At 72.0% G+C, this 56,841-nt stretch carries 51 protein-coding genes, 2 pseudogenes and 1 riboswitch (2 of these 54 running past the window's edge); of the genes and pseudogenes, 19 read left to right on the top strand and 34 right to left on the bottom strand.

Features of this window, described 5'->3' with window-relative positions; genetic code table 11:
- The 4 genes and pseudogenes from G412_RS0124055 to G412_RS35725 form a co-directional block, all read left to right on the top strand.
- Nucleotides 1-53: the 3' end of a GNAT family N-acetyltransferase gene (locus G412_RS0124055; protein ID WP_051338569.1), read on the top strand. 565 nt of this gene lie to the left of the window's left edge; the window shows 53 of its 618 coding nt (coding positions 566-618); its start codon lies beyond the left edge, outside the window; the stop codon is at nt 51-53.
- 61 nt (nt 54-114) lie between these two features.
- Nucleotides 115-715 (top strand): annotated as a pseudogene (locus tag G412_RS35730) (TIGR03086 family metal-binding protein).
- A 37-nt stretch (nt 716-752) separates the two neighbouring features.
- A complete protein-coding gene (locus G412_RS0124045) occupies nt 753-1,382 on the top strand; it encodes a TetR/AcrR family transcriptional regulator (RefSeq protein ID WP_028814323.1) in 630 nt (209 codons plus the stop codon).
- A 129-nt stretch (nt 1,383-1,511) separates the two neighbouring features.
- Nucleotides 1,512-2,726 (top strand): Cmx/CmrA family chloramphenicol efflux MFS transporter, encoded by a 1,215-nt coding sequence (locus G412_RS35725; protein ID WP_051338568.1) that lies wholly within the window; start codon nt 1,512-1,514, stop codon nt 2,724-2,726.
- Here G412_RS35725 and G412_RS39285 read toward each other — a convergent pair.
- The 3 genes from G412_RS39285 to G412_RS0124030 form a co-directional block, all read right to left on the bottom strand.
- Nucleotides 2,695-3,999 (bottom strand): mannosyltransferase family protein, encoded by a 1,305-nt coding sequence (locus tag G412_RS39285; RefSeq protein ID WP_028814322.1) that lies wholly within the window; start codon nt 3,997-3,999, stop codon nt 2,695-2,697. The two genes, G412_RS35725 and G412_RS39285, sit on opposite strands and share 32 nt — an antisense overlap.
- A 118-nt stretch (nt 4,000-4,117) precedes the next feature.
- Nucleotides 4,118-4,552, bottom strand: coding sequence for a hypothetical protein (locus G412_RS38440; RefSeq protein ID WP_167546484.1), 435 nt, complete (start codon nt 4,550-4,552; stop codon nt 4,118-4,120).
- Complete coding sequence (locus G412_RS0124030) at nt 4,545-5,042, bottom strand: SigE family RNA polymerase sigma factor (RefSeq protein WP_028814321.1); 498 nt, start codon at nt 5,040-5,042, stop codon at nt 4,545-4,547. The genes G412_RS38440 and G412_RS0124030 overlap by 8 nt, the downstream gene beginning before the upstream one ends.
- Nucleotides 5,043-5,207: 165 nt before the next feature.
- Here G412_RS0124030 and G412_RS0124025 point away from each other — a divergent pair, with 165 nt between their 5' ends.
- Nucleotides 5,208-6,557 carry a S28 family serine protease gene (locus G412_RS0124025; protein WP_028814320.1) on the top strand — a complete coding sequence of 450 codons (1,350 nt, stop codon included), beginning with the start codon at nt 5,208-5,210 and terminating at the stop codon, nt 6,555-6,557.
- A gap of 55 nt (nt 6,558-6,612) precedes the next feature.
- Here the strand turns inward: G412_RS0124025 and G412_RS0124020 are convergent, their stop codons facing one another.
- From G412_RS0124020 to G412_RS0123995, 6 genes are all read right to left on the bottom strand, one after another.
- A complete protein-coding gene (locus G412_RS0124020) occupies nt 6,613-8,073 on the bottom strand; it encodes a penicillin-binding transpeptidase domain-containing protein (protein WP_028814319.1) in 1,461 nt (486 codons plus the stop codon).
- A gap of 104 nt (nt 8,074-8,177) precedes the next feature.
- Nucleotides 8,178-8,840 (bottom strand): response regulator transcription factor, encoded by a 663-nt coding sequence (locus G412_RS0124015; protein WP_028814318.1) that lies wholly within the window; start codon nt 8,838-8,840, stop codon nt 8,178-8,180.
- Nucleotides 8,837-10,081: a sensor histidine kinase gene (locus G412_RS39280; protein WP_028814317.1), complete on the bottom strand. Its 1,245-nt coding sequence runs from the start codon at nt 10,079-10,081 to the stop codon at nt 8,837-8,839. Before G412_RS39280 ends, G412_RS0124015 begins: the two co-directional genes overlap by 4 nt.
- Nucleotides 10,078-11,157, bottom strand: coding sequence for a hypothetical protein (locus G412_RS39275; protein ID WP_208857926.1), 1,080 nt, complete (start codon nt 11,155-11,157; stop codon nt 10,078-10,080). Before G412_RS39275 ends, G412_RS39280 begins: the two co-directional genes overlap by 4 nt.
- 79 nt (nt 11,158-11,236) lie before the next feature.
- Nucleotides 11,237-11,710, bottom strand: a complete 474-nt coding sequence (locus tag G412_RS0124000) for a GNAT family N-acetyltransferase (RefSeq protein ID WP_028814316.1) — start codon at nt 11,708-11,710, stop codon at nt 11,237-11,239.
- Between the two features lies 1 nt (nt 11,711).
- Nucleotides 11,712-12,482: an IclR family transcriptional regulator gene (locus G412_RS0123995; protein ID WP_028814315.1), complete on the bottom strand. Its 771-nt coding sequence runs from the start codon at nt 12,480-12,482 to the stop codon at nt 11,712-11,714.
- Between the two features lie 117 nt (nt 12,483-12,599).
- Between G412_RS0123995 and G412_RS0123990 the strand changes: the two genes are divergently transcribed.
- Entirely contained in the window at nt 12,600-14,129 is a 1,530-nt protein-coding gene (locus tag G412_RS0123990) for an aldehyde dehydrogenase (NADP(+)) (protein WP_028814314.1), read from the top strand.
- Between the two features lie 111 nt (nt 14,130-14,240).
- Here the strand turns inward: G412_RS0123990 and G412_RS35715 are convergent, their stop codons facing one another.
- On the bottom strand, nt 14,241-15,671 hold the full coding sequence (locus G412_RS35715; protein ID WP_078607307.1) for an MFS transporter: 1,431 nt from the start codon (nt 15,669-15,671) through the stop codon (nt 14,241-14,243).
- Nucleotides 15,672-15,741: 70 nt separating this feature from the next.
- Here G412_RS35715 and G412_RS0123980 point away from each other — a divergent pair, with 70 nt between their 5' ends.
- On the top strand, nt 15,742-16,713 hold the full coding sequence (locus G412_RS0123980) for a GlxA family transcriptional regulator (protein ID WP_028814313.1): 972 nt from the start codon (nt 15,742-15,744) through the stop codon (nt 16,711-16,713).
- Between the two features lie 69 nt (nt 16,714-16,782).
- On the top strand, nt 16,783-17,841 hold the full coding sequence (locus G412_RS0123975; RefSeq protein WP_028814312.1) for an aminotransferase class V-fold PLP-dependent enzyme: 1,059 nt from the start codon (nt 16,783-16,785) through the stop codon (nt 17,839-17,841).
- A gap of 74 nt (nt 17,842-17,915) precedes the next feature.
- On the opposite strand, the gene G412_RS35710 is transcribed toward G412_RS0123975, so the two are convergent.
- Complete coding sequence (locus tag G412_RS35710) at nt 17,916-18,437, bottom strand: MarR family winged helix-turn-helix transcriptional regulator (RefSeq protein ID WP_037649693.1); 522 nt, start codon at nt 18,435-18,437, stop codon at nt 17,916-17,918.
- Between the two features lie 118 nt (nt 18,438-18,555).
- Between G412_RS35710 and G412_RS0123965 the strand changes: the two genes are divergently transcribed.
- Nucleotides 18,556-19,626, top strand: a complete 1,071-nt coding sequence (locus tag G412_RS0123965) for an alkene reductase (RefSeq protein ID WP_028814311.1) — start codon at nt 18,556-18,558, stop codon at nt 19,624-19,626.
- 89 nt (nt 19,627-19,715) lie between these two features.
- Here the strand turns inward: G412_RS0123965 and thpD are convergent, their stop codons facing one another.
- From thpD to G412_RS0123940, 5 genes are all read right to left on the bottom strand, one after another.
- The gene (thpD, locus tag G412_RS0123960) at nt 19,716-20,630 is read right to left on the bottom strand and encodes an ectoine hydroxylase (protein ID WP_051338567.1); all 915 of its coding nucleotides are present in this window, start codon (nt 20,628-20,630) and stop codon (nt 19,716-19,718) included.
- 3 nt (nt 20,631-20,633) lie between these two features.
- Nucleotides 20,634-21,032 (bottom strand): ectoine synthase, encoded by a 399-nt coding sequence (locus tag G412_RS0123955; protein ID WP_028814309.1) that lies wholly within the window; start codon nt 21,030-21,032, stop codon nt 20,634-20,636.
- Nucleotides 21,033-21,087: 55 nt separating this feature from the next.
- On the bottom strand, nt 21,088-22,356 hold the full coding sequence (gene ectB / locus G412_RS0123950; RefSeq protein WP_028814308.1) for a diaminobutyrate--2-oxoglutarate transaminase: 1,269 nt from the start codon (nt 22,354-22,356) through the stop codon (nt 21,088-21,090).
- A 53-nt stretch (nt 22,357-22,409) separates the two neighbouring features.
- On the bottom strand, nt 22,410-22,943 hold the full coding sequence (ectA, locus tag G412_RS0123945; RefSeq protein ID WP_078607305.1) for a diaminobutyrate acetyltransferase: 534 nt from the start codon (nt 22,941-22,943) through the stop codon (nt 22,410-22,412).
- Nucleotides 22,944-23,244: 301 nt separating this feature from the next.
- The gene (locus G412_RS0123940; RefSeq protein WP_028814306.1) at nt 23,245-24,351 is read right to left on the bottom strand and encodes a pyridoxal-phosphate-dependent aminotransferase family protein; all 1,107 of its coding nucleotides are present in this window, start codon (nt 24,349-24,351) and stop codon (nt 23,245-23,247) included.
- Nucleotides 24,352-24,427: 76 nt separating this feature from the next.
- On the opposite strand from G412_RS0123940, the gene G412_RS0123935 reads away from it, so the two are divergent.
- Nucleotides 24,428-25,522, top strand: coding sequence for an amidohydrolase family protein (locus G412_RS0123935; protein WP_028814305.1), 1,095 nt, complete (start codon nt 24,428-24,430; stop codon nt 25,520-25,522).
- Nucleotides 25,523-25,739: 217 nt separating this feature from the next.
- Nucleotides 25,740-26,675, top strand: coding sequence for an SCO1860 family LAETG-anchored protein (locus G412_RS0123930; protein ID WP_244283198.1), 936 nt, complete (start codon nt 25,740-25,742; stop codon nt 26,673-26,675).
- 84 nt (nt 26,676-26,759) lie between these two features.
- Here the strand turns inward: G412_RS0123930 and G412_RS0123925 are convergent, their stop codons facing one another.
- From G412_RS0123925 to cobM, 7 genes and pseudogenes are all read right to left on the bottom strand, one after another.
- Nucleotides 26,760-27,344, bottom strand: coding sequence for an isochorismatase family protein (locus G412_RS0123925; protein WP_028814303.1), 585 nt, complete (start codon nt 27,342-27,344; stop codon nt 26,760-26,762).
- An 82-nt stretch (nt 27,345-27,426) separates the two neighbouring features.
- Nucleotides 27,427-28,485: an Rv2231c family histidinol phosphate aminotransferase CobC gene (gene cobC, locus G412_RS0123920; protein WP_028814302.1), complete on the bottom strand. Its 1,059-nt coding sequence runs from the start codon at nt 28,483-28,485 to the stop codon at nt 27,427-27,429.
- The gene (locus tag G412_RS0123915) at nt 28,469-29,377 is read right to left on the bottom strand and encodes a sirohydrochlorin chelatase (RefSeq protein WP_028814301.1); all 909 of its coding nucleotides are present in this window, start codon (nt 29,375-29,377) and stop codon (nt 28,469-28,471) included. Before G412_RS0123915 ends, cobC begins: the two co-directional genes overlap by 17 nt.
- Nucleotides 29,374-29,976: a precorrin-8X methylmutase gene (locus tag G412_RS0123910; RefSeq protein WP_028814300.1), complete on the bottom strand. Its 603-nt coding sequence runs from the start codon at nt 29,974-29,976 to the stop codon at nt 29,374-29,376. The genes G412_RS0123915 and G412_RS0123910 overlap by 4 nt, the downstream gene beginning before the upstream one ends.
- Nucleotides 29,976-32,159 carry a precorrin-3B C(17)-methyltransferase gene (gene cobJ / locus G412_RS38430; protein ID WP_078607303.1) on the bottom strand — a complete coding sequence of 728 codons (2,184 nt, stop codon included), beginning with the start codon at nt 32,157-32,159 and terminating at the stop codon, nt 29,976-29,978. The genes G412_RS0123910 and cobJ overlap by 1 nt, the downstream gene beginning before the upstream one ends.
- Complete coding sequence (locus G412_RS0123900) at nt 32,156-33,433, bottom strand: bifunctional cobalt-precorrin-7 (C(5))-methyltransferase/cobalt-precorrin-6B (C(15))-methyltransferase (RefSeq protein ID WP_028814299.1); 1,278 nt, start codon at nt 33,431-33,433, stop codon at nt 32,156-32,158. Before G412_RS0123900 ends, cobJ begins: the two co-directional genes overlap by 4 nt.
- A gap of 77 nt (nt 33,434-33,510) precedes the next feature.
- Nucleotides 33,511-34,311, bottom strand: a pseudogene (cobM, locus tag G412_RS35700) (precorrin-4 C(11)-methyltransferase); the annotation flags it as partial.
- 145 nt (nt 34,312-34,456) lie between these two features.
- On the opposite strand from cobM, the gene G412_RS0123890 reads away from it, so the two are divergent.
- Nucleotides 34,457-35,179: a ZIP family metal transporter gene (locus G412_RS0123890; protein ID WP_028814298.1), complete on the top strand. Its 723-nt coding sequence runs from the start codon at nt 34,457-34,459 to the stop codon at nt 35,177-35,179.
- Nucleotides 35,180-35,181: 2 nt separating this feature from the next.
- Here the strand turns inward: G412_RS0123890 and cobI are convergent, their stop codons facing one another.
- The 9 genes from cobI to G412_RS0123845 form a co-directional block, all read right to left on the bottom strand.
- A complete protein-coding gene (gene cobI / locus G412_RS0123885) occupies nt 35,182-35,925 on the bottom strand; it encodes a precorrin-2 C(20)-methyltransferase (protein ID WP_028814297.1) in 744 nt (247 codons plus the stop codon).
- Nucleotides 35,922-37,262 carry a cobyrinic acid a,c-diamide synthase CobB gene (locus G412_RS0123880; protein ID WP_028814296.1) on the bottom strand — a complete coding sequence of 447 codons (1,341 nt, stop codon included), beginning with the start codon at nt 37,260-37,262 and terminating at the stop codon, nt 35,922-35,924. The genes cobI and G412_RS0123880 overlap by 4 nt, the downstream gene beginning before the upstream one ends.
- Entirely contained in the window at nt 37,256-37,855 is a 600-nt protein-coding gene (gene cobO, locus G412_RS0123875) for a cob(I)yrinic acid a,c-diamide adenosyltransferase (RefSeq protein WP_028814295.1), read from the bottom strand. The genes G412_RS0123880 and cobO overlap by 7 nt, the downstream gene beginning before the upstream one ends.
- Nucleotides 37,855-39,879 (bottom strand): putative cobaltochelatase, encoded by a 2,025-nt coding sequence (locus tag G412_RS0123870; protein WP_028814294.1) that lies wholly within the window; start codon nt 39,877-39,879, stop codon nt 37,855-37,857. Before G412_RS0123870 ends, cobO begins: the two co-directional genes overlap by 1 nt.
- A gap of 55 nt (nt 39,880-39,934) precedes the next feature.
- Nucleotides 39,935-43,612: a cobaltochelatase subunit CobN gene (gene cobN, locus G412_RS0123865; RefSeq protein WP_037649690.1), complete on the bottom strand. Its 3,678-nt coding sequence runs from the start codon at nt 43,610-43,612 to the stop codon at nt 39,935-39,937.
- Nucleotides 43,609-45,141, bottom strand: a complete 1,533-nt coding sequence (locus tag G412_RS0123860) for a cobyric acid synthase (RefSeq protein WP_028814292.1) — start codon at nt 45,139-45,141, stop codon at nt 43,609-43,611. Before G412_RS0123860 ends, cobN begins: the two co-directional genes overlap by 4 nt.
- Before the next feature lie 8 nt (nt 45,142-45,149).
- Complete coding sequence (locus G412_RS0123855; protein WP_028814291.1) at nt 45,150-46,142, bottom strand: cobalamin biosynthesis protein; 993 nt, start codon at nt 46,140-46,142, stop codon at nt 45,150-45,152.
- A 110-nt stretch (nt 46,143-46,252) separates the two neighbouring features.
- Nucleotides 46,253-46,399: riboswitch (cobalamin riboswitch) on the bottom strand.
- A gap of 128 nt (nt 46,400-46,527) precedes the next feature.
- Nucleotides 46,528-46,752 carry a hypothetical protein gene (locus G412_RS0123850; protein ID WP_028814290.1) on the bottom strand — a complete coding sequence of 75 codons (225 nt, stop codon included), beginning with the start codon at nt 46,750-46,752 and terminating at the stop codon, nt 46,528-46,530.
- Between the two features lie 18 nt (nt 46,753-46,770).
- Complete coding sequence (locus G412_RS0123845) at nt 46,771-48,024, bottom strand: inorganic phosphate transporter (RefSeq protein WP_028814289.1); 1,254 nt, start codon at nt 48,022-48,024, stop codon at nt 46,771-46,773.
- A gap of 294 nt (nt 48,025-48,318) precedes the next feature.
- On the opposite strand from G412_RS0123845, the gene G412_RS0123840 reads away from it, so the two are divergent.
- The 3 genes from G412_RS0123840 (at nt 48,319) to G412_RS0123830 (ending at nt 51,757) form a co-directional block, all read left to right on the top strand.
- Complete coding sequence (locus G412_RS0123840) at nt 48,319-48,981, top strand: class II aldolase/adducin family protein (protein ID WP_028814288.1); 663 nt, start codon at nt 48,319-48,321, stop codon at nt 48,979-48,981.
- Nucleotides 48,982-49,071: 90 nt separating this feature from the next.
- Complete coding sequence (locus tag G412_RS0123835; RefSeq protein WP_028814287.1) at nt 49,072-50,199, top strand: alpha/beta hydrolase; 1,128 nt, start codon at nt 49,072-49,074, stop codon at nt 50,197-50,199.
- Nucleotides 50,200-50,428: 229 nt separating this feature from the next.
- Nucleotides 50,429-51,757, top strand: a complete 1,329-nt coding sequence (locus tag G412_RS0123830) for a hypothetical protein (protein ID WP_028814286.1) — start codon at nt 50,429-50,431, stop codon at nt 51,755-51,757.
- A 150-nt stretch (nt 51,758-51,907) separates the two neighbouring features.
- Here G412_RS0123830 and G412_RS0123825 read toward each other — a convergent pair whose 3' ends face one another.
- Nucleotides 51,908-52,309, bottom strand: a complete 402-nt coding sequence (locus G412_RS0123825; protein ID WP_028814285.1) for a VOC family protein — start codon at nt 52,307-52,309, stop codon at nt 51,908-51,910.
- A gap of 203 nt (nt 52,310-52,512) precedes the next feature.
- On the opposite strand from G412_RS0123825, the gene G412_RS35695 reads away from it, so the two are divergent.
- The 4 genes from G412_RS35695 to G412_RS0123805 all read left to right on the top strand — a co-directional run bounded on the left by G412_RS35695 (nt 52,513) and on the right by G412_RS0123805 (nt 56,521).
- Nucleotides 52,513-53,334, top strand: a complete 822-nt coding sequence (locus tag G412_RS35695) for a hypothetical protein (RefSeq protein ID WP_279626785.1) — start codon at nt 52,513-52,515, stop codon at nt 53,332-53,334.
- Nucleotides 53,335-53,428: 94 nt separating this feature from the next.
- Complete coding sequence (locus G412_RS0123815; RefSeq protein ID WP_028814284.1) at nt 53,429-55,027, top strand: ABC-F family ATP-binding cassette domain-containing protein; 1,599 nt, start codon at nt 53,429-53,431, stop codon at nt 55,025-55,027.
- A gap of 352 nt (nt 55,028-55,379) precedes the next feature.
- Nucleotides 55,380-55,601, top strand: coding sequence for a helix-turn-helix domain-containing protein (locus tag G412_RS0123810; protein ID WP_010987827.1), 222 nt, complete (start codon nt 55,380-55,382; stop codon nt 55,599-55,601).
- Between the two features lie 128 nt (nt 55,602-55,729).
- Nucleotides 55,730-56,521, top strand: coding sequence for an enoyl-CoA hydratase/isomerase family protein (locus G412_RS0123805; protein ID WP_028814283.1), 792 nt, complete (start codon nt 55,730-55,732; stop codon nt 56,519-56,521).
- Nucleotides 56,522-56,687: 166 nt separating this feature from the next.
- On the opposite strand, the gene G412_RS0123800 is transcribed toward G412_RS0123805, so the two are convergent.
- On the bottom strand, nt 56,688-56,841 hold the end of the coding sequence (locus G412_RS0123800; RefSeq protein WP_028814282.1) for a hypothetical protein. The gene runs 602 nt beyond the window's last position; the window shows 154 of its 756 coding nt (coding positions 603-756); the start codon falls outside the window, past its right edge; its stop codon occupies nt 56,688-56,690.

Here is a 56,841-nt window from a genome sequence, read left to right as displayed (position 1 = left end):
AGCGGGCGCGGCTCGCGTTCCTGACGAGGGCGGACTTCTGCGCTCACCGATGAGTTCCAGTCCGTCCGGGGGTCACTACTGCGCAGGCACCGTCCGCTCACCGGAGGCAGCGCCATGACCGCCGAGGACCCCACGTCCCGCATGCTCGACTTCGAACCGGCCACCCGCCAGGTCGCCCAACTGCTCGACGGCGTCACGGACGACCGGCTCTCCGGCCCCACCCCGTGCGAGAAGTACGCCGTGCACCACCTCCTGGCCCACCTCGTCGACCTCACCGCGGCCTTCCGCGACGCGGCGAAGAAGGAGCTGGGACCGACGACCGGCACAGACCCCGGCGCCGCCCTGCCCGTACTCGTCGACGACTGGCGCACCCGCCTCCCGCGGCAGCTCGACGAGCTCGCCGCGGCCTGGCGCAGCCCCGATGCCTGGCAGGGCACGACGCAGGCGGGCGGTGTCACGCTGACCGGCGCGGTCGCGGGACGAGTCGCCCTCAACGAGATCGTCGTGCACGGGTGGGATCTGGCCCGTTCCACCGGCCAGGCGTACACCGTTGACGCCGAGCCTTCAGTCGTCGTACGAGCTGCTGGAGCCGGCGGATGACACCGCGGACGGTGACGGGATCTTCGGGACCCCCGTCGAGGTACCGGAGGGCGCGCCGCTCCTCGACCGGGTCGTCGGGCGCGCGGGACGTGACCCGGCCTGGTCGGCGGAGTAATAGACCGGGCGTTCCAAAACGTGTTAACGTTCATGTCATGGCCCGGCCGAGGAAGTTCGACGAGGAGCGGGCGGTCGACGCCGCGATGGAGGCGTTCTGGACCGCCGGCTACGAGGCGACGTCCACCCAGGACCTGTGCGAGGCCACCGGCCTGGGGCGCAGCAGCATTTACAACACCTTCAAGAGCAAGCACGACCTCTTCGAGCGGGCGCTCGCCCGGTACATGGAGTACAAGAGCGCCGAACTGACCGAGCTGATGGAGAGTGATCTCCCGGTCCGGCAGAAGATCCGCACGCAGTTTCAGCGGGTGATCGACGAGGAGTTCGGGCGCGGACCCGAAGGATCCGAAGGCCGTGAAGGTGTCGCGGGTACGGAGGGCGCCGCCTCGGGCCGTGGCTGCCTCGTCGTCAATACGGCCGTCGAGGTGGCGGCCCGCGACCACGGGATCGCGGGCGACCTGACCCGCGACTACCGGCTGCGCCTCGCGGTGATCCGTGCCGCGATCGAGTCCGGGCAGCGGGACGGCGACATCGCCCGCGACAAGGATCCCACCGCGCTCGCGCACTTCGTCATCGCGACCATCGCCGGCCTCAAGGTCTCGGCGCGCGTCACCCGGCAGCGGTCCGTGCTGGAGATGACCGCGGACGCCGCCCTCGCCGCCCTCTGAGGGCGGGCATCTCCGGCCCTCTGTGATCCATGGCGCGCCACCGCGTGCCTGGACTTCCCATGGGCTCATTTTGAAACGCCCAGTACAAAACAACATGCCGACCCACTTACCCGAGCGGAGCACCGACTCATGCCAATCGCCGTTTACATACTCGGCCTGGGCATATTCGCCCAGGGGACCTCGGAGTTCATGCTCTCCGGTCTGCTGCCCACCATGGCCGACGACCTCGGCGTCTCCATCCCCGACGCGGGACTGCTCATCTCCGCCTTCGCCATCGGCATGGTCGTCGGCGCGCCCCTGATGAGCGTGCTCACCCTGCGCGTCCCGCGCCGCAGCGCGCTCGTCGCGTTCCAGGCCGTCTTCATCGCCGGGCACGTGGTCGCGGCCCTGGTGCCGGAGTACGCCGTGGTGTTCGCCAGCCGCATCGTCACAGCGGTCGCGTACGCCGGTTTCTGGAGCGTGGCCGCCGCGGCCGCGGTCAGTCTGGTGCCCGCGACGGCCAAGGGCAGGGCGCTCTCCGTCGTCGCCACCGGGCTGACGCTGGCCACGATCGTCGGCGTACCGGCCGGGACACTGATGAGCCAGCACGTCGGCTGGCGCGCGGCCTTCTGGGGCGTGGCGGCCTTCACCGCCGTGAGCCTGGTGGCGATCCGGGCCGTGCTGTCGGGCGGTCACGCGGCCGACCGCGAAGTGCCGTCCGTCCGGCGCGAGTTGAAGGGTTTGGCGCGTCCCGAGCTGTGGGTCTCCTTCGCCGTGACCGTACTGGCCTTCGGCGCCGCCATCGTCACCTTCAGCTACCTGGCCCCGCTGCTGACCGACGTGAGCGGGCTGCCCGAGGGCTGGGTGCCGGCTGTCCTGTCGCTGTACGGAGTGGGCGGGCTGATCGGGATGACGATCGGCGGGCGCGTGGCCGACCGCGCCCCGCTCCGCACCCTCTACCTCGGCATCGGCGCCCTCACCCTCGCCTCGGCGGCGGTGGCGCTCGCCGCGCCGAACCTGGCCCTCACCGTCGTACTGGTCCTCGTCCTCGGCGTGGCCGGATACGTCACCAACCCCGTGCTCCAGTCACGGGTGTTCACGATCGCGCCGGACGCCCCGACGCTGGTTCCGGCCGTCAGCACCTCGGCCTTCAACGTGGGCATCACCCTCACGCCCATGCTGGGCGGCATGGCCATCGACGCGGGCTTCGGCTACACCTCGGTCGCGTGGGTCGGGGCCGGAGTCGGAGCGCTCGGCGTCGCGGCGACGGCCTGGGCGGCGTCGCTCGCGCGGCGCGCTTCACGGTCGGTCCCGGACGCTGTCCTGCCGGCTGTCAGCCTGCCCAGCGTCCCGACAGGAAGGTGACGGCGAGGATGGTCGACAGGGGCGCGACCACGCACACGTACGCGCTCTTCACCCAGGGACGGCGCAGGCTCCACGCGGCGAGCAGCACCCACATCGGCCACCACAGGAGCGTGGCGCGCGGAATGGACGTGTACCAGTACGACGTGCCGAGGGCCCACAGGCTGAGCCCGATGTACACGGCCTCCGGCCACCTGCGCCCTCTCAGCAGCACGCCGAGCAGGAGCAGTCCGACGGCCATGGTGACGAGCTCGGCCTGGAACATGACGGCGTAACCGGTGGACTGGGTGTGCGCGAAGGCGGCCTTCCAGGTGTGCTGCCACGCCTCCCAGGGGGCGTGGAAGTTCCGGTACCAGCCGCGTTCCTGGGCGTGGTTCCAGGCCATCCAGTCGCCGGTGTGCGCGTGCAGGAACCACGTATAGAGGCCTGCGGGCAGCGCCGGGAGCGCGATCCACGGAAGCGAACACCACTGCTTGCGGAGGTCTGTGGCGACGAGGAAGTGGACCGCGATCGCCGCCGCGAGGAAGAGTCCGCTGACCCGGACGCCGGTGGCCAGGCAGGCCAGGATGCCCGCGAGCGGCCAGTTGCGGCGCCGGGCGGCGAGCCAGGCGGGCAGGGCGAGGGCGAGGAAGAGCGACTCGGTGTAGCCGGCGGCCAGGAACACCGCGCACGGCGAGAGCAGGAAGAAGAGCACGGCGCGCTGCCCAAGGGCGCCGCCGGCGGCGGGCGGGCCGCTGGCGGCGGGCAGGTGGAGGCGGGCGATACGGGCGAGGGCCAGGACGGCGACGGCCCCGGATACGAAGGAGATCAGCAGGCCGGCGACGGTCCAGTCGGGGATCACGACGTGCACGGCGCGCAGGACGAGAGGGAAGCCGGGGAAGAAGGCCTCCCTGTTGTCCCAGTCGTCCGTCCAGGGGCCGGCACCGCCGGGGAAGTAACCTTCCCGCGCTATGTGCAGGTAGTGCCACCAGTCCCACTGGCCCCACGAGGACAGTGCGGGCGGTACGTCGCGGGCCTTGCGGTCTCCGGCGAACAGCCACCGCGTGCAGTAGGCGGTGGTCCAGATGCCGGCACGGGTGAGCACGTACAGCAGCAGGACGTTCCGGTCGTCGAGCCCGAGCCCGAGCCCGAGCCGACGACCGAGCCGACGACCGAGCCGGCGACCGAACCCGCCCCGGCGCCCGGAGGTGCCGGGGCCGGTGGCTGTGGTGCTACCCGGCACGGGGGGAGTACGGGCGGGCTGTGCGGGGGGCCGCATCGGGGTCGCGGTGGCCATGGTCGTACTCCTGGTGCGGACATCGGGCAGGGCGGCCGGGCCCGCGATCGAGGCATGCGGGATCGGCCCCCGGCGATGTGGCGGGCAGGGGGAGGTGGTCGGCAGGGCTTCGTGCGGGTCAGCCCGTGGGGGGTGGCGAGCTGTTCAGCGGCTGCTCCGGCGCCGTACTCGGCGGGCTGCTTGGCGGTGTCCCCGTCGGTGACCCGGTCGCCAGTCCGGGCGGCGGCGAGGACGCCGGGGGAGTGGTGCGCGTAGGAGACGACGAGAAGGAAGGGAGGGGCGAGGAGGACGGCAGTACGGACGGAAAGCCGGACGGGGTGGAAGCGGGGACGCCGGTGTCCGGGTCGCTGCCCGGCAGCAGCGCCGTCACCGCCGCGGCGCCCGTGCCGGCGAAGGCCAGGCACGCTGTGGCCGCCACCACGGCAAGGCGCCGCCGGTGGCGTCGGCTGCCGCGCTCGGAGATCACCGAGGCGGGCACGGGCCGCGCGCGGGCCTGTCCGGCCTCGGCCGCGTCCTTGAACGCGTTCCTCAAAGAGTCGTGGGGCTCAGGCACCGTAGGCCTCCTCAGCGCGCGGGTCCTGCAGAAGGTGGGAGAGAGCTGCCCGGCCCCGGGCCAGGTCCGTCTTGACGGTGCCGGTGGACAGGCCGGTCTCGGCGGCGATCTGGACGACCGTCAGGTCGCACAGGTAGTGCAGCGTCACCGTGCGCCGCTGTCTGGGCGGCAGTTCGCGCAGCGCCGACACGAGCGCGACGTGTTCGGGCCCCGGTCCCGGATCGGCCGGCGGGCTGCCTCGCCGCTGCCAGGCGTCCGCGGCGCGGCGGTGCACCCGCCACCTGCTCACCGCCAGCCGCCAGGCCACGGTGCGGATCCATGCCTCGGGTTCGCCGCCGCCGTCGAGCTGACGCCGCCGGCTCCAGCCCCGGACGAAGGCCTCCTGTACGACGTCCTGAGCCTCGTGCAGATCGCCGAGCATCACATACAGCTGCCCGATGAGGCGGGACGCCGTATGCGCGTAGAACTCTTCAAACTCCTCGACGGTCAACAACCACTCCTGGATCTCTTCGGTCTCACCAGGCATACGCCCGCAGCCGCTTATCCGGTTGACATGAAATCCAATGATCCGGAGTGAGGCCGATCACAGTACGAAAGCGCATACCATGCGGCCCGTCGCATCCATCGCATCACCTCCGACCGAGGGGACTACAGCGTGCGCACCAAGGCTCTGCCTTCTCTGCTCTGTGCCGGCCTCATAACGGCAACCGGCCTGCTGGCTTCTTCACCCGCACTCGCCGCCGAACCGGTCCGTGGCGAGACCGGCGCCCTTTCCGACGCGTCCGCAGCGGGTGACATCCGCGAAAAGCTGGAGCGCATCCCTGGCCTGACGGTCGTTTCGGTGGCCGACAAGGGCGGATTCCCCTTCTACACCCTGACGCTGACTCAGCCCGTCGACCACCGCGACCCCGACAGCGCCACCTTCCAGCAGAGATTCACGCTCTGGCACAAGACCGAGACGGCGCCGGTCGTGCACTACACCGGCGGATACGGGCTCTCCTCGGGCACCCGCGAGATCACCACGCTGCTCGGCGCGAACCAGGTCAGCGTGGAGCACCGCTACTTCAACACCTCGCGCCCCGCCGACGTCGACTGGGACGACCTGAACGTCTGGCAGCAGGCGAGCGACGAGCACGCGATCGTCCAGGCTCTCAAGAGCATCTACCGGGCGAAGTGGCTCGGCACCGGCGCGAGCAAGGGCGGAATGACGCAGGTCTACCACGAGCGCTTCTACCCCGGCGACCTGGACGCCGTCGTCGCGTACGTCGCCCCGAACGACGCGGACAACCGCGACGACAGCGTCTACGAGCGGTTCTTCCAGACGGTCGGCACACCCGAGTGCCGCAGCGCTCTGGACGCCGTACAGCGTGAAATGCTGGTGCGGCGCGAGGCGATGCTGCCGCGCTTCGAGGCCACATCCAGGGAGCAGGGCCTCACCTTCGAGTACCTCGGCTCGGCCGACCGCGCCTTCGAGTTCTCGGTGCTCGACCAGGTGTGGAACTTCTGGCAGAGCGGTACGTACACCGACTGCCCGGCCGTCCCCGACGCCAGGAAGGCGACCGACGACGAGCTGTACAAATGGTCGCTCGACCACGGTCTGAGCATCTACGCGGACCAGGGCAACGGGGCCGAGGGCAGCGGCCCGTACTACCGGCAGGCGGCCTCCCAGCTCGGCTGGGCGGACCTGAAGTTCAAGCACCTGCGCGATGTCCGCGACTACCCGGACATCTACCAGCCCAATTCGGTGCTGCCCGCCGACATGCGCACCTCGTACAACGGCCGCGTCATCAAGGACGTCGACCGCTGGGTGGCGACCCGCGGCGAGCGGATGATGTTCGTGTACGGGCAGAACGACCCGTGGAGCGCCGAGCAGTTCAAGCCCAGCAAGCACGACTCGCACCTCTACGTCGCGCCGGACACCAACCACGGTGCGCTCATCTCCAAGCTGACGCCCGCCGAGCGGGCGAAGGCCGAGGCGACCGTCAAGCGGTGGGCGGGGCAGTAGTCGCCGGCCCTCCAAAGGTGCCGGGCCGCTCCTTCCGAGCGGCCCGGCACCCGCCTCAGCGGCCGAGGGCCGCCCGCATCGTCTTCTCGGCGATGGGCGCCGCCAGGCCGTTGCCGCTGACCTCCGAGCGCGCCGCGCCCGAGTCCTCGACGACGACCGCGACCGCCACCTCCTTGCCCGTCGACTTGTCCTTCGCGTACGACGTGAACCAGGCGAACGGCGTCTTGCTGTTGGCCACGCCGTGCTGCGCGGTGCCCGTCTTGCCGCCCACCTCGACGCCGCCGATCCGCGCGTTCGTCCCCGTGCCCTCCTCGACGACCGTGACCATCGCGCTCCGCAACTGCTCGGCGGTGGAGGACGAGACGACCCGCTCGCCGCCCGCGTCACCGCGGTCCGCGAGGTCTTCCAGGGTGTCGCCACCGGCGTCCGTCACCTTCGAGACCATGTGCGGCGACGCGAGCTCGCCGCCGTTGGCCAGGGCCGCCGAGACCATCGCCATCTGGAGCGGGGTGGCCGTCACATCGAATTGGCCGATACCCGTCAGGGCCGTCTGCGCCTTGTCCATGCCGGACGGGTACACGCTCTGCGAGGCACGCACCGGCACATCGAGCTTCTCGGTGTTGAAGCCGAACTTCTCCGCCATCGCCTTGACCTTGTCCTGGCCGAGGTCGACGGCCAGCCTGCCGAAAACGTTGTTGCAGGAGTACTTCAGCGCGGTGCGCAGTGTCGCGTCCTCGCAGGGCGCGGACGCGTTCTCGTTCCTGAGGACCGTCCGCGTGCCGGGCAGCGTGTACGGGTTCGGGCTGTCCGTCCGCTCGTCGACCGACCCGTAGCGTCCGTCCTCCAGCGCCGCCGCGGCGACCACCAGCTTGAACGTCGAGCCCGGCGGCAGCGGCTGCCGCAGCGCCCGGTTGACCATCGGCTTGTCCTTGTCGCCGGTCAGCGCCTGCCAGGCGTCGCCGTCCGTCGTGCCGCTGATCTTTGACGGATCGTACGAAGGTGTGGAGACCAGGCCCAGGATCTGCCCGCTCTTCGGGTCGATCGCGACCGCGGCGCCCTTCTTGTCGCCCAGTGCCTCGTACGCCGCCTTCTGCACGGCGGGGTCGATGGTCGTCACGACGTCGCCGGGGGCGCTCTGCTTGCCCATGACGATGTCGGCCGGGTTCTTCAGCCGACTGTCGGTCCCGTCGAGGACGCCGCTGTAGATGCCTTCGAGCTGAGTGGCTCCGTACGCCTGTGAGCTGTAGCCGGTGACGGCCGAATAGAGCTCACCGTCCGTGTAGGTCCGCTTGTACTCAAGATCGCTCCCCTCCGTCTTCTTCGATCCGGTGACCGGCGAACCGGCCACGATGATGTTCCCGAGCGGCTGCGCGTACTGCGCGATGACGTTCCGCCGGTTGTGCTTGTCGTCTGCGAGGGCCCGGCCCTGGTATGCCTGCACCCAGGTGACCCGCACCAGCAGGGCGAGCACCATCAGCAGGCAGAAGACCGCAGCGTGCCTGATCGTTTTGTTCATCCCGTACGGGAGACGAACGCGGCGGCCGGTCGCGTTCCCCTGTGCCACGCTTCTCAGAGAATCCTCATCTGAAGCTTCCTCTCTGAATCCTCGTCCCGGCCCGCTCAGCGCGGCGTGATGAAGCCCGACTCGTACGCCGCGATCACCGCCTGTGTACGGTCCCGCACGTCCGTCTTCGCCAGCACCGCCGCCACATGGCTCTTCGCGGTCGCCGAGCCCACCCGCAGCCGGTCCGCTATCTCCGCGTTCGTCAGGCCCGTCGCCATCAGCCGCAGCACCTCCGCCTCCCGCTCGGTCAGCCGCGCCGCCCACGGGGGCGGCGGGGCGGGCTGCCGCCTGGCGTGCTCGGCGGCCAGAGCGCGCACCGCGGACGGGAAGAGAAGGCAGTCGCTGCGCGCGACCAGCCGCACCGCCTGGACCAGGTCCTCGGCGGCCGCGCGCTTGAGCAGGAAGCCCGCGGCGCCGACGCGCAGCGCCTCGTACACATAGGAGTCGTTCTCGAAGGTGGTGACGACGACGATACGCGGGGGCGTCTCCATACCACTGAGGATCTGCTCCGTGGCCCGGATTCCGTCGATCTCCGGCATGCGTACGTCCATCAGCACCACGTCGGGCCGCAGCTCACGCACCACCGACACGGCCTGGGCGCCGGTCGCCGCCTCACCCACGACCTCCAGGCCGGGCTCGGCGTCGAGGATGACGCGCAGCGCGGTGCGGACCATGCGCTCGTCGTCGGCGAGCACGACCCTGACCGGCGGCGCGCTCATCGCCCGTCTCCGGTGTCGCCACCGACCGGAAGGCGGACCGTGAGCCGCCACCTGTCGCCGTGCGGACCGGCTTCGGCGTGGCCGCCGAGCAGGTTGGCCCGTTCGGCTGTGCCCCGCAGACCCCGGCCGCCGCCGGGCCGTACCACCGGGGCCCTGTCGGGCAGCGGGTTCTCCATCACGATCTCCAACTCCTCGCCGCGCAGGGCGATCCGGAGCGACACCGGTGCGGCGCCGCCGTGCCGAAGGGCGTTGCTGAGCCCTTCCTGAACGATGCGGTACGCCTCGCGGGACACCGCTTCGGGGGCCCGGGCGGCCGGATCGCCGTCCTGCGTGTACGCCACCTCCACGCCGCTGCTGGCCAGCAGATCGTCCAGTACGTCGAGTGTGAGCCCCGGCAGGTCGCCGCCCGCATCATCTCCCTGGCGCAACAGACCCAGGACCGTGTCCAGTTCGCCCACCGTGCGCCGCGTCGTCTCCTCGATGGCCGTCAGTGCCTCCCGTACGAACTCCACATCGCTGTCCAGCACCCTGCGCGCCGCCCCCGCCTGAAGGGTGACCGCACTCAGCGCGTGCCCCACCGAGTCGTGCAGCTCGCGGGCCAGCCGGTTGCGTACGGCGAGATCCGCGGCCCGCCGCTCCGCCGCCGCCAGCCGGTCGGCCGGTGTCGGGCCGAGCAGCACCGGCGCGCAGCGGGCCAGCAGAGCCCCGGCCAGTGCCGCGCACGCCGCCAGCGCCACCAGCATGGCAACCCCCGCGACCGGGGCGAGCGCCAGCGCCCATGTGTGGTCGAAGACCTCGGGCAACCCGAGCGGGGTGTCGCGCAGCCACGTCAGCAGCGGCAGGACGATCAGTGTCACCGCGAACGGCGGCACCGCGAGCGTCATACCGCTGATGACGCCACCGAGCCCGAGATGCAGCGTGAACCAGGCCGCGGTCCGCACCCGCGCCGGCCCGGACCCGGCGGGCCCGTCGGCCAGCCGCCCGCGGGGCACCCCGCAGAGCGCCCGTACCGCGCCCACCGACAAGGGCCTCACGAGGGGGAAGAACGCGGTGAGGGCGGCGATCGGCAACGCGACGCCGAAGGCGCCGAACTGCAGGGCGGCCGAGGTGAAGACGTTCTGGTTGCCGATGAACGGGCCGACGAAGACGCTGCCGAGGAGGAAGTACGGCATCGACAGGGCGCCGCCGAGGATCAGATGGATCCAGCGCAGCCGGGCCCGCGCACCGAACAGCCGCTTCACGCCGCGCGTCCCCGTATCTGTTGCCGTGCCCGGCCGTTTGCCCGGCTCTCCGCCCGTCCGCCCGCCTGACCGCCCGCTGCCTGACCGCCCTGCCCGAGCCGCCGCAGGAAGCCGGCGCCCGCGGCCAGGGCGACGAGACCGGCGGTCAACTGCACACAGTAGGTCAGCAGCATCAGCGTGGTCGCCCGGCCCGCGCCGTCGGCTGCGGGCATCGCCGAGGCGACGAGCAGCCAGCCGCCCCAGCAGCCGAGCGCCGCCGAGCCCACCCAGGCAAGCGCCAGCGCCGTCCGCAGAGTCACCCCACGACCGCGCCGCAGCGCGAGCGTCAGGACACCGGTCACGGTGAGGGCCGCGAACACGACATACGTCCCTTCGAGGAGACGGAAGTCCGCCGCGCGCCCGTCGGCCCAGCCCTGGCTCAGCCCCGTCGTCGAACCGGCGGCCCACATCACATGCGGCACGGCGCAGAGCGCCGCGAGCACGGACGCGGCCACGCCGGCCGCCCTCAGCCGGGGCCCGACGGCGGAGCCGGGCAGTTCCCCCACCGCGCCCCGCCACAGGTGGCCCCAGCGATCGCGCGCGTACAGCGCGAAGAGAGCGCCCAGCGCGAGGCCCTGGACGATGAAACCGGTGTAGACGACGCCGAAGACCCATTCGGCGAGGAACCGTTCACTGCCCGCCGGTGCACTCCGCCCACCGGTGAACACCTTCGCCAGCACCTGGAGCGGAAACCCGGCCACGATCGGGGTCAGCAGCCCCGTCGCCACCCACATGGGCAGCGCGAGCAGCCACGCGGGGACGCGCCGGCCCCAGTCCTGCGTGAGCAGCAGGGCCAGTACGACGACGGCCGCGTCCATCAGGACCGTGGCGCTGTTGGCGACGGCCATCACGCCGGGGTGGTCGAGGAGCACGCTGCCGTCGGGGATGCCGACGCGGCTGCCGGCGATCCAGGCGATCTTGAGCGCGACGTACGGGACGCAGGAGATGACGGCGGCGGCGCGCAGTACGGCGCGCAGCCGGCCGACGGGGGCCGGGTGAAGGCCCGGGGACGTGGAAGCGAGCGTGGTCTCTGCCATGGCACCCACACTCCCGGACGGAGGGCCGCCGCACCTCCCACGCAGAGGTGAACCGTCTCCCCCGTCCGGGGGAGAGCCCTCAGCCGGTGAGGGTGAGGACCAGCTCGTCGATCTCCGCCCCGCGAGCGTGCGCGAACCCCCGCTCGCGCCCCGTCACAGTGAACCCGCACTTCTCCAGCACCCTGAGCGACCCGGTGTTGTCCGCGGCGGCGCGGGCGGACAGCGGCCGCTCCGCGACGAGTTCGAGCAGCGCGCGCAGAGCGGCGGTGGCCACGCCCCGGCCCCAGTGGGCGCGGCCGATCCAGTACGTCACCTGGAGGTCGCCCGGCTCTCCGTACACACAGACGCTGCCCACGGCCTCGCCGTCGGCGAGCACGGTCCGTACGACGTACTCGGCGATGTTGCGCTTCCAGTGCGCGTCGAACCTGGCCCGGTCCACCGGACCGGCCGGCCCGAAGGCCGCCATGCGCTTCGCCTCGGGGTCCTGGAAGTGGGTGAAGAACAGGTCGAGGTCGTCCGGCCGGACCTCGCGCAGCGTCACGTCGAGGGCCATGTCAGAGCCGCCGGGTGGCGAGCGTCAGCCGGTCCCGCGCGTCGAACAGGGCGTCCTTGACCATCTGTTCGTGCGCCGGAGTGAGCCGGGCGACCGGCACCGAGCAGCTGATGGCGTCACGGGCGGGGGTCCGGTAGGGGATCGCGACACCGAAGCAGCGCAGGCCCAGTGTGTTCTCCTCGCGGTCCACGGCGTAGCCCTGCTCGCGGACGACGTGCAGTTCCTCGATGAGCTTCTCGCGGTCGGTGATGGTGTGCTCGGTCAGCGCCGGCAGGGTCTCCGGCAGGAGCTTGCGCACCTGCTCGTCGGTGTGCGTCGCGAGCAGCGCCTTGCCGAGGGACGTCGAGTGCGCGGGCAGCCGGCGGCCGACGCGGGTGAAGGGACGCAGATAGTGCTGGGACTGGCGGGTCGCGAGGTACACGACGTTCGTACCGTCGAGGCGGGCCAGGTGGATCGTCTCCGTCGTGTCGTCGGAGAGCCGGTCGAGGGTGGGCCGAGCCGAGGCCACGACCTCGTCGCCGTCGATGTACGACGTACCGACGAGGAGGGCCCGTACGCCGATGCCGTACCGCGTGCCCGTCGCGTCCGTCTCCACCCAGCCGAGCTCGACGAGCGTGCGCAGCAGCATGTAGAGACTGGACTTCGGATATCCGACGGCCTCCTGGACCGCGGCGAGGGAGTGCATGCCGGGGCGGCCGGCGAAGAATTCGAGCAACTCCACCGTCCGCACCGCCGATTTGACCTGCGCACCGCCCGTATCGGCAGTTGACATTGAGTCTCGCCCCTTCTTGGTCACTCTTGACCGCTCAGAACGTCCGTTAATAGAGTCCCAGCATATTCAGTATCAGGAACTCTGTTCAGAATATCGAACAGCCGGAAGGACGCCACGGTGGAGGCAGTACCAGTCTGGAGTGTCGACCCCCGAACGGGGAAGCCGCGCGAGCAGGTCGCGGTGGAGGCCACCGCGGAGGAGGTCGACCGCGCGGTACGGGCGGCGCACGCCGTTCGCTCCGCGCTCGCCGACCGTACGGTGCGGGCCGCCCTGCTCCGTACCGCCGCCGGGCTCCTCGACGAGGCGGCGCAGCACATCGTCGAGGCGGCCGACGCGGAGACCGCGCTCGGCCCGACGCGGCTGACCGGCGAACTCGCGCGCACCACGGCTCAGCTCAGGGCGTTCGCGGACGCCGTCGACGAGGGCGCCTTCCTGGACATCAGGATCGACCACGAGGACGGTACGAAAACCCCGCCCTGGCCCGACCTGCGCCGCTACAAGGTCCCGCTGGGCGTCGTCGCCGTCTACGCCGCCAGCAACTTCCCGCTCGCCTTCTCGGTGCCCGGCGGTGACACGGCCAGCGCGCTAGCCGCCGGCTGCCCGGTCGTCGTCAAGGCGCACCCCGACCACCCGGCGACATCGGAGCTCTGTGCGTCCGTACTGCGCAGGGCGGCGGCCCAAGTGGGCCTGCCGGAAGACGTGGTGAGCGTGGTCCACGGTTTCGACGCGGGCATCGAGCTGGTACGGCACCCGCTGGTCGCGGCCGCGGGCTTCACCGGTTCCGTACGCGGCGGCCGTGCGCTCTTCGACGCCGCGGCGGCCCGGCCCGCCCCCATCCCCTTCCACGGCGAACTCGGCTCCCTCAACCCGGTCGTGGTCACGGAGGCGGCGGCACAGGAGCGGGCCGAGCAGATCGGGGCCGGGCTCGCGGGCTCCATGACGCTGGGCGCGGGGCAGTTCTGCACGAAGCCCGGCTTCGTCCTGGCCCCGGCCGGCGCGGACGGCGACCGCCTGCTGAAGTCCCTCACGGCGGCCGTCAGCGACACCGACCCGGGCGTCATGCTGGACCACCGGATGCGGGACGCGTTCGTCGCCGGTGTACGGGAACGGGCCGCGCTGCCGGACACCGAAGCCCCGGTGACCCCGGGCGCGGGCGGCGAGCACACCGTGAGCGCGGGCTTCCTGACCGTACCGGCGCGGCTGCTGGCCACTGAAGGGGCGCACGACCTGCTCCTGGAGGAGTGCTTCGGGCCGGTCACGGTGGTCGCGCGCTACGAGGACGCGGCGGAGATCGGCGCGGTGCTCTCCCGGCTGCCGGGGAACCTCACCGCGACCCTCCACCTCTCCACGCAGGAGCTGGAGGGGGACGGAGGCACCGGGTCCGAGCTGCTGGCCGAACTCACGCCGCTCGCGGGGCGCGTGCTGGTCAACGGGTGGCCGACGGGGGTGGCGGTCGCCCCCGCCCAGCACCACGGCGGCCCGTACCCGGCGACGACTTCGACGTCCACGTCGGTGGGGACGACGGCCGTCGAGCGGTGGCTGCGCCCGGTCACGTACCAGTCGACGCCGCAGGCCCTGCTGCCGCCGGAGCTCCGGGACGACAACCCGCAGGGGCTGCCGCGCCGGGTGGACAACCGGCAGGAGTAGGGCGGGGGTTGTTGAAGGAGCGGGGTCCGGGGCGCTGCCCCGGACCCCGCTCCTTCAAACGCCGGAGGGGCCGAAGTGCCCAGGGGGCAAACCCCAACCCCCCGGCGTCCGTCAATACCGGGCGGCAGGCCGCAGTGGGGCGAGCCGGGTGAGCGTCGCCAGCGCCGTCGCCGCCAGCAGCCCCGCGCTGATCAGCAGCGACGTACGCAGGCCGCCCGCGAAGTCCCCCACCACCAGCGCGCCGAACCCCGCGACACCGAGCCCGCCCGCGACCTGACGCGCGGCGTTGAGCACGCCGGCCGCGAGGCCCGCCCGCTCGGCCGGTACCGCTTCCATCATGGCTGCGGTCAGCGGCGGCAGGGCCAGGCCGATGCCGAGCCCCATCGGGATCAGCAGCACGGCCATCACCGGCAGGGGAGTGCCCGGACCGACCAGCAGGAGGAGGAGCAGGCCCGCGACGGCGACGCTCTGGCCGATGAGCATCGGGCGGCGCGGACCGTAACGGTTCGCCAGCCTCCCCGAGGCCATGTTCACCACGGGGATCAGCCCGGTCAGGGGCAGGAACGTCAGTCCTGCGCTCAGCGCCGACAGGTGGTGGACCTGCTGGAAGTACAGGCTGAAGACAAAGATCATCCCGTAGAAGGCCACGCTGCACGCCGACCCGGCGGCCACCGCCACCGCGACGACCGGGTTACGCAGCAGCCCCAGCGGCACCACCGGATGCGGCTGCCGCACCTCGACGGCCAGGAAGACCGCTCCCGCCACCACCGCGACCCCCAGCGCCACCAGCCCGGCCGTCCCGCCCTCGATCACCGCGAAGGCCAGCGCCGCCAGCGCCAGCACGGCGGTCAGCTGCCCCGGCAGATCCAGCGGCGCGGGCCGCCGCACCGAGCGCGGCAACCGGGTCGCCAGTGCCAGGGCCACCAGCCCCAGCGGCAGATTGATGAAGAAGATGCCGCGCCAGTCCCAGGCCGTGGTCAGCGCCCCGCCCGCGACCGGACCCAGCGCCGCCGCCACGGTGCCGCCCACCGCCCACAGTGACACCGCCCGCGAGCGCTGCGCGGGATCGGCGTACGCCTGCCGTACGAGAGCGAGCGTCGTCGGCAGGATCACGGCGGCCGCGACACCCTGCACCATCCGCGCCCCGGTCAGGAGCCCCAGGTTCGGGGCGAGCCCGCACGCAACCGAGGCGGCGGTGAACACCGCGATGCCGATCGTGTACGCCCTGGCCGCGCCCACCCGGTCCGAGAACGCGCCGGTGGACAGCAGCAGCGCCGCGAAAGCCAGGGTGTAGGCGTCCACGACCCACTGGAGACCGGACATGCCGCCGCCCAGCTCCGCGCCGATGGAGGGGAGCGCCACGTTCACCACCGACGTGTCCAGCGTGATCAGCGCGAAGCCGAGCAGCGACGCGGTGAGGACGAGCGCGGGGGAGGAGGCGGAGGAAGGGGAGGAAGAAGGGGCGGAAGAAGGGGCGGGGCGCGGGGCGAGGGCCAACTGGCCTTCCACCCGCGGTGTCCGGGCGCGGTTGTTCGTATCCATGCGCCAAGCCTGTCGGCCGGGGCGGCGCTAGAGTAGTGGCCCGAATGCCATACCTCCGGAGGATCTGGCCATGAAGCCGGTGCAACGCGTCGCCGTGATCGTCGCCCCGCCCGTCGTCTCGATGTTCAACGTGGCCATCCCCGAGATGCTCTTCCCGAAGGCGGAGGTCGACGGCGTTCCCGGTTACGAGGTGACCGCCTGCACCCCGGACCCCGGCCCCGTCACCACCACCGGCGGCCTCGACCTGTACGTACCGCGCGGACTCGACGCCGTCGACGACGCCGACATCGTCATCGTCGCCGGCACCGGATCGCTGGAGGAGCCCGATCCGCGGATCCTGGCCGCCGTGCGCCGCGCCGCCGCCGACGGCAAGCGCATCGCCTCCATCTGCACGGGGGCGTTCGTCCTCGCCGAGGCGGGGCTGCTCGACGGCAGGGCCGCGACGACGTACTGGACGTACACCCGCGAACTCGGTGACCGTTACCCGGCCGTCGACCTTCAGGACGAAGTCCTCTACGTCCAGGACGGCCCGTTCATGACCTCGTCCGGCTACGCCGCCGGCATCGACCTGTGCCTGCACATCATCCGCACCGACTACGGCGCCGCCGTCGCCAATGCGGTGGCCCGCCTCGCCCTCGTCGCGCCCGTACGCCCCGGTGGTCAGACCCAGTTCACCGACACCCCGCTGCCGCCCGAACGCGGCGCCTCCTTCGCCTGCACGCGCGCGTGGGCGATGCGGCACCTCGACGAGCCGCTCACGCTCACCGACCTCGCCCGCCACGCGGGAGTCTCCGTACGCACCCTCTCGCGCCGCTTCCACGCCGAGACCGGGATCAGCCCCCTCCAGTGGCTGCTGCACCAGCGCGTCGAGCGCGCCCGTGAACTGCTCGAAACCACCACGCTTCCCATGGACCGGGTGGCCCGTTCCAGCGGACTCGGTACGGCCGACTCGCTGCGCCAGCACCTGCTGCGCAAGGTCGGCCTGACTCCCAGCGCCTACCGGTCGGCCTTCAGCCGCCTCACCACGACCGCCGCTTCATAAGCATGCCTTGGAGACATTCGGCAAAAGAACACAATGGACGGGGAGTTGGCGGCATAGCAGAGTAGGGGCATGAAGCCCCTTACTCTCACTGACGCAGTGGCCGCGGAGTTCGCGCCGGAGACGACGTACCTCAACACGTCCACCGTCGGCTTGCCGCCCCGTCGCACCGTCGCGGCCGTCAAGGCCGCGGCCGAGCAGAGCGCCACGGGCCAGGACGCCGGCGACGCCTTCGCCCCCGTGTCCGCCGCCCGCGCCTCCTTCGCACGGATCGCCGGCGTCCCCGAGGACCGGGTCGCCGTGGGCACCGCGGTGTCCGTCCATGTCGGCCTGATCGCGGCCTCGCTGCCTGCCGGAGCCGAAGTCCTGTGCGCCGAGGGGGACTTCGCCTCGGTGATCAACCCCTTCGCGGTCCGCGGGGACCTCAAGATGCGGTACGTGCCGCTGGAGGAGCTGGCCGACTCCGTGCGCCCCGAGACCGCGCTGGTGGCCTGCTCGGCGGTGCAGTCCGCCGACGGGCGGGCGGCCGACCTGTCGGCGGTACGGGCCGCTGCCGCCGCCCACGGCGCCCGTACGCTCGTCGACGCGACCCAGGCGGCGGGCTGGTTGCCGTTCGACGCCGGGAGCTTCGACTACACCGTCACCGGGGGCTACAAGTACCTGATGGCGCCGCGCGGCACGTCGTTCCTCACCGTCACGGAAGAGGCGCAGGAGTCCCTCACGCCGATCCACGCGGGGTGGCTCGCGGGTGAGGACATCTGGGGCAGCACGTATGGTCCCGTCCGCGAACTCGCGCGCGGGGCGCGCCGGTTCGACGAGCCGCCGCCGTTCCTGTCGTACGTCGGCGCCGAGCAGTCCCTCGCGCTCCTGGAGGAGATCGGCGTCGAGAACGTGCGGGACCACAACCTCGCGCTCGCCGCGCGCTACCGCGAAGGGCTCGCATCCCTCGGCCACACTCCGGTGCCCGCCGACTCTGTCGTCGTCTCGACGCCGGGCCTCGCGCACCGGCTCGACGCGCTGACCTCGGCGGACATCGTCGTCTCGGTCCGCGCGGGCAACCTGCGGGCGTCGTTCCACCTGTACAACACCGGCGCCGATGTGGACCGGGTGCTGGACGTGCTCGCGGGCTGAGCGACGCTGTCGCCGCCGGTCGGGCTCCAACAGGACAAGCCCGACCGGCGGTGACGGGCGCAATGGCCGGGTGCCTAAACCTCGGCGACGCATGCCGCGTCCGCCGCGTCCGCCGCCTCCTCGTGCTCCTCGCGGGCCTGCGGGCAGAGGTTGCCCTCCACGCGGCCCAGCAGCCTCAGCAGTTCCTCGCGCTCGTGCTCGTCGAGACCGGCCAGCGTGGTTTCCTCCAGTTGCCGCCACGCCTGCTCCACCTGCGTCTTCAGGCCGCAACTGGCACCGGTCGCCTCGACGAGCGCGGCCCGCCGGTCGGCCGGGTCGGGGCAGCGGCGTACGTGGCCCGCCTGCTCCAGGCGCTGGAGCATCTTCGTCACCGTCGACGGGTCGAGCCCCACCGCCTTGATCAGCTCCGACTGGCGCACCGGGCCCGCGTCCCACAGGTGCATCATCACGAATTCCTGGCCGGGATAGAGGCCGAGGTCGCGCAGGAGTCTGCCCGCCGCGATGCGGTGGAGCCGGGCCGCCCGGGAGATGGCGTGGCTCACCGGGCCGCCGCTCGCGGCGCTCGGAGGCTCGGGACAGGCGGGCTCGGCTTTCATGGGAACTCCTTGTCGGAACTGTCCGAAACAACTTTACCTTGGTCGGCCAAGTAATGCGCTACAGTGGCTCTCGCCGGATTACTTGGCCGACCACATATCTCTTTCGGAGGCTTCTGCCATGACCACCGCATTCGATACGTTCGACCTTTCGGGCACCCCGCTGGCCAGCCGCGTCGTGATGGCTCCGATGACCCGCAGCCGCGCCGGCGAGGGCGGCGTACCCACCGATCTGATGGTCGAGTACTACGCCCAGCGTGCCTCCGCCGGCCTGATCGTCACCGAAGGCGTCCAGCCCTCCGTCGTCGGCCAGGGCTACCCGTTCACTCCCGGCCTGCACAGCGCGGAGCAGACCGAGGGCTGGCGCGAGGTCACCGACGCCGTGCACGCCGCCGGTGGCAAGATCTACGCCCAGATCATGCACTCCGGCCGCATCGGACACCCCGTGCTCCTGCCCGACGGACTGGTCCCGGTCGCCCCGTCCGCCGTTCCCGCCGCCGGGCAGCTCTACACGGCCGAGGGCATGAAGGACTTCGTCACCCCGCGCGAGCTGACCGGCGCCGAGGTCCGCGAGACCATCTCGGAGTACGTGACGGCCGCCCGCAACGCCATCGACGCCGGCTTCGACGGGGTCGAGCTGCACGGAGCCAACGGCTACCTGATCCACCAGTTCCTCTCCACCAACACCAACCTGCGCACCGACGAGTGGGGCGGCTCCGCCGAGAACCGTGTCCGCTTCGCCGCCGAGGTCACCAAGGCGGTCGCCGAGGCCATCGGCGCCGGCCGGACCGGCCTGCGGATCTCGCCCGCCAACCCGTACAACGACATCGCCGAGACCGACACCGACCTCGTCTACCCGGCGCTCGTCGAGGCCGTGGCCCCGCTCGGCATCGCGTACCTGCACGTCGTCGAGGCCGCCCCCCGGCTGCGCGAGCTGACTCTGGAGCTGCGCGCGAAGTTCCCCGGCGCCTTCATCCTCAACCCGGCGACCGAGGGCCCCACGGACCACGGTTCGCTTGCTCTCGTCGACGAGGGCGTAGCCGACCTCGTCGCCTTCGGAGCGCTCTTCCTCGCCAACCCCGACCTGCCGGCCCGGCTGCGGACCGAAGGCCCGTACAACACCCCGGACCCGGCCTCCTTCTTCGGCGGCGACCACAGGGGCTACACCGACTACCCGGCGCTCGCCGCCTGAGCGCGGGGAACGCGAGAGGCGGGCGGGACCGGTTCCACCGAACCGGTCCCGCCCGCCTCGCCGTGACCGCCCACGGCCCCGGCCTCACCTCACCGCACCGGCGTGAAATCCCTCGCGCCAATGAACTCCGGCCGCCGTACGGGGGCCGCGAACGGCTCGACCGCCGTGTTCTCCACGCTGTTGAAGACGATGAAGACATTGCTGCGCGCGTACGGCGTGATGTTGTCGCCCGAACCGTGCATCGCGTTGCAGTCGAACCAGGTCGCCGAACCGGCCTTGCCCGTGAAGAGCCTGATGCCGTGCCGGTCCGCCATGCGCGTCAGCACCTCGTCCGACGGGATGCCGGCGTCCTGCATCTGGAGCGAGCGCTTGTAGTTGTCCTTGGGCGTCTCGCCCGCGCAGCCCACAAACTCCTTGTGCGACCCCGGCATGATCATCAGGCCGCCGTTGGTGGCGTAGTTCTCGGTCAGCGCGATCGAGACGGACACGGTCCGCATGTTCGGCAGACCGTCCTCGGCGTGCCACGTCTCGAAGTCCGAGTGCCAGTAGAAGCCCGAAGCCCCGAAGCCCGGCTTGACGTTGATCCGCGACTGGTGGACGTACACGTCCGAGCCGAGGATCTGGCGGGCCCTGCCGACGACCCTCGGATCCCGTACGAGCCGCGCGAAGACCTCACTGATGCGGTGCACCTCGAAGACCGACCGTACAGACTGGGACTTCGGCTCGATGATCGAGCGTTCGTCCGCCCGCACCCCCGGATCCCTGACCAGCCGGTCCAGCTCCGCCCGGTAGACCGACACCTCTTCCGGGGTGATGAGCTGGTCGATGGCGAGAAAACCGTCCCGCTCGAAACCCATGAGGTCGGCGGGCTCGATGGGACCCGGCGCGCCGGGCGCCGACCAGACGACCGGGTCCTGGCGGGGGGTGATCACCTCGGCGGCGCCGCGCGTCCGGTAGAGGTCGGCGCGTGTGGTCTCGGTGCGTGCGGTCAGTACGTCGGTCATGGTTCAGACCTCCTCGGTCAGCAGCGGGTAGACACCGTTCTCGTCGTGGTCCTCCCGTCCGGTGACGGGAGGGTTGAAGACGCATATGCAGCGGAAGTCGGTCTTCGGGCGCATGGTGTGACGCTCGTGGCCGTCCAGCAGGTACATCGTGCCCGGCGAGATCCAGTGGGTCTCGCCGGTCTCGTCGTTGGTGAGCTCGGCCTCGCCCTCCGTGCACAGGACGGCCTCGATGTGGTTCGCGTACCACATCGACGTCTCCGTACCCGCGTACAGCACGGTCTCGTGGAGCGAGAAGCCGACCTTCTCCTTGGCGAGCACGATGCGCTTGCTCTCCCAGGTCCCGGAGGCGGCCTTCACATGGCGGTCGGTGCCTTCAATGTCCTTGAACGATCGGACTATCACGGTGAGTTGCGCCCTTCTGTGGTACTTCGTTACTTCGTTGCCGCGATGAAAACGGTCAGGCGGTCTCGCGGACCGAGCGGGCCAGGATGCGCAGCCCCTCGTCCAGTTCGTCGGGGGAGATGGTGAGCGCCGGCAGCAGCTTCACGACCTCGCTCTGCGGACCCGAGGTCTCCAGCAGCATGCCGAGTTCGAAGGCGCGGCGGCAGACCGCCGTGGCGCGCTCCTTGTCGGCGAACTCCAGGCCCCACACCAGGCCGCGGCCCCGGAAGCTCACGCCCGCCCCGGCGTTCTCGTCGGCGATGGCCAGCAGCGCCCGCTCGACCTGCTCGCCGCGGGCCAGCGTCTGCTTCTCCATCTGGCCGTCGGCCCAGTAGGTGTTGAGCGTGGCGGTGGCGGTGACGAAGGCCGGGTTGTTGCCGCGGAAGGTGCCGTTGTGCTCGCCCGGCTCCCACACGTCGAGCTCGGGCTTGAAGAGGCAGAGCGACATCGGCATGCCGTAGCCGCTGATGGACTTCGACAGGGTGACGATGTCGGGCGTGATGCCGGCCTCTTCGAAGGAGAAGAAGCCGCCGGTACGGCCGCAGCCCATCTGGATGTCGTCGACGATCAGCAGCATGTCCTGGCGGTGGCACAGGTCCTGGAGCGCGCGCAGCCACTCGGCGCGGGCCACATTGATGCCGCCCTCGCCCTGCACCGTCTCGACGATCACCGCGGCGGGCTTGTTGAGGCCGGAGCCCTGGTCCTCGAGCAGCCGCTCGAACCACAGGAAGTCCTCGACCGTGCCGTCGAAGTAGTTGTCGAACGGCATCGGCGTGCCGTGCACCAGCGGTATGCCGGCGCCGGCCCGCTTGAACGCGTTGCCGGTGACGGCGAGCGAGCCGAGCGACATGCCGTGGAAGGCGTTGGTGAAGGAGACGACCGACTCGCGGCCCTTGACCTTGCGGGCCAGCTTCAGCGCGGCCTCGACGGCGTTGGTGCCCGTCGGGCCCGGGAACATCACCTTGTACGGCAGATCGCGCGGCCGCAGGATCACGTTCTCGAACGTCTCCAGGAAGGCGCGCTTGGCGGTCGTCGCCATGTCCAGGCCGTGGGTGATGCCGTCGCGCTCGATGTAGTCGATGAGCGCCCGTTTCAGCACCGGGTTGTTGTGGCCGTAGTTGAGTGACCCGGCGCCGGCGAAGAAGTCGAGGTACGTATGGCCGTCCTCGTCGTGGAGGTGGCTGCCCTGCGCGCGGTCGAACACGGCCGGCCAGCCGCGGCAGTAGCTGCGTACCTCGGATTCCAGGGTCTCGAAGACGCTCAGGGCGGGAGGGGTGATGGTCACGGCGGTCTCCTGGGAGAGAGGGGGGAAGTATGGGGGGAAGGGGGGAGGGCTGCTCAGGAAGCGATCGGGCCGATGCGGTACAGCACCTCGGGCAGGTGGGTGCCCTCGGGGAACAGCCCGCCGTCGAAGAGCACTTCACGCTCGACGGACGCTCCGCGCCGCTCGGCGTACGAGGTGAACAGCCGGTTGGAGGCGGTGTTGTCCGGGGTCACGGTCGTCTCGATCGCCTTCACCCCCTGACGGGCGGCGACCCTCTCGCTCAGCGCCTCCAGGAGCGTGCCGGCCAGCCCCTGGCCGCGGTGGTCGTGGTCGACGGCGACCTGCCAGACGACGAGGGTGTCGGGGCGCTCGGGGCGTATGTAGCCCGTGATGAACGCGATCGGCTCACCGCCGGGACTGTCCCTGGCCACGACGGACGTCGCCGCGAAGTCGCGGCACCACAGCAGATAGCTGTACGAGGAGTTGAGGTCCAGGGCCTTGGAGTCGCGGGCAATGCGCCAGATCGCGGCTCCGTCCTCCACTCGCGGAGCTTCGATCTGCAGGAATTCGCTTCGGGCACGTGCAAGGTCTGCTGGTGCGGCGGTCATGCGGATGGAATTTACCGAGCAAATTCAAAAAGTGCATCGTCGGAAGGGGTTGGGTGAGGACGCGTTCTGTGTTATCGCGCGAGACCGCCCTTCACGCGAGCAGACTGCAAATCCGGGCGATTTGGCCGGAAATAACCGGGCAAATCGCCTTCGATGTGGAGTCGGTCACATGGTTGAAACCGGGTCGAGTTCCTGTTGAAACCTTGGCGTTTACGGTCGGAGATACGGGGCAGAAGAAAACGGGAAGCTGCACTGATAAAGCAGCTTCCCGTTATCCGTTAATTCACTGAATTCAAAGAACTTATGCGCTGGGCCAGGTTTCCGCCACAGCCTTTCGGGCAGCCTCGGAGTCGACCCGCAGACCCGATTCGCTCAGTGCCGCGCCCAGTGCGGCCAGCGACGACTGGACCACACCCCGTGTGGCATCGACACCGTAGTGATTGACCCGGATCATCTCTTTGGACAGCGCCCCGCCGCCCGCGATCAGCGGCAGCGACGGGTCGGCGGCGAGCGCCTTCGCGACGACCTGCGACGCGTCCACCCCGGCGGGGGTGCGCAGCGTCGTGGCGACCGGCGCGGCGTCCCGCGCCGCCTGGACGTACGGCTCCAGGCCCCCGCCCAGCGCGATCGCGCCCGCGCGGGTGGCCGAGGCGGCGGCCAGGTGCCTGGCCTCCACGGCGCCGAGCCCCTCCGCCTCGATACGCTCCAGACACGCCTCCAGCGCCAGCATCTCGAGCTGCGCGGGCGCGTGCAGCAGCGCCCTGCGCCCGCCGTCGATCCACCGCTCCTTCCAGTCCAGGAGGGAGAGGTACGAGCGGCGCGGGGCGGCGGGGTTCGCGGCGAACCGCTCCCAGGCCCGCTCGCTCACCGACACCGCGGAGACCCCGGCCGGCCCGCCCATCGCCTTCTGCGCCCCGATCACGCACAGGTCCACGCCCCACGCGTCCGGCAGCAGCGGCTCGGCGCCCACCGAAGCGACCGCGTCGAGCATGAAGAGGGCGCCGTGGGCCCGTACGACCTCGCCGATCTCCGCCACCGGGTTGGTGTTTCCGGTCGCGGCCTCCGCGTGCACCAGCGAGACGAAGTCGATCTCCGGGTGCTCGTCGAGCGCCTGCCCGATCTGCTCGGCGGTCACCGCCGTGTGGAACGGGACGGCGAGATCGAAGACGGCCGCGCCGCAGTCGCGCAGCCAGTTGCCGAAGGTCTGCCCGTACGGCCCGGTCACCACGTTCAGCGCGGCCGATCCCGGACGGGCGCCGCCGCGGATGCAGCCTTCGAGGGGAAGCAGCGCCTCACCCTGCATGATGACCACGTCCTGCTCGGTGGAGAGGAGGGCGGCGACCCGGCGTTCGATGGCCGCGAAGTGCGCGGCGGTCAGCGGGGCCAGGTCCAGAAGCGGGTGTGTCACGGCGGAGCTCTCTTCGATCTTCGGATGTTCGATCTCTCCCGGCCGAGCGTAACCGCCCCCTCGTAGAGTGCTGTACATGAGCGATCGCATGGTGCTGCGGGTGAAGGGGCGGGTGCTCGCCGGGCCCGACGACGTACGGGACGAGCTGTGGGCGGTGGACGGCAGGATCACGTACGAACGGCCCGTGGGCGTACGCGATGTGCCGGTCGTCCACGGCTGGGCGCTGCCCGGACTGGTCGACGCGCACTGCCATGTCGGACTCGACCGGCACGGCCCCGTCGACGAGGCCACCAGCGAGAAGCAGGCGCTCACCGACCGGGAGGCGGGCACGCTGCTGATCCGCGACGCCGGGTCGCCGTCCGACACCCGGTGGATCGACGACCGGGACGACCTGCCCAAGATCATCAGGGCGGGGCGGCACATCGCCCGTACCCGCCGCTACATCCGTAACTACGCCCACGAGATCGAGCCGGGCGACCTGGTCGCGTACGTCGCCCGCGAGGCGCGGCGCGGCGACGGCTGGGTCAAGCTCGTCGGCGACTGGCTCGACCGGGAGACCGGGGACCTGGGCGCGTGCTGGCCGCGCGGCGAGGTGGAGGCGGCCATCGCGCAGGCGCACCGGCTGGGCGCCCGGGTCACCGCGCACTGCTTCGCGGAGGAGTCGCTGCGCGACCTCGTCGAAGCGGGCATCGACTGCATCGAGCACGCCACGGGCCTGACCGAGGACACCATCCCGCTCTTCGCCGAGCGAGGTGTCGCGATCGTCCCCACCCTGGTCAACATCGCGACGTTCCCGCACCTCGCGGACGGCGGCGAGGCGAAGTTCCCCCGCTGGTCGGCGCACATGCGGGCCCTGCACGCGCGCCGTTACGACACGGTCCGCGCGGCGTACGACGCGGGCGTCCCGGTCTTCGTCGGTACAGATGCGGGCGGTTCGCTGGCCCACGGGCTGGTGGCGGACGAGGTCGCGGAGCTGGTGAAGGCGGGCATTCCCGCGATCGACGCCCTCTCGGCCACGGCATGGGGCGCGCGGCGGTGGCTCGGGCGCCCGCTGCTGGAGGAGGGCGCGCCTGCCGACCTGGTGGTGTACGACGAGGACCCGCGCGCGGACGTGCGCGTGCTCGCGGCACCGCGGTGGATCATCCTGAACGGCCGGATCGTGTCCGGCTGAGGGGAACGGGCGTGCGCGAGGGCCCCGCGAAATTCGAATGCGGGCTCGGAAACCCCACGAAGGAGTGAAGTCACCTCAGGTGGCTGACCGTTCACTCCAAGTGCGTAAGTATTCCTGTGTCTCAGCCGTCCCGGCGCCCACGTGTCCCGTGGAGTGCGCCGGGCGGCGCCGTGTCACTTGTGGGGGTTCCACCGCTTTGAACAGCACCTTCTTCAGCATGTCCGCACGCCGGCCCGCGGCCGCCATGGCTGCCTTCGCCCTGACCGCGGGCCCCGCCGCCGCTCTGCTCGTCGCCGCTCCGGCGGCGCACGCCACCGGGGGTGGCGGCGAGGGCAGGGCGAGCGCCGTCGTCCTGCGCACCGGGCTCGACATCTCGCTGCTCAACAAGACCGTCAATGTGCCGCTCACGACCACGCTCAACGAAGTGAACGCTCCGGGGAGCGCCGAAAAGACCGCACTCACGGTCCAGTTGGACGGCGTGGAGCAGGGCAACCCGGTCAGCGTCCTGCGCGCCGACGTGGCCACGGCGAAGGCGACGGCCGACGCGCACAAGGCCGAGGGGTACGTCAACCTCGCGCACGCCACTGTGCATGTGCCGGGGCTCCCGCTGCTCTCGCTCATCGAGGTCGAGAAGGTCACGTCGAAGGCGCTGTGCGAGGCGGGCAAGCAGCCGGTGGCCGAGTCGAACGTGCTCGGTGCGGTGACCGTGCTCGGGAAGAAGGTGACCCTGACGGCGGGCGGACCGACGCGGGTCGATGTGCCGGGGGTGGGCGTGGTGACGCTCGACCTGTCGCAGACGCACACCACGTCCCGTACGGCGGCTGCCACGGCCCTTGAGCTCAAGGTGTCGGTGAACCCGCTCAAACTGAACGTCGCCGAGGTCGACGGCACGGTCACGCTCGCCGGCGCCACCTGCGAGTCGCCGAAGGCGCCGCCGGTGAAGGACGAGCCGAACCAGCAGCCGCAGGACCCTTCGGCACCGGCAGCACCCGATGTGAAGCCCCAGACGGTGACGGCGCCGGAGGCGAACCTGGCGGAGACGGGCGGCAATGCGACCACCCCGTACCTCGCGGGCGGAGCGGCGCTGCTGCTGGCGTCGGGAGCCGCCGCACTGGCGGTGGCGAGGAGCCGCCGATCCCGTAACAGGGCCTGACGCCAAGGGGGCGAGGGTACGGACAAGCCCCCGCCGAAGCGCGGCCGGGCCCCGCTCGGCGGTTCGGCTGCGCGCCCGGGCGTCTCAGTGAGACCCCGAGGGCACGGCCGTGAACGTGACGTCCGCGGCGTGCGCGATGATCTCGGCGTCGCTGCCGAGAGCCCATTCGGCGACCCGTGAGACCGTGGCGGCCGGCACCCGATCGCTGATTCCGGGTGCCGCGGGGATGTCCTGCGTCGCGTGGGCGTCGTGCGGCAGGACGACCCGGTACCCCATCGCCAGGGCGGTACGGGCCGTGGCCTGGACGCACATCTCGGACATCACGCCGCAGATGGCGAGCGCCCGTACCCCCGAGTCGGTCAGCAGGCTTCCCAGCGACGTCCCGTCGAAGCCGTCGTCCTCGCTCTTGCGGATCACCACCTCGGTGGAGCCGGGCTCGACGGGGTGGTGGAGTTGCCAGCCGGGCGTATGGGGCTCGTCGTCCGCTCCGGCCGGCCCGTCGTTCTGGAGGTGGACGACGAGCGCCCCGCTCCTTCGCGCCCGTGCGATCAGGTCCGTCGTCCGGTCCACGAGCCGGGCCGCCTCGGGTACCGCCCCGTCACCGGAGACGAAGGCGGACTGAACGTCCACAACGATCAGGGCCTCTAGAGGTAACGCGCGCTCACTCATGCCGTCATCATCACCGTCGGCGCCGCGCACCTCCACAGGGTTTTCAACCGCCCCCCGTGCCCCCGCCGTCGCGGGCCCGGCCTCAGCGCCCGACCAGCGTCAGCGCCTGGTCCAGCGCCTGGAGGAAGCGGCCCGTCGTGGCACGGTCCCGTACGGCCAGGCGGAGCCACTGCGGCCCGAGGCCCGGGAAGGTGTCCCCGCGCCGCACCGCGAAGCCCAGGTGCCGCAGGCGTACCCGTACCTCGTCGGCGCGTTCCATCCGTACGAGGACGAAAGGACCCTCGGCGGCCTCCACTGCCCGTACCTCCTCGAACTCCGCGAGACCGGCCAGCAGATGAGCCCGGTCGGCGGCCACCTGGTGCGCGGCCCGCGTCGCCTCCGCGAGCGCCTGCGGCGCGACGCACGCCCGGGCGGCGGTCAGCGCCGGCGTCGACACCGGCCACAGCGGCTGCGCCCGCTCCAGCGCCGCGACCGTCTGCGGCCCGGCGAGGACGTACCCGATGCGCAGCCCGGCGAGACCCCACGTCTTGGTCAGACTCCGCAGCACCACCAGGCCGGGTATGTCCGTACGCCCCGCCAGCGCCTCCGGCTCGCCCGGCACCGCGTCCATGAACGCCTCGTCGACCACCAGCGTCCGTCCGGGACGAGCCAGCCGGGCGATGCTCTGCGCCGGGTGCAGCACGGACGTCGGGTTGGTCGGGTTGCCGATGACCACCAGGTCCGCGTCCTCGGGGACGTCCCCCGGCGCGAGCCGGAAGCCGTCCTCCTCCCGCAGCAGTACGCGGCCGACCTCGTGGCCCGCGTCACGCAGCGCCGCTTCCGGCTCCGTGAACTGCGGGTGTACGACGACGGGCCGCCGCACCGCGAGCGCGCGCGCGATCAGCACGAACGCCTCGGCCGCGCCTGCCGTCAGCAGGACCCGCTCCACCGGCAGCCCGTGCCGCTCCGCGACCGCCGCGCGCGCGGCCCGCCCGTCCGGGTAGGCCGCGAGGGTGTCCAGGGACGCGGCGATGCGGGCCTTGAGCCAGGCCGGGGGAGTGTCCGCCCGTACATTGACCGCGAGATCGGTGAGATCGCCCTCGCGTACCTCGGCGTCTCCGTGGTGCCGCAGATCGTGAGCGGCGTCAGTGGGCGTGGGCATGGCTGTCCGGGTGGTGGTGATGGTGGTGGTGCCCGTCGTCGTCGGGGTGGAAGTGCGGCTGCTGCGGCGCCCCCACCTTGTCCTCGAAGCCGGGCAGCGCGATGCGGTAGACGCAGGAGTCGCAGTTCATGCGCAGGTCGCCCTTGACGGCTTCCCGGTAGCGCTCCATCACGAGGTCCATCAACTCCTCGGTGGGGCCGATCACATCGGCCGAGGCCACCCCGGTCGCGGGGTTCGCGCCGGCCCAGTCCTGCGTCTGCTTCCGCACCCGGTCCGGCAGGATCCCGGTGAAGAGGAAGTACGGCAGGACGACGATGTGCTTCGCCCCGAGCTTCGTGCAGCGGTCGAGTCCGCTCGGCACGTCGGGCGCGGCGAGCGACACGAATGCGGTTTCCACACCCGCATACCCACGTCCCTCCCAGAACAGTCGTGCCGCCTTGTACACCTCGGCGTTGGCATCCGGGTCGGTCGAGCCCCGGCCCACGAGCAGCACGGTCACCTCGGACCGGTCCAGGTCACCGAGCACCTCGTCGACCCGCCGCTCCAGCACCGCCAGCAGACCCGGGTGCGGGCCGAGCGGACGGCCGTAGGTGTACGAGATGCCGGGGTGACGCTCCTTCTCACGGGTGAGCGCGGCCGGTATGTCGCCCTTGGCGTGACCGGCGGAGACCAGCATCAGGGGAACGGCCGCGAAGCGCGTGACCCCCCGCTCGACGAGACCGGAGACCGCGTCGCCGAGCGGCGGCGGGGACAGCTCGATGAAGCCGCCGGCGACGGGCAGTTCGGGGTGACGCCGGCCGAGTTCCTCGACGAAGTCGCGGAAGGCTCCGGCTCCGGCTTCGTCGCGGGTGCCGTGGCCGGCGATCAGCAGGGCGGGGGGCGCGGTGGTCACGCGTTCTCCTTGGTGAGGGGGGTGGGGGTGGTGACAGGGGTGTAGAGCAGGGCGTTCAGTGCGGCCGCCGCGACAGCCGAACCGCCCTTCTCCGAGACGTTGCTGACGGCCGGCAGCCCGCTCTCGCGCAGCGCCGCCTTGGACTCGGCCGCCCCGACGAAGCCGACGGGCAGGCCGATGACGAGCGCGGGTTCGGCGTCCAGGAGCAGCAGCTCCTCCAGCGCGGTGGGGGCGCACCCGATCACCCACAGGGCGCCGGGCCCCACCTGCTCGTACGCCAGCCTGATCGCGTGCGCGCTGCGGGTGAGTTCCGGGCCGGCCTTCGCTTCCTTCAGCCGGCACACGGTCTCGCGCCGGGTGATGCCCGCCGCGACCATCTCCACGTCGACGACGACCGGCGCGCCGGCGTGCAGCGCGGTGTGCGCGGCTTCGAGCGTGCGCTCGTCGCAGACCAGGTCGGTGGCGTACTCCAGATCCGCCGCGGAGTGGATGACCCGCTCCACGACGGCCCGCGTCAGCGGCGGAAAGTGCGACGTGTCGAGGCGGGAGCGCAGGCGCCGGAAGGACTCCTGCTCGATGGGGTGCACAACCCTCTGCATTACGAACCCTCCGTCTGCCAGCGGTAGCCGCGCGGCGTCACCATGCGGCCCGCGATCTCGCGGGCGGCGGTGTTGCCGACGACCACGACGGTCATCATGTCGACGGTCGCCGGATCGAGTGCGGCGATCGTGGTGAGACGGCTTGTTCCGTCCGGCCGGGAGGCGTTGCGTACGACACCGACGGGCGTCGTCGGCTCCCGGTGCTCCGCGAGGATCGACAGCGCCTTGGGGAGCTGCCAGTCGCGGCCCCGGCTACGGGGGTTGTAGAACGTGACGACGATGTCGGCCTCCGCGGCCGCCCGTACCCGCCGCTCGATGACCTCCCACGGCGTGTGCAGGTCGGAGAGGCTGATCGAGACGTGGTCGTGGCCGAGCGGCGCCCCCAGGATCGCGGCGGCGGCGAGGGCCGCGGTCACCCCCGGTACGCCGACGACGTCGATGTCGTCGCTCGCCTCCGCGAGGGCGGGCGACGCCATGGCGTACACGCCCGCGTCGCCCGACCCGATCAGCGCGACGGCGTGCCCGGCGCGGGCCTCGGCGACGGCGGTACGGGCCCGCTCCTCCTCGGCGCCGAGCCCCGACTCCAGGACGCGCGTCCCCGGCCGCAGCAGGTCCCGGATCTGGTCGACGTACTGGTCAAGCCCGACGAGCACCGACGCACGCCGGATCTCTTCCCTGGCCCGAGGCGTCAGCAGATCCCGCGCACCGGGCCCGAGCCCGACCACGGCGAGCCGCCCACGCGGTTCCTTGCGGACGACGGCACAGGTGGCCATCGCCGCACGCCCCGTTGCGGGGACGGACTTGCGCTTCGGCACGAGGAGTTCACCCCCGCCGACCAGCGCGGCGGCCTCCGCGACGGAGGGCGTCCCGACGGCGGCGAGAGGAGCCCCCGACGGATTGGGTACGTCGATACGGGCCAGCTCCTCGGCGGCGTACGTCCGCAGAGGCACCCCCAGCCGAGCGGCGGCCTCCACGATCCCGGCCTCGTCGGCCTTGGCGTCGACGGTCGCGAGCGCGGCGACGGAACGCGCCGAGAGCCCGGCATCCGCCAGCGTCTCCTCGACGAGCCCGAAGACCTCCTCCACGGAAGCGCCCTTGCTCGCCCCCACCCCGACCACGAGCGACGGCGGCCGCAGCACGACCTCCCGCTCCCCGAGGTCGAACACCCGGTCGCTGACGCGCACCACGGCGGGCACAACGTGCTCCCGCGCCCGGGCCGCCCCGGCAACAGACGCCTCGGCGACGACACCGGCCGCGACGGTGGCAGCCATGGCTCCGGGCAGCCCGCCCACGGGCACAGCGGCAACGGCGGCCGCCTCCGCCAGGCTGACGGCGGGCACCGCGTCACTGCCGACCTGCCCTGCTCGGCCGGCGCTTCCCGGACGGCCGTCGCCGTCGGTGGAGGCCCGCGCGTCGTCCGCACCGGGTACCTGGCCGTGACGCACGCCCGATCCCGGCCTGTCGACCGCACCCGCGGAGGCCGCCCGCGCATCGTCCACGCCCGGCGTCCCGCTGCCGCGCGGCAGCGGAGTCGGGCTCGCGTCCGCGCACGGTGTGCGGCTGTCGCCCGCAACCGGCGTCCGGCCGTCGCCCGGACCTGACGTCCGGCCGTCGCCCGCCGGGGACGCCTGCGTGTCGTCCGAGTTCCGCGCAGCGCCCGGCGTCGCGCCACCCGTCGTACCCGCCGGGGTGACATTCCCCGGCAGCGGCGGCAGCGGCCACACCGCGTCCGCCTCCAGCGTGACCGGGGCGCCGTCCAGGATCGCCCGCGTCACGGCCGCCGTCGCGCCTTCGACCGGCCAGCCCAGGGTGTCCAGGCCGGGGACGTCCGTGGCGTCCGTGGCTGTCGTGATCACCGGGGCGCAGCCCAGGACGTCCGACACCGCGAACGCCAGCGCGTTCGCGCCGCCGCCGTGGCCGCCGATCAGCGACACCGCGTGGCGCCGCGCCTCGTCGACGCACACGACACCCGGATCGGCCGCCTTGTCCCCGAGGAGCGGGGCGACCAGCCGTACCACCGCGCCCGTCGCGAGGAAGCACACCAACTGGTCGCACTCGGTGAAGGCGCGCCCGACCGCCTCCCGTACCGGGCCGTCGTACACCCGTGTACGTCCGGGCCAGGCCGCGGCCAGCCGGTCGCGGGCCACGGCGCCTGCCGCCGTGGCGGAGATGAGGCCGATCACTGAACTGCTCCTTCAATTGCCGGATCCGCGGGGCGATGTCCCCACAGCAGGAAGACTGGGTTGGCGGCGGCGAGCCGGGTCACGTCCCCGGGCAGCGGCGCGAGCCGCGACGACTGCAGCAGTACGCCCTCGGGTTCGAACCCGGCGGACGCCAGGGCCGCCCGTACCGCCGGCACCCGGTCCAGCGCCGCCAGCGCCACCACGACCGTGCGCCGGGCACTTCGCGCGCACGCCGCAACGATGGCGGGAAGTTCACGCCCGCCGCCGCCGACGAACACCGCGTCCGGCTCGGGCAGTTGGGACAGCACCGTCGGCGCGGCGCCGTGCACGGTCTGTACGTCGACCCCGTGCGCGGCGGCGTTCGCACGGATCCGCTCCACGCCGTCGCAGGTCTTCTCCACCGCGATCGCCGCCGCCCCCAGCCGCGCGCACTCCACAGCCATGGACCCCGACCCCGCCCCGATGTCCCACACCAGGTCGCCCGGGCGCGGGCCGAGCCGGGCGAGCGCCAGCGCCCGTACCTCGAACTTCGTGATCATCGAGTCGCGGTGCTCGAACGCGGCCTCCGGCAGCGCCCATTGGTCCGGGCCGGTGCCCCGCCCGGCGACCGTCCGCTGCGCCGGCGCGAGCGCCCGCGACTCGTCGAGGCATACGACGACGCTGACCGCCGCCGGCCAGTCGCGCGCCGCCGCCTCACCGGGGGACAGGCACTCGACGCTCTCGCCCCCGTCCGGATCGCCGAGCGCCGACGCGACGACGAGGGTGCGCGCGATGCCGGTACGGGCCAGCGCGGCACCCAGTTCGGCGGGCCCGGCGCCGGGCCCGGTCAGGACGGCCGTCTTCGGGTGCGCCCGGCACACGTTCACGGCCGTACGCAGCTCACGCCCGTGCGCGCTGACGACGACCGCGTCGTCCCACGGCAGCCCGAGCCGCGCGAAGGCGACGGCGACGGAGGGCGCCCCCGGCCGTACGTCCAGGGTGTCCGTACCGAACCGCTCCGCCAGCGCCCGTACGATGCCGAAAAATCCGGGATCGCCGGAGGCCAGCACCACAACTCCGGCGTCCGTGCCGCCCGTCGCCCGCTTGGCCAGGTGCTCCGCCACCGCGTTTAGCGCGGGCGCGAGCGGCCCCAGCACCACGCGGGCCGTGCCGTCGGGCAGCCCGGCGGCGTCCAGGTGGCGCCGCCCGCCGACGACGAGCCCGGCGGCGTCCAGCGCCGCACGGGCGTCGGGGCCGAGCGGGGCGCCCGTCCCCGTACCGACAACAGTGATCATGACCCGGACTTCTCCGCGCCCGCCTCGGCGCCCACCGTCGCGCCGGCCCCGGCGTCCGCCTCTGCGGACTTCCGCGCCGCGCGCAGGGCCGCCCGTGCCGTCCGGTCGGCCCGCCGGAACCCGTGGAAGTGACCGGGGTGGTAGAGGTGCGAGCGCGTACCGGAGGCGGAGAGCGCGGGCCCCACCAGGAAGAGCGTGTGCTTCCAGAGCTTGTGCTCCTTCACCGTCTCCTCCAGCGTGGCAATGGTGCAGCGCACCACCAACTCCTCGGGCCAGGTGACCTGGTACGCGATGACGACCGGCGTGTCCGTCGGGTAACCGCCCTCCAGCAGCTCCGCCGTCAGCTGCCCGGACCTGGCCGCCGACAGGAAGATGGCCATCGTCGTGCCGTGCCGCGCGAACTCCCGCACTTCCTCACCGGGCGGCATCGGCGTCTTCCCGCCGCCGAGCCGGGTCAGGATCACCGACTGCGCGACCTCGGGAATCGTCAGCTCGCGCTGCGCGATCGCGGCAACGGCCGAGAACGACGAGACGCCCGGCACGATCTCGACGTCCAGACCCAGCTCCGCGCACCGGTCGACCTGCTCCTGCGTGCCACCCCACAGCGCGGGGTCGCCGGAGTGCACGCGGGCCACCTTCAACCCGTCCCGCAGCGCCCGCTCGTACACCGCCACCACGTCCTCCAGGGACATCGCGGCGGAGTCCAGGATCTCGGCGCCCTCGCGCGCGTGTTCCAGGATCTCGGCCTGTACGAGGCTCGCCGCCCAGATCACGACATCGGCGTCGGCGATGGCGCGCGCGGCACGGAAGGTCAGCAGGTCGGCGGCGCCGGGGCCGGCGCCCACGAAGGTCACCTTGCCGGTGGGGGCATCGGCCATGAGTGGGGTCCTCTCGGGAAAAGCGGTGTCAGCGGTGAAGCAGGGGTGAAGCAGTGCTCATCAGCGGTGATCAGCGGTGATCAGCGGTAAATCGGTTTGGATCTTGGATGTGCGGAGCAGGGGGCGGATCGACTAGCAAGAGCACATGGCGGTGTTCGTCGCGCTCGGCGCGTTCCTCATGACGCTTCTCGGTGGCTGGGTGGCGCTGCGCGTCACCGACCGCCGCCACCTCGTGCTGGGCCTGGCGGGCGGGCTCATGCTCGGCGTCGTGGGCCTGGAACTGCTGCCGGAGGCACTGGAGGCCGCGGGCGAAGCCATTTTCGGCGTACCGCAGGCGCTTGTGCTGTTCGTCGGAGGCTTCCTGGTGGCCCACTTGGTGGAGCGCCTGCTCGCCGTACGCCGGGCGGCGCACGGCGCGAGCGAGGGCCGCGTACCTCAAGTCGGACTGACGGCGGCGGGCGCGATGGTCGGCCACAGCCTCATGGACGGCATCGCGATCGGCGCGGCCTTCCAGGTGGGCGAGGGCATGGGCACGACCGTCGCGCTCGCCGTCGTCACCCATGACTTCGCGGACGGATTCAACACGTACACGCTCACGAGCCTGTACGGGAACGCGCGCCGCAAGGCCGTGACGATGCTGTTCGCGGACGCGCTGGCCCCGGTGGCGGGCGCGGCGTCCACTGTGCTGTTCACCCTTCCGGAGGAACTTCTCGGCAGCTACCTGGGTTTCTTCGGCGGCGCCCTGCTCTACCTCGCGGCGGCCGAAATCCTGCCCGAGGCCCACCACGAACACCCCGCCCGCTCCACGCTGCTGTGCACGGTCGCGGGGGTGGCCTTCATCTGGGTGATGGTGGGCGTCGCGGGCTGATCTCACAGCTTGCCCCCGCGACCGCCGTCACGCCGCGCGGGCGCGATCAGCGTGGAGAGGTACGGCAGCGAGCCGCCCTCCGCCAGCTCGGCGGCAGGCCGAATCGATTCCTCGGGCAGCCCGAGCGCCGACCCCCACACCGCGTCCTCGGTACGCCCCGTCTCGCGCAGCGCGGTCGCGACCTCACCCGCCAGCCGCCCGAACTTGTACGCCACGACCGTACCGGGTCCCTCCAGGGCCTCCTTGAGCACAGCGGCCCCGGCGGTCACGGGCACGAGCGTCAGCGGCTCGGTCCCCTCCGTCAGTACGGCCCCGCTGCGGGCGGCCAGATCCTGCATGGCCGTGATGCCCGGCACGGTCACGACCTCGGTCCCCGGCACCAGGCCCGCGATGGTCTGCGCGAGATAGGTGAACGTCGAGTAGACGTTGGGGTCACCGATCGTCGCGAACGCCACCGAACCGTGCGTACGCAGCAGTTCGGCGACCCGCGACCCCGCCGCGTCCCAGGCGGCCTCACGCCGCGCCCGGTCCTCACGCTCGTTGAGCGCGAAGACGACCCGGACGACCTTCGCCGCGTCGACGTAATGCAGCACGGTCGCCTCGGCCCGCCCCCGCTCGCCACTGTCCATCACCGGAACGACCACAACGGCCGCGTCCCGAAGGGCATTGACGCCCTTCACGGTCACCAGCTCGGGATCACCGGGCCCGACACCCACACCGGTCAGCTTCGTATTCGTCCCGCTCATCCCGCACACCTCTCGACAAATCTCTTGGCCATCCCTGGCTCGGCAGCCCAGTGGGTATGCAGATAACTCGCATGCACACCCAGTTGTACGAACCCCTCGACCCGCCGCTCCGGCAGACGCATCCCCCAGGCGGGAGCCGCACCGGCCCCCGGCTCGATCACCGTCCGGTGAAACTCGTGCCCCCGCAGCCGGGTCCCGACGGCGGCCAGCGAACTCTCCGAAACCGCCACCGCCTCGCGATACCCCAGCGTCAACCGGTCCGACATCCGCGCCTCGGCGTCGAGCGCCCCGCACATGGGCTGCCCGTCGAGAGACCGGGAAAGATAGAGCAGCCCGGCACACTCGGCGGCAACGGGCGCCCCGGACAACGCCAGCTCGGCAACGGCCTTGCGCAACGGCTCATTACCGGACAGCTCCGGGGCGTACACCTCGGGAAACCCGCCGCCGATCACCAGCCCACGGGTCCCTTCCGGCAGGCTCTCGTCCCGGAGCGGATCGAACGGCACGACCTCGGCGCCGGCGGCGGCGAGCAGTTCCGTGTGCTCGGCGTACGAGAACGTGAACGCGGCGCCGGAAGCCACAGCCACCACAGGCCGCCCACTCACCGCACCTGCCCCCGCCGCATCCCACGCACCCACACCGAGCTCCGGAGCACTGCGGGCCAGCGCGAGCACCGCCTCCAGATCGCAGCCCGCCCGCACCTGCTGCGCCAGCGCCGCGACCGCGTCGACCGCTTCGGTCCGCCGCTCGGCGACCGGCACCAGACCCAGGTGCCGCGAAGGCGTCCGCACCTGCCGCTCGCGCCGCAGCGCACCCAGCACCGGCACCCCCGACGCGTCCAGCGCCTCGCGCAGCAACTCCTCGTGCCGCGCGGACCCCACCTTGTTCAGGATCACGCCCCCGATCCGCACCTGCGGATCCCAGGACGCGAAACCGTGCACCAGTGCCGCCACCGACCGCGACTGCGACGACGCGTCGACCACGAGCACCACCGGAGCCCGCAACAGCTTGGCGACCTGTGCCGTGGACGCGAGCTCCCCCTGCCCGGAAGCCCCGTCGTACATCCCCATCACGCCTTCGACGACGGCGACATCGCAACCGGTGGCACCGTGCGCGAAGAGCGGGGCGATCAGATCCGTCCCGCACAGGTACGCGTCCAGATTCCGCCCCGGCCGGCCGGTGGCCAGCGCGTGATAGCCGGGATCGATGTAATCGGGCCCGACCTTGTGCGGCGACACGGCGAGACCGGCCGCCGCGAAGGCAGCCATCAGCCCGGTCGCGACCGTGGTCTTCCCACTCCCCGACGACGGCGCGGCGATGACAAGACGTGCTACCACTCGATGCCCCGCTGCCCCTTCTGGCCCGCGTCCATCGGGTGCTTGACCTTCGACATGTCCGTCACCAGGTCGGCGGCCTCGACGAGCTTCTCCGGAGCGTTGCGCCCGGTGATCACGACATGCTGCGTCCCCGGCCGCTCCCGCAGCACCCGCACGACCTCGTCGGTGTCCACCCAGCCCCAGTGCATCGGATAGGCGAACTCGTCGAGCACGTACAGCTTGTACGTCTCGGCGGCCAGGTCGCGCTTGACCTGCTCCCACCCCTCGCGCGCGGCAGCCTCGTTGTCGAGCTGCGCGTCGCGCTGGACCCAGGACCACCCCTCGCCCATCTTGTGCCAGGCGACGGACCCGCCCTCACCGCTCGCGCCCAGGACCTTCAGCGCGTTCTCCTCGCCGACCTTCCACTTCGCCGACTTGACGAACTGGAACACCCCGATCGGCCACCCCTGGTTCCAGGCGCGCAGCGCGAGCCCGAAGGCAGCGGTCGACTTGCCCTTCCCGATGCCCGTATGCACGACCACAAGCGGCCGGTTGCGCCGCTGGCGCGTGGTGAGACCATCGTCCGGTACGACGCTCGGCTGTCCCTGCGGCATCAGGCTGCCCTCCTGTTGTGCGTTCCCTGTACGTCCTTGACCAGCCCGGCGATGCTGTCGGCCCGCAGCTCGTCGAGCGTGACGGCCGTACCGCCCAGCTCGCGCGCCAGCTCACCGGCGAGCCCGAGCCGCACCGGACCGAACTCGCAGTCCACGACCACCGAGGCGACACCCTCCGCCTCGTGCAGCCGGGCCGCGCGCGCAGCCAGAGCCACCGGCTCCGGCCCGCCCGTCGCCCGCCCGTCGGTCACGACCACCAGCAGCGGCCGCCGCGACGGGTCCCGCATCCGCTCCACCCGCAGCACGTCGTGCGCCTTCAGCAGCCCGGCGGACAGCGGCGTACGCCCACCGGTGGGCAGCGTCTCCAGCCGGGCGGCGGCCGCGTCGACCGACGACGTAGGCGGAAGCACAAGCTCCGCGTCCTTGCCCCGGAAGGTGACAAGACCCACCTTGTCCCGCCGCTGATAGGCATCGAGCAGCAGCGACAGCACAGCCCCCTTGACCGCGCTCATCCGCTGCCGGGCCGCCATCGACCCGGAAGCGTCCACGACGAACAGCACGAGGTTCCCCTCGCGCCCCTCCCGCGTCGCCTGCCGCAGATCGTCCCGCCGCACCACAAGACCGCGCCCACTGCGCCCACGCGCCCGCTGATGCGGCGCGGCGGCCTGAACGGTCGCCGCGAGATGAAGCTTGGTGAGCGCCCCCTGCGGCCGGCGGGCCCCTGTCGTACGACCGTGCTCGGTACGGGCACGGGAACGGCGCCCCGCCGCCCCCTCACCCAGACCCGGCACGCTCAGCATCTTCGTACGAAACGGCTCCCCGGCCCGCGCGGCGGCCTGCTCGCCCCCCGACCCGGCGGGAGCCCGCTGCCCCTCACCGGCCTCGGGCTCGGGCTCCGCCTCACCGGGCTGATCCGCGGAGTCGGGCGGTGAACCGTCGCCGTCGTCCCCCTGCGGCGGCTGTCCGCCCCCGCCGGGGCCGTCCGGGTCCGTGTCCGGGTCCTCGTCGTCGGACCCGCTGTTCTGCTCCAGCGTGTCGTCGAGCTTGTCCTCGTCCAGCCCCGGCGCGTCGAAGGGGTTGCGCCGGCGCCGGTGCGGAAGCGCGAGCAGCGCGGCCTGCCGTACGTCCTCGGCGAGTACGTCGGTACGCCCGGCCCAGGCCGCCAGCGCGGTCGCCGTACGGGCCATCACGATGTCGGCCCGCATCCCGTCGACCTCGAAGGCCGCACAGGTGGCGGCGATCTGCCGCAACGCCCCGTCCCCGAGCCGTACCTCGGGCAGCAGCGCCCGCGCGGCCACGATCCGGGCGCGCAGCGCGGCCTCCTCACCGGCCCACTTGGCGGCGAAGGCGGCGGGATCGTCGTCGTACGCGAGCCTGCGGCGCACCACCTCGACCCGCTGATCGGTCTCACGGGAGGCGGCCACCTCCACGGTCAGCCCGAACCGGTCCAGCAACTGCGGGCGCAGCTCGCCCTCTTCGGGGTTCATGGTCCCGACGAGCAGGAAGCGGGCGGCGTGCCGCACGGACACGCCTTCGCGCTCGACGTACGAGGCGCCCATGGCGGCGGCGTCGAGCAGCAGGTCGACGAGATGGTCATGCAGCAGGTTGACCTCGTCGACGTACAGAATCCCGCGATGCGCGTCGGCCAGGAGCCCCGGCTCGAACGCCTTGACGCCCTCGGCCAGCGCCCGCTCGATGTCGAGCGCACCGACGAGCCGGTCCTCGGAGGCGCCGACGGGCAGCTCGACCGTCCGCGCGGGGCGCGACACTCCGCCCCCGGCCTCGTGCGGCCCGTCCGGACACGCTGGGTCGGGTGAGCCCGGATCGCAGGAGAACCGGCACCCGGCGACCACGGCCACCTCGGGCATCAGCGCCGCGAGGGCGCGCACCGCGGTCGACTTGGCGGTGCCCTTCTCGCCGCGCACGAGCACACCGCCGACGGCGGGCGAGACGGCGTTCAGCAGCAGTCCGAGCCGCAGGTCGTCCTGCCCGACGATGGCGGTAAAGGGGTACGGCGTACTCAAGAGGAAGCCTCCACTTCAAGCTGGTTCAGGGCACCCGGAACGACTTCGCGCCCGCTCACGCGTCGTCCCCTTCCAAGTCGCCTTCGAGCTCCAGGTACGTCGCGCGCAACCGCTCCAGCGTCTCGGCGTCCGGCTCGGCCCACAGCCCGCGCTCGGCCGCCTCCAGCAACCGCTCCGTGATCCCGCGAAGGGCCCACGGGTTGGACTTCGTCATGAAGTCCCGGTTCTCCGGGTCGAAGACGTACTCGCTCGACAACTTCTCGTACATCCAGTCGTCGACCACCCCCGCCGTCGCGTCGTACCCGAACAGGTAGTCCACCGTGGCGGCCATCTCGAAGGCGCCCTTGTAGCCGTGCCTGCGCATGGCCGCCATCCAGCGCGGGTTGACCACCCGCGCGCGGAACACCCGGTGCGTCTCCTCACCCAGCGTCCGGGTCTTCACCTGGTCCGGCGTCGCGCTGTCACCCACATACGCCTCGGGCGACTCGCCCGTCAGGTGCCGCACCATGGCGACCATGCCGCCGTGGTACTGGAAGTAGTCGTCCGCGTCGACCAGGTCGTGCTCGCGGGTATCGACGTTCTTCGCGGCCACGGCGATCCGCCGGAACGCCGTCTCCATGTCGCCGCGCGCCGCCTTCCCCTCCAGCCCACGCCCGTACGCGTAACCGCCCCACACCGCGTACACCTCGGCCAGATCCGCATCGCTGCGCCAGTTCCGCGCGTCGATCAGCGGCAGCAGACCCGCGCCGTAAGCCCCCGGCTTCGACCCGAAGATGCGAGCCGTGGCCCGCCGCCGGTCGCCGTGTTCGGCGGTGTCCTCGTCCGCGTGCGCCCGTACGAAGTTGCGGTCGGCGGGCTCGTCCAGTTCCGCAACGGCCCGTACCGCGTCGTCGATGAGCCCCACCACGTGCGGGAACGCGTCCCGGAAGAACCCGGAGATCCGTACCGTCACGTCAATACGCGGCCGCCCCAGCTCGTCCAGCGGCACGATCTCGAAGCCGGTCACCCGCCGCGAAGCGTCGTCCCACACCGGGCGGCAGCCCAGCAGCGCCAGGATCTCCGCGATGTCGTCGCCCTGGGTGCGCATCGCGGACGTACCCCAGACCGTCAGGCCAACGGACTTCGGGTAGTCACCGGTGTCCGTCAGGTACCGCGCCACCAGCGAGTCCGCGAGCGCCTGCCCGACCTCCCACGACAGCCGCGACGGGATCGCCTTGGGGTCGACGGAGTAGAAGTTGCGCCCGGTCGGCAGGACGTTGACCAGGCCGCGCGTCGGCGACCCCGAAGGCCCGGCCGGTACGTAACCGCCGTCCAGCGCGTGCAGGATGTTGCCGATCTCGTCCGTCGTACGGGCCAGCCTCGGCACGACCTCGTCGCACGCGAACCGCAACACGGCCTCGGCGTCCGGCAGTCCGACGCCCAGCACCTCGCCCACCAGGCCGGCGGCCTCCGCCGCGTCCCAGCGCCGCTCCTCCATGCCCTCCGCGAGTCGCCGGCAGAGCTGCTCAAGCAGGTCGATCGCGTCGGCGCCGGTCCGCGCCGGGCCGTCCACCAGCGCGGTCAGCCCGTCCGGCACCTTGACCGCCGCACCGGGCTCGCCCAGCAGCTCCTTCTCGACCAGCCCGAAGTGCTCGGCCAGGCAGGCCCGCAGCCCCGGAAGCGCGTTGGCCTTCCCGCCCCACACCTGCGAGGCGCGCAGTACCGCCAGCACGAGGTTCACCCGGGCCTCGGCCTCCGGACCGCCGCCCAGAATGTGCAGACCGTCGCGGATCTGTACGTCCTTAATCTCGCACAGGTAGCCGTCGATGTGCATGACGAACTCGTCGAAGTCGTCGTCGTCCGGCTGCTCGTCCAGATGCAGGTCGTGGTGCAGTTGTGCCGCCGTCACCAGCGTCCAGATCTGCGCCCGCACCGCCGGCGCCTTCGCCGGGTCGAGATCGCTCACCAGCGCGTACTCGTCCAGCAACTGCTCCAGCTTCGCCAGGTCCCCGTACGTGTCCGCACGCGCCATCGGCGGCACCAGGTGGTCCACGACCGTGGCGTGCCCGCGCCGCTTGGCCTGCGTACCCTCACCGGGGTCGTTGACGATGAACGGGTAGATCAGCGGCAGCTCGCCCAGCACGGCGTCCGGCCCGCACCCCGCCGAGAGGCCGAGGCCCTTGCCCGGCAGCCACTCCATCGTCCCGTGCTTGCCCATATGCACGATCGCGTCCGCACCGAAACTGTTCTCCAGCCACCGGTACGCCGCCATGTAGTGGTGCGACGGCGGCATGTCCGGGTCATGGTAGATCGCGATCGGGTTCTCACCGAAGCCGCGCGGCGGCTGGATCATCACGACGACATTGCCGAACTGGAGCGACGCCAGCACGATCTCGTCGCCGTCGACGTACAACTGCCCCGGCGCCTCGCCCCAGTGCTCCAGCATCCCGTCGCGCAGCTCGGGCTCCAGCTTGTCGAACCACGCCTGGTAGTCAGCGAGCGGCGCGCGCGCGGGCGCGGCCGCGAGCTGCTCCTCGGTCAGCCATTCCACGTCGTGGCCACCGGCGTTGATGAGCCGGTGGATCAGCTCGTCGCCGTTGTCGGGGTGGCCCTCGACCGCGTAACCCGCGTCGCGCAGGGCGTCCAGCACGCGGATCGCGGAAGCGGGGGTGTCGAGGCCCACCGCGTTGCCGACCCGCGAGTGCTTCGTGGGGTACGCCGTGAAGACGAGCGCGAGGCGCTTGTCCTTGTTCGGCTTGTGGGCCAGCCTGGCGTGCCGTACGGCGATACCGGCGACCCGCGCGGCACGCTCGGGGTCCGCGACGTACACCGGTACGTCACCCTCGCCCTGCTCCTTGAAGGAGAACGGGACGGTGATGAGCCGCCCGTCGAATTCGGGGATGGCGACCTGCATCGCCGCGTCCATGGGTGAAAGCGCCGCGTCGGACGCCTCCCAGGTGGCGCGCGACGACGTAAGGCAGAGGCCTTGCAGCACGGGCACGTCGAGGTCGGCCAGCGCGCCGATGTCCCACGCCTCGTCGTCACCACCGGCCGAGGCGTCACTGGCACGCGTGCCGCCCGCCGCCAGGACCGTGGCGATCAGCGCGTCGGCCTTGCCGAGCTCCTCGTACAGCTCGGGGTCGGCGCTGCGCAGCGAACCGCAGTACACCGGGAGGGCGTTGGCGCCCTGCGCCTCGATCCGGTCGCACAGTACGTCGACGAACGATGTGTTCCCGGACAGCTCGTGCGCGCGGTAGAAGAGCACGCCGACCGTCGGGCGGTCCCCGTCGTACGCCCGCGTGCCGTGTACGCCCCACTCGGGCATCTTCTGCGGCTCGGCGAAGCCGACACCCGTGAGCAGCACGGTGTCGGACAGGAACCTGGCCAGCTCGACGAGGTTGCCGGGCCCGCCCTCGACGAGGTAGCGCAGCGCCTCTGCGACGACTCCGGCCGGTACGGACGACTCGGCCATCAGCTCGGCGTCGGGCACGGTCTCACCGCCCAGCAGCACGGTCGGGATCCCGGAGGCCTTGAGGACGGCGAGCCCGTCCTCCCAGGCGCGCTTGCCGCCGAGCAGCCGCACGACGGCGACAGAGGCACCCTCGATCAGCGCGGGCAGCTCGGCCGCCGCGTCGATACGGGTGGGGTTGCCGATGCGGTACGGGGCACCGGAGGCGCGGGCGGCCAGCAGGTCCGTATCGGCGGTGGACAACAACAGCACGGTGTTCTCGGTGCTGACGGGCTCAGTGCTCATGCGGGCGCTCCAGGTGCGATGAAGGGAAGTCCTGAGGGCGCGCCCGACTCGATGAGCCGCAGCAGCGCGTCCGTATCCGCGTGTTCTTCGATGAGGTCGCCGAGGCGGTCGAGCTGCTCCTCGCGCAGCGCCTCGAACGAGGTGTCCGGTGCCGGTACGAAGCGGCGGCCCGCGGCGGCGGCCACCTCGCGCAGGAACGCGCGCCGGAACGCGTCGCTCTCCAGCGAACCGTGCCAGTGGGTGCCCCAGACCGACCCCACCCGGCAGCCGTCCAGGCTGTGTCCATTGTCATCAGAGATGAACGCGTCGCCGTCCAGCACTTCGGCGACCCCGTGATGGATCTCGTACCCTTCGACGGGCTCGCCCAGCGCACTGCCGACCGGCCGCGCCAGCGTCTTCTCGACGGCGAACCGCACGCGTACCGGCAGCAGTCCGAGCCCGTCCACGCTCCCGGCCTTCGACTCGACGTCGTCCTCGATGCGCTCGCCCAGCAGTTGGAAGCCGCCGCAGACGCCCAGCACGGGACGGCCTTCCGCCGCCCGCCGCGCCAGCGCGCCGGCCAGCCCGCGCTCGCGCAGCCACTCCAGGGCCTTCACGGTCCCGCGCGTGCCCGGCACGATCACCAGATCAGCGTCGACGAGCTCCTCGGCCCGGTCCACGAACCGCACGACGACGCCCGGTTCGGCGGCCAGCGCGTCCACGTCCGTGAAGTTCGACATCAGCGGCACGGCGCACACGGCGACCCGCAGCACGTCCTCCCCGACCGGCGGCGCGACCACGGACTCCCGTACGGCGCCGCGCAGGGAGACCCGCAGCCCGTCCTCCTCGTCGATGCCGAGCCCGTGCGCGAAGGGCAGCACACCGTACGTACGCCGCCCCGTCAGCCCTTCCAGCATGTCGAGCCCGGGTTCGAGGAGTGACACATCACCGCGGAACTTGTTGACCAGATAGCCGGCCACCAGTTCCTGGTCCTCCCGGCTGAGCAGCGCCGTCGTACCGAAGAAGGAGGCGAAGACCCCGCCCCGGTCGATGTCGCCGACGACGACCACCGGGAACCGGGCCGCTCGCGCGATGCCCATGTTCACGATGTCGGTACGCCGCAGATTGATCTCGGCCGGACTTCCCGCCCCCTCGCAGATCACGGCGTCATACGTGCCCCGCAACTCCCGCAGACAGTCCGTGACGGTCCCGAGCAGCGCTTCCTGCCTGCCCCCGTGGTAGCCGCGGGCACTCATCTCGCCAACCGGCTTCCCCATCAGCACCACCTGGCTGCTGCGGTCACTGCCCGGCTTGAGCAGTACGGGGTTCATGAGCGCCGTCGGCTCCACGCGCGCGGCCTGCGCCTGCATGGCCTGCGCCCGCCCGATCTCCGCGCCCTCGCGCGTCACGAACGAGTTCAGCGACATGTTCTGCGCCTTGAACGGCGCGACCTTCACACCCTTGCGTACGAGCCACCGGCAGATGCCGGCCGTCACGACGCTCTTGCCCGCGTCGGACGTGGTCCCCGCGACGAGGAGACCGCCCCCCAGTGAACCGCTCACGCGCGCCCCTTCCCGGTACGTATGCCTTCGGTACCCGCGGCGCGTCGCAGCGCGCCGAAAGCCAGCCGTCCCGCCACCGCCGTCACCAGAGCCAGCGCGCCGACGCGCCGCGACAGGCGCGCCGCCCGCTCGATGTCCGGTACGCCGACGGGCCGGCCGGCGGCGTTGAGCACGGGCCGGTGCTCGACGCGGCCCGCGTACGAGAGTGTTCCGCCGAGCCGTACGCCGAGCGCGCCCGCGAAGGCTGCCTCCACAGGGCCCGCGTTGGGACTCGGATGCTTGGCGGCGTCCGCACGCCAGGCCCGCACCGCACCGCGCGGGTCGCCACCGGAGACGGCCGCGACCGCCGTGAGGGCGGCCGTCAGCCGCGCTCCCGGCCAGCCGGCCACGTCGTCGAGGCGGGCGGAAGCCCAGCCGTACCGGCGGTATTTGGGCGATTTGTGCCCGACCATCGCGTCGAGTGTGTTGATGGCGCGGAAGGCCACGAGCCCCGGCACCCCGCCCACGGCACCCCACACCAGCGCGCCGACGACCGCGTCCGAGGTGTTCTCGGCGACGGACTCGACGACGGCGCGGGCGATCTGCTGGGCGTCCAGCGACTGCGGGTCGCGCCCGCACAGGTGGGGGAGGCGTTCGCGGGCCACCTCGATGTCCCCGGCCTCCAGGGCGCTGCCCACGGCACGGGCCTCGCGGCCCAGCGACGTACCGCCGACGACGGCCCAGGTGGCGGCGGCGGTCAGCGCCACGGCGGCGGCGGGGGAGCGGCGTACGGCACGGGAAGCAAGCGCGGCGGCGCCGGCGGCGCCTCCGGCGCACACCAGGGTGTGCGCCGCGCCCCACCCGCGGTGGTCACGCCACAGCAGGGACTCGACGGCGCCCGCGGCCCGCCCGAACGCGGCGACCGGGTGTCCACGGCGGGGATCACCGAGAACGAGGTCGCCGATCAGGCCGGCGGAGGCGCCGTACGCGAAGATGCGATCGGCACGCATGGCTCAGCAGGCCGATGCGCCTCGAAGCACTGTCGTACTCGTACTCACAGGAATGACTGAACGGCAGCCAGGCATGGCGGTATGTCCTCACTCAGGGTCCGCGCCCTGGTTCGACGTGACCGGCGGTGAGAGTTCCTGGCTTCCGGGGACCTCTTCGTCTTCCCCGGTCACAGTGGCGGGACCGCGCCGGATTCGCACCGGGCTTCCTCTCGTGCCGCCGTATTCGGCTCCGGCAGTCCACCACGCTCCGCGAACGCCGTCAACTTGCCGTTGACCTGCGACGGGAGAGTGTGCTGAGGCACACAGAGACCGCCCCGCCGCCGGCTGTGGAAGGCCGGAGGCGGGGCGGTCTCTGTGACGATTTGGGTGGAGTCGGGCCGGCGCGTCAGACGACGATCAGGTAGATCCCGTACGCCACGGCCGCCGCGCACAGCGCGAAGCAGGCGTACGCGCCGGTGCGGGCCGCGACGGCGGAGCCGCCGCCCTGCGCGGAGGCGCTCTCCTGCTTGGAGAGAGCCACGATGCCGAGGGTGAACAGGCCCACCAGTGCGACGGTGACCACGAGGCTCACGCCGAACACGGAGCCGAGAGCTGCCCAGTCGATCTTCATGCTGCTGTGTCCCTGTCCTTACACCGCGGCCGGGCTGACCGGCTCCGCGGAGCTGCCGGCCGGGGCCGGGATGGTGGTCTTGAGGTCGTCGGCGGCGAGGGCGGCGGCCGTGGGCGGCACGGTGACGGCCGCCATGGCGGTGGTCACGACACCCGCGGGCTCGGCCTCCGCTTCCACGTCGTTGACGTTGGTGTGGTCGACCACCTGGCGGCGGGAGATGAACCAGATCGCGACGCAGGAGCCGATGAGGAAGGCCGCGACGGCCGCGACACCCCAGTCGCCCTGCTTGGTCACGAACTCGGACCCCGCGGCGACCAGACCGGCGGCCGGCAGCGTCAGACCCCAGGCGACGAACATCCGGGTGGCGGTGGACCAGCGGACCACGCCGCCCTTGCGGCCCAGGCCCGCGCCCATCACGGCGCCGGAGCACGAGTGGGTGGTCGACAGGGAGAAGCCGAGGTTGGAGGAGGCGAGGATGACGCTGGCCGCGCTGGTCTGGGCGGCGAAGCCCTGCTGCGGCTGGAGGTCGGTGAGGCCCTTGCCCATGGTGCGGATGATGCGCCAGCCGCCGAGGTACGTGCCCAGCGCGATCGCGATGCCGGCGGACATGATGACCCACATCGGGGGGTTGGAGCCGGGAGCGAGGACACCGCCGGCGACGAGCGCCAGCGTGATGATGCCCATGGTCTTCTGAGCGTCGTTCGTGCCGTGGGCCAGGGAGACCAGGCCCGCCGAGGTGATCTGGCCGGCGCGGTAGCCCTTCGCGGTGGCCTTCGGGTCGGCGTTGCGGCCGATGCGGTACGTCAGCCGGGAGGCGAGGTACGCGGCGAGGCCGGCGACGAGCGGGGCGGCGATCGCGGGGATCAGGACCTTGGTGACCACGGTGCCGCCGTTGACACCACTGACGCCGACCGAGGCGATGGTGGCACCGATCAGGCCGCCCATGAGGGCGTGGGAGGAACTGGACGGCAGGCCGATCAGCCAGGTCAGCAGGTTCCAGAGGATGGCGCCGACCAGCGCCGCAAAGATCACTTCGGGCGTTATGCCCTCTTCGGTCACGATGCCGCTGGAGATCGTTTTGGCGACCTCCACCGACAGGAACGCGCCGACCAGGTTGAGCACGGCGGACATGGCCACCGCCGTCTTGGGCTTCAGGGCACCGGTCGAGATGGTGGTCGCCATCGCGTTGGCGGTGTCGTGGAAACCGTTCGTGAAATCGAACACTAGAGCTGTCACGATCACAATCGCGAGCAGCAAGGTGATGTGTTCCATTTACCCAGGCAATCGTTTGACGTCAGTGGCTCGTGGAACGTAGGCAACCTGAGTGAACGGAAGGTGAACTGGGTCGGGCGGAGCGGTGACCCGAAGCGCGTCGCCGCCGTTCCGTTTGTGGCCGGAACGACGCCGAACCCGGCATTCCGGGGCCCGCCGGCCCCTATCGGACCTCTCGATCCGGCTCGCGCACCCGTTGAAGAGATTCTGGTCACCCCGCAGGCACCCGCTGCCGCTGTCGAACGGCCGGATCCGCACCACAGTGCCCCGCTCCCGCTGGCAGGATCTGACCCCATGACCGAACAGCGGCGGCAGGACGCGATCGAACAGGCCTGGGACGACCTGGTGGCCACGGCCCGCAGGACAGTGCGCGAAGGGCTGGTCGTCGGCACCTCCGGCAATGTCTCCGTACGCGTCGGCGACCTCGTCCTCGTCACCCCGAGCGGAGTTCCGTACGACCGGCTGCGACCGGAGGACGCCGTCGCCGTCGACCTCGACGGGCAGCAGCGACTGGGCAGGCTCAGCCCCACCAGCGAGCTCCCGATGCACCTCGCGGTTTACCGCAGCACCGGCGCGGCGGCCGTCGTCCACACCCACGCCGTGCACGCCACCGCCGTCTCTACCCTCGTGCCCGAGCTGCCCCTCGTGCACTACATGACCGCGGCCCTCGGCGGCCCCGTCCGCACGGCCGCGTACGCGACGTACGGATCGCGGGAGTTGGCCGAGAACATGCTCCTGGCCCTGCGCGACCGCTCGGGCTGCCTGCTGCGCAACCACGGCACGGTGACCTACGGAGACACGCTCGACCAGGCCTACGACCGCACCGCGCAGCTTGAATGGATGTGCAGGCTCTGGCTCACCGCGAGCTCGGTGCCGGGCCGTGAGCCGTCCCTGCTCTCCGAGGCCCAGCTCCACGAAGTACAGGAAAAACTGAAGGGGTACGGCCAGCGCGGCTGAAAGCTGACGCCCCGCCACGAAGCTCCGCCGAAGGAGCCGTCCGGCCCCCGCCCACTGGCCCCGCGCCCCGCGGATGCGGACACTGGAGCGGTGCGCCCGGCTACAGCGACGGCAGCGGCCGTCACCACACTCATCGGCGCCGGTGCGGCAGCGGTCGTGATCGGCCGTTACGCCGGCGACGCCGCGCTCAAGGCGTCGGCCGGCCGGCCGCTGCCCGGCGACCCCTGGCTCACCGTGCACGCCACCGCGGCGGGCCGGATCACCCTGACGCGCTGCCTGGCCTCCCTGCGCCCCGGCACGTACGGCATCGAGGGCCCCGGCGTCCACGCGGTCGTCGGGCCCGTCGTCGAGAACGCGCCGCACACCGCCGACACCGTCGTACGCGGCCTGGAACGCGTCAGCCACGGCACACTCGCCGCCGGCGCCAGGGTGCGGCTCACCCCGCAGCTGTACGCCGGCGATCCGCGCACCGCACTCGGCATCGCACACACCGACGTGGACGTGCCCGGTGAACTCGGCTCACTGCCCGCCTGGTTCCTGCCGGGGGCCCGCAGCACCTGGGTCATCACCGTGCACGGCCTCGGCACCACGCGGGAACACTGCATGAACCTCATTCCCTTCCTGCGGGCCCAGCACCTCCCGGTCCTCGGCCTCGCCTACCGGGGCGACGTCGGCGCCCCCAGGCCGCCGGACGGCCTCGGCCACCTCGGCGACTCGGAGTGGCGCGACGTGGACGCCGCCATCCGCCACGCCGTCCGAAGCGGCGCCGAGCGCGTCATCCTGCACGGCTGGTCCACCGGCGGGGCCATGGCCGTGCACGCCGCGGTGCACTCCCCGCTCCGCGACCGCGTCAGCGGCCTCGTACTCGACTCCCCGGTCCTCGACTGGGAGGCCACGGTGCGGGCCCTGGCCGTCGCCCGCCGCACGCCGGGCGTGCTCCTCCCGCTCGCCGTCCGGGCCGTGCAGGGCCGCACAGGCGTGCACGGCGACCGCCTGCGCGAAGCGGCCGGCGAGGGCGGGCTGCGCGTACCCACGCTGATCCTCCACGGCCCGGACGACACCGTGGCCCCGTGGCACCCTTCGCGGGAGCTGGCCGGGAGGCTCCCCGGTCTGGTCGTCCTCCACCCCGTTCCGCACGCCCCGCACGCGGCCATGTGGAACGCCGACCCGGCCAGGTACGAAGAGGTTCTGCGCCGCTTCCTGACCCCCTTGATGTAGCCCGGAGCCCCGGCCGCGTCCGGAATATCCGGCCCGCCCGGCGGGGAAAGGTTCCGGCCAGGTGGCGTCCACGAACGGCGAGTTCGATTCCGTTTGGGCTTTCGGGGCGTCACCGGCGAGACTGCTCTCCGTGACGTCCCGTACCCCGCGCGACTCCAGGCTCCGACTTGTCCGCCCGCGACCCCTCGCGGCTGCCCTCCCCCTGACTCCTCAGGGCGGACACCAGGCCGTGACGAACCGGCGTACCCGCCCGGCCCCGAGGCCCCCCGAGGGCACCCCGCCCCCCGCGGAACTGGCCCGACAGGCCAGGGCCGTACTCGCCGACGCCGTCCGCGTCGCACGCTGGGCCTCCCCGTCGCCGCGCGGCGGAAAGTCCCACGTCGAGCCCGGCCCGGACGGCGCGCTCTCCGCCGCGGCAGTCCAACGGGCTTCCGCGGACCTCGACCTGACTCCGCCCCAGGTCCGCGCGGGCTGGGACAGGGCCAGGCTCGCCGGCCTGATCGAACTCCACGGCGACCGCACCCGGCCCGGCTGGCGACTGCGCGCCTGGGACCGTGACGACGCGGCCGTACTGCGCGGCTGGGTCGCCCTCTTCGACGCGTGGTCGATCGTCCACCCCGCGCCCGACGGCATCCCCGCCACCGCCGTCGCCGAGGTCGTGGAAGCCGTCCCCCAAGTGCTCTCCCTCCTTCAGCTCTCGGCCGGTCCTGTGCAGGTACCGGCCCTGCTCGACCTGCTCGAACAGCGCGTCGCCGAGCTGCGCGAAGAGCGCTGCGAGGTCCCGTACGGCCCGCAGCCGCTCCCGGAACCGGCCACCACGCCCGCCACCCCTGCCGCATCCCTCCCCCTCCTCCTCGACTGGGCCCTGGAAGGCCAGGCCGCCGTCGGCGCCCTGACCCTCGGTCCCGGACTCGCCACCCTGACCGCGCTCGGCAACTGGGCGGTGTGGGTCAAGCTGGAGCAGATCTGCGTCGCGGCGCAGAGCCCCGCCGGGAACATCGAGCAGTCCGCCGAGGACATGCTGCGCGGCTGCGCCCGTCTGACGCCGGGCCCCGCCCGTGCCGAGTACCGGGCCTGGCTCGCCGCCCGTACCGTCTCCAGTGCCGTCACCGAGCTCCTCGAAGCCGCCCGCGGCGAGGACGCGCTGCTGCGCGGACTCGCCTTCGAGGCGCTGCGGGTGGTCGGCGCCCCGGCGGAGTCCGGCGTACGGGCCGCGGCCGACGACAGCTCGCTGCGCCCCTATGCCCTGCTGTGGCTTGCGGAGTACGAGGGCGCCGACCCCGAGGACGCCCACGAGATCCTCACCCGCGAGGAGTCCACCTGGCTGTGGGTGGACACGGCCGCGGCCGTCGCGGACCACGGCGAGACGCAGCTGCTCGTACGCCATCTGGATGCCGCCGTGCAGTCGACCGTGCCGGCGCTGCTGGAGGAAGTACAGGCGATCGGCCACCCCCGCACTGTCCAGGTCCTGGTGGCCCTGGCAGCGGCCCACCCTGACCCCGCCCTGGCGAAGGCGGTACGCAGAGCGGCGTTCCAGGTCCACAGGGGCGGCGTGTAGCGCCGAAGCCGGGGCGGGCGACTCTTTCCGCCCCCGGACGCCGGACACCGGACGGCCTGAAGCCGCCCAGGCGGAAAGGCCACCAGTCCGGCGTTCGAGGACACGCCACGAGTCGTCCGGGGGTGCGGGGCCCGTCCCGTACTCGCCCCGTCAGCCCCCGATCGCCGGGGTGTACGTGCCGAAGCTCCAGAGGTTGCCCTCGGGGTCCCGCGCCATGTAGTCCCGCGATCCGTAGGGCTGGTCGGTCGGCGGCATCAGGATCTCCACCCCGTGTTCCACCGCCCGCGCGTGATGCGCGTCCACGTCGTCCACCACCACGTACACACCCACCGGCCCCGCATCCGCCATCGCCTTGGCGAAGACGCCTTCCCGGCCGTGCGACCCCACCATCACCGCGCCATTGCCGTACGCCAGCTCCGCGTGCTCCACGTAACCGCTCTCGCTCTCGTACAGAGCGACCTCGCGGAAACCGAAGGCATCCTTCAGCAGCCGGATGGCGGCTTTGGCGTCCTTGTACAGAACCGTCGGGTAAATGCTCGGTGCGCCGGCCATGCCGATCACCTCATCCTCTCGTCGAGTGTGACGTGGCTCTCAGTCTCGCACCGGCCACTGACAACGCCACCGCGGCCGGAACGGGGCCGAACGGGGGACGCGCCCGCCCCCGCCCGCCGTGTCGGCCGGGCCCGCCACCCGGCCCCCGACACCCGCGGCTACGTTCTGTGCCTGATCCAAGGGCGGCGCCGCAAGGGGGAATCGTGACTGCCAGCACGTCAGCGGCGGCCCCGGCCGGTGGCGACCGCGATTTCGCCACCCCCCGAACGCGGCGCGCCACAAGCGGCTTCCGCCCCCCGCGCAGGCCCCGCGACCGCCGCCGCCACGCCCTGCGCATCGGGCTCACCCTCGCCGCCGCGGCCCTCGCCCTGCCCCTGGTCACCGCCGCCCACCAGGCCAGACCCGCCCCGTACGGCGACCGGCTCACCGCCCACACCCCCGCGGCCCGCCCCGACCCCGCCCTGCGTATCAAAGGCGGGGCGGTAGAGGCGTACGACGAGCCGAGCGGTCGGCGGCACTGGACGCACACCCGCGCCGGGCGCCGCCCCCTCGCCCTGCGGCCCGCGCCCGGCCACGCCTTCACCCTGTGGAGCGACGGCCTGGTCACCGACACCGCGCGCACCACCGGCCGTACGGTCCGCTGGCACCGCGCCGTACCCGGCCTCTCGCACTGGCTGTCGGCCGACGCCCGGGCCCGCGCCTCCGGCGTGCTGCAACCCCTCGACCCCGCCGCCGGCATGCTCGCCGTCGTCACCCCGCAGCGCATCGCGGCGTACCGCACCGTGGACGGCGACCTGCGCTGGGTGCTGCCCGCCGAGCCCGGCTGCGTCTTCGACGCGCGCCGCACGGCCCGCACCGGCGGCGCGCTGCTGGTCGCGCAGCCCTGCGGCGCCGCCGCCTCCTGGACCGCCGAACTGATCGCCCTCGACGGTCTCGGCCGGATCGTGCCCGATCGCACACCGCTCGGCAACGCCCTGCGGGGCGACAAAGCCCGCGCCAGAAAAGTAGTTGCGGGCGACCGTTAGACTGGGTCTATGGCAACTCTCCTTGTGCATTAGACGGCGTCGAAGAAGTCTCCGCCCGTCCCTTCCGCCGTCCACACCGCCCTGGAGTTTTACCTTGATCACCGCCTCCGGCATCGAGCTGCGCGCCGGCGCCCGTCTCCTCATCGAGTCCGCGTCCTTCCGTATCGCCAAGGGCGACCGCATCGGCCTCGTCGGCCGCAACGGAGCGGGCAAGACCACCCTCACCAAGTGCCTCGCCGGTGAAGGCACCCCCGCCGGCGGCACGATCACCCGCTCCGGCGAGGTCGGCTACCTCCCGCAGGACCCGCGCACCGGCGACCTCGACGTCCTCGCCCGCGACCGCATCCTCTCCGCCCGCGACCTCGACTCGGTCCTGCGCAAGATGCGCGAGAACGAGGAGCGGATGTCGAACGGGCAGGGCGCCACCCGCGAAAAGGCGATGAAGAAGTACGAGCGCCTGGAGACGGAGTTCCTCACCAAGGGCGGTTACGCCGCCGAGGCCGAGGCCGCCACCATCGCCGCCGCGCTCGGTCTGCCCGACCGCGTCCTCGGCCAGCCCCTCCACACGCTCTCCGGCGGCCAGCGCCGCCGCGTCGAGCTGGCCCGCATCCTCTTCTCGGACGCCGACACCCTGCTCCTCGACGAGCCGACCAACCACCTCGACGCCGACTCGATCGTCTGGCTCCGGGACTACCTCAAGACGTACCGCGGCGGCTTCATCGTGATCTCCCACGATGTCGACCTCGTCGAGACGGTCGTCAACAAGGTCTTCTATCTGGACGCCAACCGCTCCCAGATCGACGTCTACAACATGGGCTGGAAGCTCTACCAGCAGCAGCGCGAGGCCGACGAGAAGCGCCGCAAGCGCGAGCGTCAGAACGCCGAGAAGAAGGCCTCCGCCCTCAACTCCCAGGCCGACAAGATGCGCGCCAAGGCGACGAAGACCGTCGCCGCGCAGAACATGGCCAAGCGCGCCGAGCGCCTGCTCTCCGGCCTCGAAGCGGTACGCGTCTCTGACAAGGTCGCCAAGCTGCGCTTCCCGGACCCCGCGCCCTGCGGCAAGACCCCGCTCATGGCGGAGGGCCTGTCGAAGTCGTACGGCTCGCTGGAGATCTTCACCGACGTCAACCTGGCCATCGACAAGGGCTCGCGCGTCGTCATCCTGGGCCTCAACGGCGCCGGCAAGACGACCCTGCTGCGTCTCCTCGGAGGTGCGGAGAAGCCCGACACGGGTGAAGTCATTCCGGGCCACGGCCTCAAGCTCGGGTACTACGCCCAGGAGCACGAGACCCTCGACCCGGAGCGTTCGGTACTGGAGAACATGCGCTCGGCGGCGCCCGACCTCGACCTCGTCGCGGTCCGCAAGACGCTGGGCTCGTTCCTCTTCACCGGCGACGACGTCGACAAGCCGGCCGGAGTCCTCTCCGGCGGTGAGAAGACCCGCCTCGCCCTGGCCACCCTGGTCGTCTCGTCCGCCAACGTCCTGCTCCTGGACGAGCCGACGAACAACCTCGACCCGGCCAGCCGCGAGGAGATCCTCGGCGCCCTGCGCACGTACAAGGGCGCGGTCATCCTCGTCACCCACGACGAGGGAGCGGTCGACGCGCTGGAGCCGGAGCGGATCATTCTGCTGCCGGACGGCGTGGAGGACCTGTGGGGTCCGGACTACAAGGACCTCGTCGCCCTGGCCTGATCCACTCGCGATCCACTAGCGATCCACTCGAGCTGGATCATTCGGCTTACGGGTGATCCTTCATCTGAGTGAGTGGCTCTCGTACCCCGGCGTGTCATGCACCGGATTGCGGCCCGTCCCGTCTGGGGCGGGCCTCTGCGTTCCCCTGCCGCTCTGCCCGCGCTGACCTGCCCTTTCCTTGCGGGCCTCGTCCGAACGTACAACGGTGAAGCTGCGGAACTGTGCGTTCCGATTGCGTCGGGCGGTTCCTCTCCGGCAAACGTTGTTGTACGGACCTTGCCGAATGGGTGGCCAGGAAGGCCGGTAGGGGTGATCATGAGAGTCCAGAGCGCACTTCCTTGAGGAGGCACGGGTGGCCGAGACTCTGAAGAAGGGCAGCCGGGTAACCGGCGCCGCGCGCGACAAGCTCGCGGCAGACCTGAAGAAGAAGTACGACTCCGGTGCGAGCATCCGGGCGCTGGCCGAAGAGACCGGCCGCTCCTACGGATTCGTACACCGGATGCTCAGCGAGTCCGGCGTCACGCTGCGGGGACGCGGCGGGGCGACACGAGGCAAGAAGGCCACTACGGCCTGACCGCCTCGGGCGGGCCCGGCCCATCGGTTTTTGGGCGGTGGCCACCCGGTCGATCGCAGGATCGTCCGGGTGGTTACTGTGCAGTCACTTACTGACCGCACGACTGCCACCCGAACCGGAGGCGCCACATGGCTTCGCTCGACTCTGTGCTCGACAAGGACGGCGTACGACTCACCGTCGAGGACGCCGTTGCCACGGTGACCCTGACCAATGCGGCAAAGCGCAACGCCCAGTCTCCCGCTCTGTGGCGGGCGTTGACAGAAGCCGGACGGTCTCTTCCTGGCAGCGTGCGGGTCGTGGTGCTGCGCGGCGAGGGCAAGTCCTTCTCCGCCGGCCTGGACCGGCAGGCGTTCAGCCCCGAGGGCTTCGACGGTGAGCCCTCCTTCCTTGATCTCGCACGTGGCTCCGACGAAGACCTCGACGCGGTCATCGCCGAATACCAGGAGGCGTTCACCTGGTGGCGGCGCAGCGACCTCGTCACCATCGCCGCCGTACAGGGCCATGCCATCGGCGCCGGTTTCCAGCTCGCCCTCGCCTGCGACCTGCGCGTCGTCGCCGAGGACGTGCAGTTCGCCATGCGCGAGACCAGCCTCGGCCTCGTCCCCGACCTCACCGGCACGCATCCGCTCACCGGCCTCGTCGGTTACGCGCGTGCGCTGGAGATCTGCGCCACCGGGCGCTTTGTCCACGCGGCGGAGGCGGAGCGTATCGGCCTGGCCAACCTTGTCGTGCCCGGTGACGAACTCGACGGCGCGGTACGGGACTTGGCGGGCGCACTGCTGTCCGCGCCGCGCGACGCCGTGATCGAGACCAAGGCGCTGCTCCAGGGTGCGTCCTCGCGTACGTACGAGGACCAGCGCGTCGCGGAGCGCGCCGCCCAGGCCCGCAGGCTCCGCGACCTCGCGGGCCTCGGCGACTGACGCACCGGCCGCAGCGCCGGCCGATGCGCCCGCCGCAGCGCTACCTGGGCGCCGACGGAGCGCTGACCGCAGTGCCACGTGGGCGTCGGCCGCAGCCACAGCCTGGGCGCCGACCGATGCGCCGGCCGCAGCGCCACGTGGGCGCCGGCCGATGCCGCTGGCCGGCTCACTCCACGCGGGTCACCAGGACGGCCACCGTGGGCCGGTCGTCCTGGGACGCCGCGACCGCCCTGCGCACGGCGACGGCCACCGCCAGCGCCCGGTGGCCGGCCGCCGTCGCCAGTTCGACCCGCAGGTGGCCGTCCGTGTGCTGGACAGGG

Origin of the sequence: Streptomyces flavidovirens DSM 40150 (genome assembly GCF_000429085.1) — a bacterium.
Taxonomy (GTDB): Bacteria; Actinomycetota; Actinomycetes; order Streptomycetales; family Streptomycetaceae; genus Streptomyces; species Streptomyces flavidovirens.
Note: the sequence above shows the minus strand (reverse complement) of the source record. Positions and strands in the feature narration are given on the sequence as shown.

What these genes read in the sequence shown, in the direction of transcription:
- G412_RS0124045 (WP_028814323.1), top strand. Translation starts at nt 753, where the DNA reads ATGGCCCGGCCGAGGAAGTTCGACGAGGAGCGGGCGGTCGACGCCGCG.
- G412_RS35725 (WP_051338568.1), top strand. Translation starts at nt 1,512, where the DNA reads ATGCCAATCGCCGTTTACATACTCGGCCTGGGCATATTCGCCCAGGGG.
- G412_RS39285 (WP_028814322.1), bottom strand. Translation starts at nt 3,999, where the DNA reads ATGGCCACCGCGACCCCGATGCGGCCCCCCGCACAGCCCGCCCGTACT.
- G412_RS0124020 (WP_028814319.1), bottom strand. Translation starts at nt 8,073, where the DNA reads ATGAACAAAACGATCAGGCACGCTGCGGTCTTCTGCCTGCTGATGGTG.
- G412_RS0124015 (WP_028814318.1), bottom strand. Translation starts at nt 8,840, where the DNA reads ATGAGCGCGCCGCCGGTCAGGGTCGTGCTCGCCGACGACGAGCGCATG.
- G412_RS39275 (WP_208857926.1), bottom strand. Translation starts at nt 11,157, where the DNA reads ATGGCAGAGACCACGCTCGCTTCCACGTCCCCGGGCCTTCACCCGGCC.
- G412_RS0124000 (WP_028814316.1), bottom strand. Translation starts at nt 11,710, where the DNA reads ATGGCCCTCGACGTGACGCTGCGCGAGGTCCGGCCGGACGACCTCGAC.
- G412_RS0123995 (WP_028814315.1), bottom strand. Translation starts at nt 12,482, where the DNA reads ATGTCAACTGCCGATACGGGCGGTGCGCAGGTCAAATCGGCGGTGCGG.
- G412_RS35715 (WP_078607307.1), bottom strand. Translation starts at nt 15,671, where the DNA reads ATGGATACGAACAACCGCGCCCGGACACCGCGGGTGGAAGGCCAGTTG.
- G412_RS0123980 (WP_028814313.1), top strand. Translation starts at nt 15,742, where the DNA reads ATGAAGCCGGTGCAACGCGTCGCCGTGATCGTCGCCCCGCCCGTCGTC.
- G412_RS0123975 (WP_028814312.1), top strand. Translation starts at nt 16,783, where the DNA reads ATGAAGCCCCTTACTCTCACTGACGCAGTGGCCGCGGAGTTCGCGCCG.
- G412_RS35710 (WP_037649693.1), bottom strand. Translation starts at nt 18,437, where the DNA reads ATGAAAGCCGAGCCCGCCTGTCCCGAGCCTCCGAGCGCCGCGAGCGGC.
- G412_RS0123965 (WP_028814311.1), top strand. Translation starts at nt 18,556, where the DNA reads ATGACCACCGCATTCGATACGTTCGACCTTTCGGGCACCCCGCTGGCC.
- thpD (WP_051338567.1), bottom strand. Translation starts at nt 20,630, where the DNA reads ATGACCGACGTACTGACCGCACGCACCGAGACCACACGCGCCGACCTC.
- ectA (WP_078607305.1), bottom strand. Translation starts at nt 22,943, where the DNA reads ATGACCGCCGCACCAGCAGACCTTGCACGTGCCCGAAGCGAATTCCTG.
- G412_RS0123935 (WP_028814305.1), top strand. Translation starts at nt 24,428, where the DNA reads ATGAGCGATCGCATGGTGCTGCGGGTGAAGGGGCGGGTGCTCGCCGGG.
- G412_RS0123930 (WP_244283198.1), top strand. Translation starts at nt 25,740, where the DNA reads ATGTCCGCACGCCGGCCCGCGGCCGCCATGGCTGCCTTCGCCCTGACC.
- G412_RS0123925 (WP_028814303.1), bottom strand. Translation starts at nt 27,344, where the DNA reads ATGAGTGAGCGCGCGTTACCTCTAGAGGCCCTGATCGTTGTGGACGTT.
- cobC (WP_028814302.1), bottom strand. Translation starts at nt 28,485, where the DNA reads ATGCCCACGCCCACTGACGCCGCTCACGATCTGCGGCACCACGGAGAC.
- G412_RS0123910 (WP_028814300.1), bottom strand. Translation starts at nt 29,976, where the DNA reads ATGCAGAGGGTTGTGCACCCCATCGAGCAGGAGTCCTTCCGGCGCCTG.
- G412_RS0123900 (WP_028814299.1), bottom strand. Translation starts at nt 33,433, where the DNA reads ATGATCACTGTTGTCGGTACGGGGACGGGCGCCCCGCTCGGCCCCGAC.
- G412_RS0123890 (WP_028814298.1), top strand. Translation starts at nt 34,457, where the DNA reads ATGGCGGTGTTCGTCGCGCTCGGCGCGTTCCTCATGACGCTTCTCGGT.
- cobI (WP_028814297.1), bottom strand. Translation starts at nt 35,925, where the DNA reads ATGAGCGGGACGAATACGAAGCTGACCGGTGTGGGTGTCGGGCCCGGT.
- cobO (WP_028814295.1), bottom strand. Translation starts at nt 37,855, where the DNA reads ATGCCGCAGGGACAGCCGAGCGTCGTACCGGACGATGGTCTCACCACG.
- cobN (WP_037649690.1), bottom strand. Translation starts at nt 43,612, where the DNA reads ATGAGCACTGAGCCCGTCAGCACCGAGAACACCGTGCTGTTGTTGTCC.
- G412_RS0123855 (WP_028814291.1), bottom strand. Translation starts at nt 46,142, where the DNA reads ATGCGTGCCGATCGCATCTTCGCGTACGGCGCCTCCGCCGGCCTGATC.
- G412_RS0123850 (WP_028814290.1), bottom strand. Translation starts at nt 46,752, where the DNA reads ATGAAGATCGACTGGGCAGCTCTCGGCTCCGTGTTCGGCGTGAGCCTC.
- G412_RS0123845 (WP_028814289.1), bottom strand. Translation starts at nt 48,024, where the DNA reads ATGGAACACATCACCTTGCTGCTCGCGATTGTGATCGTGACAGCTCTA.
- G412_RS0123840 (WP_028814288.1), top strand. Translation starts at nt 48,319, where the DNA reads ATGACCGAACAGCGGCGGCAGGACGCGATCGAACAGGCCTGGGACGAC.
- G412_RS0123825 (WP_028814285.1), bottom strand. Translation starts at nt 52,309, where the DNA reads ATGGCCGGCGCACCGAGCATTTACCCGACGGTTCTGTACAAGGACGCC.
- G412_RS0123805 (WP_028814283.1), top strand. Translation starts at nt 55,730, where the DNA reads ATGGCTTCGCTCGACTCTGTGCTCGACAAGGACGGCGTACGACTCACC.